Raw genomic sequence first — 57,671 nt, 5'->3', positions numbered from 1 at the left:
TGGCGCAGCCTCACCACCCAGACAGAGCGGCTGGGCCGCGAGGTGCGGGACCGTTTCGGGCTGCGCATCGTCGTCCATCCGCATGCCGACACCCATATCGACAGCGAGGAGAACGTCAGCCGCTTCCTCGACGCCACCGATCCCGACTTGGTCTCGCTCTGCCTCGACACCGGCCACTACGCCTACTGCGGCGGCGACAGCGTCAAGCTGATCGAGACCTACGGCGAACGGATCGGCTATCTGCATCTCAAGCAGGTCGACCCAAAGGTCCTGGCCGAAGTCGTGGCCGGCGAGGTGCCGTTCGGAACCGCCGTGGCACGCGGCGTGATGTGCGAACCGCCCGGCGGGGTGCCCGCGCTGGAGCCCGTACTCGCCGCCGCTCGCAAACTGGACGTCGATCTCTTCGCCATCGTCGAGCAGGACATGTATCCGTGCCCGCCCGACAAACCCCTCCCCATCGCCCGCCGCACCCGGGACTACCTCCGCTCCTGCGGCAGCCCGCGCCGGGCCCCCTGACACACCGAGCGGCTCCGGGAAGTGACGTAGTGGCGGTACGCGGTGTTGTCCTCGACGAGAAGTCGGTGCGCGGCCCCGGCCGCGCCCCGCCACCGCACGCACCACCACCGCACTGGGAGCAAGTCACCATGATCCGCAAGATGCTGTCGCCCCGCAGGACGGCCGGGGCCTCTGCCCTGGCCGCGGTCGCCCTGGCCACCGCCCTCGCCACCGCCCCGGGTGCCTCGGCCGACGAGTACAACCCGCCGCCACCGCCCGGCTCCAGCGCGGTCTGCGTCTTCTACGAGGGCGACGGGCTGACCGTGTACGGCGAACAGGGCGATCGGGTCTCCCAGGTGCAGTGCATGCTGGCCAACCGCCACTATCTGCCGTGGTCCGCGGTCGACGGAACGTTCGGGCCGCAGACCCTCCTTGCCGTACAGCGCTTCCAGGCGGACAACCCGCCGCTCGTGCCGCACGGCGTGGTCACCCCGGCCACCTGGTCGGCGCTCTGGCACGCGGGACCGGCCCGCACGACGCCTCTCCCCCATCCTCCGGCGTAACGACCTCGCCCACGATTGTCAGCGGCGTCGCAACCCCTTCGTCACACATGTCTCCGTTATGCGGGTGTTTCGTCACAAGCCCTCAACAGCCCCTCTCCGGAACTCACTCGCTGTCGTTGCACCCGGAACAGACTGAGTGATCGTCAGCGTCCGTGCTGCAGCTCCCCCGACGGCCTTCCCGGCTGCCGCTGCGGTGCAGAGAGGTGTCATCCATGACGGACAGAAGACTCTGGTCCTACAAGGACATTGCCGCGCACATCCGGGTGCAGCCGGACACCGTCCGCTCCTACCGCAAACACGGCCACCTCCCGTCACCCGACCATGTGGAGAGCGGCAAGCCCTACTGGTACGCGGACACCATCCGCGCCTGGGTCATCTCAAGACCCGGCAACCGAGGACGCAGGGACTGACGCCTCCGGCCCCGTACAGCGAGCGACTCCCACCCGCCGCCGTACGGGGCCCACTCTTTCGCCGGGGCGCACGCCCACCGCTGGACCTCTCGGAGGCTCGGAGGCCGAACGGGCGTTTCCTCCTCGACGCGCCTCGCATTCATACCCCCTAGGGGTATAATCTGATGAACATTGGGGCTCCCGGGTCGCCCGGGGTTCCCGACACCGCGCCTTTTGTGCTCACCGAAGAGGAGAACACCATGACCACCGAGACCCAGCTCCCCCAGGCCACCGGCTCCTGCTGCTCACCCGCCGGCTCCTGCCACGACGGCGCGGAATCCGGCGCCCCGGCGGACGGAGTGACCACCGTCTACCAGGTGTCCGGCATGACCTGCGGACACTGCGAAGGCGCCGTCTCCGAGGAGATCTCCGGCATCGATGGCGTCACCTCGGTGAAGGCCGTCGCCTCCACCGGTCAGGTGACCGTCGTCTCCCGGGCCCCACTGGCCGAGGACGCCGTGCGCGCCGCGGTCGACGAGGCCGGCTACGAGCTCGTCGGCCGGGCCTGAACACCGTCGAAGCACAACCGATACGCCGGATACACCCGTATCGCCCCCTTTGCCGCCGGGCCGGACCGACCAGCAGATACTGGTGGGGTACGGCCCGGTCGGCGTTTTCAGGAGTTCGGACATGCACAGCGCAACAGAGGTCGCGGCCCCGGCAGCGGAGAGTTCGCGGGCCGAACTCACGATCGGCGGGATGACCTGCGCCTCCTGCGCGGCCCGCGTCGAGAAGAAGCTCAACCGGATGGACGGCGTCACCGCCACCGTCAACTACGCGACCGAGAAGGCGCGTGTCGCCTTCGGTCCGGGAACCGACCTCGCGGATCTGATCGCCACGGTCGAGAAGACCGGCTATACGGCGCAGCCGGTACACAGCCCCGAACCGGCACCGCCCACCTCGGCACCGGCCGCCACACAGGTCACGCCGGAGGGCACCGTCACCGGCGTCCCCGAGGGCGGCGCCCCGCACAGCACGCGAGTCCGCGCCGAGCAGGCCACCGAAAGCCGGACCGACACAGGCACAGACGCAGGCACAGACGCAGGCCCAGGCACCAGCACCGGCACCGGCACCGGCACCGACGCCGACGACCCCGCCGAACGGAAGGCCGCAACCGCACTCGCCTCACTGCGTCAGCGCCTGATCGTCTCGGCCGTCCTCGCCGCCCCCGTCATCGTGCTCGCGATGGTCCCTGCCTTCCAGTTCGACAACTGGCAGTGGCTCTCCCTCACCCTCGCCGCCCCCGTCGTCGTCTGGGGCGGACTGCCCTTCCACCGCGCCGCCTGGACCAACCTCCGGCACGGTGCGGCCACCATGGACACCCTGGTCTCGATCGGCACCCTCGCCGCCTTCGGCTGGTCCCTGTGGGCGCTGTTCTTCGGCGACGCGGGCATGACCGGGATGCGGCACGGCTTCGACTTCACCGTCTCGCGCACTGATGGCGTGTCCAGCATCTATCTGGAGGTCGCGGCCGGCGTCGTCACCTTCATCCTGCTGGGCCGCTATCTGGAGGCGAAGTCCAAGCGGAAGGCGGGTTCCGCCCTGCGCGCGCTGATGCACCTGGGCGCGAAGGACGTCTCCGTCCTCCGGGGCGGCACCGAGGTACGTATCCCCGTCGGCCGACTCACCGTCGGCGACCGTTTCGTCGTCCGCCCCGGCGAGAAGATCGCCACCGACGGCACCGTCGTCGAGGGCGCGTCCGCCGTGGACGCCTCCATGCTCACCGGCGAGTCCGTCCCGGTCGATGTGGGCATCGGCGACTGGGTCACCGGGGCCACCGTGAACGCCTCCGGCCGGCTCGTCGTCGAAGCGACCCGGGTCGGCGCCGACACCCAGCTGGCCAGGATGGCGAAGCTCGTCGAGGACGCCCAGAGCGGCAAGGCCGAGGTGCAGCGCCTCGCCGACCGGATCTCCGCCGTCTTCGTCCCCGTGGTGCTGGTGCTCGCAGTGGCCACCCTGATCGCGTGGCTGCTCGTCACGGACGACGTGACCGCCGCGTTCACCGCCGCCGTCGCCGTACTGATCATCGCCTGCCCCTGCGCCCTGGGCCTCGCCACTCCCACCGCCCTCATGGTCGGTACGGGACGCGGCGCCCAGCTCGGCATCCTGATCAAGGGCCCGGAGGTCCTGGAGACCACGCGCCGCGTCGACACGATCGTCCTCGACAAGACCGGCACGGTCACCACCGGCCGGATGACCCTCCAGGACATCCACCCCGCACCCGGCACAGACGAGACCCAGCTCCTGCGGCTGGCCGGCGCCCTGGAGCACTCCTCCGAGCACCCCATCGCCCAAGCAGTCGCCGCCGGAGCCACGGAACGCGTCGGTGGCCCCCTCCCCGCCCCCCGGGACTTCGCCAACATCGCGGGCCTCGGCGTACGCGGCACGGTCGACGGGCACCAGGTGCTGGTCGGCCGCCCGCAACTGCTCGCCGACGCGGGCATCGCCGTCCCCGGCACCCTCTCCGGTTCCGTGGCGGACGCGGCGGCTCAGGGCCGTACCGCGATCGCGGTCGCCTGGGACAGGCAGGCGCGCGGCGTCCTCACCGTCGCCGACGCGGTCAAGGAGTCGAGTGCGGCAGCCGTCGCCGAGCTGCGCGCGCTCGGCCTCCGTCCCGTGCTGCTGACCGGCGACAACCGGGCCGTGGCGGACGCCGTGGCCCGCATCGTGGGAATCGACGAGGTCCACGCCGAGGTCTTGCCCGAGGAGAAGGTCCACGTCATCGAGCGGCTCCGGGCCCAGGGGCGCTGCGTAGCCATGGTCGGTGACGGGGTCAACGACGCGGCCGCGCTCGCCACCGCCGATCTCGGCCTGGCGATGGGGACCGGTACGGATGCCGCGATCGAGGCGAGCGATCTCACCCTCGTTCGTGGAGATCTCAAGGTGGCGGCCGACGCGATCCGGCTCTCCCGGCGCACCCTGGCCACCATCAAGGGCAATCTCTTCTGGGCATTCGGCTATAACGCAGCCGCCCTACCCCTTGCGGCATTTGGCCTGCTCAACCCTATGATTGCGGGAGCGGCGATGGCGTGTTCATCGGTCTTCGTCGTGACGAACAGCCTGCGGTTGCGCGCCTTCACGTAACTTCCACAAAGAGATTTAGATCACATCGATTTCAGGGCAACCATCCGCTGAGCTCGCGAGTCTATGAGTGCAATGCCATGGATGTCTTGGGGGACGTCCGCGAAGTGTCTTGGGGGACGCTTCGGGCAAGCGTTGGCCGGGGCACGTGCACCGGGGAGCTTTGAGCGGCCCTCCCGTGCGTACGTACCCCGGCGGACAGCACTGGAAGTACAAGTGAAGAGCGCAGCTCGCAGCAAGTGAGGAGCGCCAGGAGCTTCGGCTCCCGCAGACGCCCGGCCGGATCCCGTGGGGGGAATCCGCTCCGGGACATGGGAAGCGCCCCGCTGTCGGCCCGTGGGGGGATCGACGGCGGGGCGCTTCTCGCTGTCGGCCCGGTGGTCCGGGCCCGCTTCACGCGAATCGCCCCGGACACCGCGCTCTGTGCGAAAGCGCGGTACGCGGGGCGAAGGCAACCGGCCACGGCGGCCGGGTCCGGCGGGGGTGTTACGAGGTTCAGCGACCCTCGACCGGGACGAAGTCGCGCAGGACCTCGCCAGTGTAGATCTGGCGCGGGCGGCCGATGCGGGAACCCGGCTCCTTGATCATCTCGTGCCACTGGGCGATCCAGCCGGGGAGCCGGCCGAGCGCGAAGAGCACGGTGAACATCTCGGTCGGGAAGCCCATGGCCCGGTAGATCAGACCCGTGTAGAAGTCCACGTTGGGGTAGAGGTTGCGCGAGACGAAGTACTCGTCGGAGAGCGCGTGCTCCTCCAGCTTCAGCGCGATGTCGAGCAGCTCGTCGGACTTGCCGAGCGCCGACAGCACGTCGTGGGCCGCAGCCTTGATGATCTTGGCGCGCGGGTCGAAGGACTTGTAGACGCGGTGGCCGAAGCCCATCAGCCGGACGCCGTCCTCCTTGTTCTTCACCTTGCGGATGAAGGAGTCGACATCGCCGCCGTTGGCCTGGATGCCTTCGAGCATCTCCAGCACCGACTGGTTGGCGCCACCGTGCAGCGGGCCCCACAGCGCCGAGATGCCGGCGGAGATCGAGGCGAACATGTTCGCCTGCGAGGAGCCGACCAGGCGCACGGTGGAGGTCGAGCAGTTCTGCTCGTGGTCCGCGTGCAGGATGAGCAGCTTGTCGAGCGCGGAGACGACGACCGGGTCCAGGTCGTACTCCTGGGCAGGGACCGAGAAGGTCATGCGCAGGAAGTTCTCGACGTACCCGAGGTCGTTGCGCGGGTAGACGAAGGGGTGGCCGATCGACTTCTTGTACGCGTACGCAGCGATCGTCGGCAGCTTGGCCAGCAGCCGGATCGTCGAGAGGTGGCGCTGCTCCTCGTCGAACGGGTTGTGGCTGTCCTGGTAGAACGTGGACAGGGCGCTGACGACCGAGGACAGCATGGCCATCGGGTGGGCGTCGCGAGGGAAGCCGTCGAAGAACCGCTTGACGTCTTCGTGCAGCAGCGTGTGCTGGGTGATCTCGTTCTTGAACGTCGACAGTTCGTCGACCTTGGGAAGCTCACCGTTGATGAGCGTGTACGCGACCTCGAGGAACGTCGAGCGCTCGGCGAGCTGCTCGATCGGGTAGCCGCGGTAGCGCAGGATGCCCTGCTCACCGTCGAGGTAGGTGATGGCAGATTTATAGGCTGCGGTGTTGCCGTATCCGCTGTCCAGCGTCACCAGACCGGTATTGGCCCGGAGCTTCCCGATGTCGAAGCCCTTGTCGCCGACGGTGCTGTCGATCACCGGGTAGGTGTACTCGCCGTCGCCGTACCGCAGTACTACAGAGTTGTCGCTCACGTCATCCCTCACCGACGTAGTGCCTCTTCTTCGAGGTTCCCTGACTGTTTCCACGACTGTTTCCACCCTCCCCCATTTGGCTCAGGAGAGTGCACTCGGGGTCGTCCATTGGACCTACTCGCGGCACTGAGTGCCGCGAGCCTACTCATCCTGCCCCCTTGACCCCGGTTCCGGAAGGCCTCCGTGATGTATCCCACCGATTTGATCGATCATTTTTTCTGTGGATCCTCCGCCCGAGCCTCCTGACAGCCGGTAATCCAGCGCCGTACAGCGTCTTCCTGCGGAAACCGTGCGGACCGCCTGGCCGATCGCCTGCCGTGAGCCGACCAGCACGACGAGCTTCTTGGCCCTGGTCACGGCGGTGTACAGCAGGTTCCGCTGGAGCATCATCCAGGCGCTCTTGGTGACGGGGATGACGACGGCCGGGTATTCGCTGCCCTGGGAACGGTGGATCGTCATGGCGTACGCGTGGGCCAGCTCGTCCAGCTCGTCGAAGTCGTAACCGATCTCCTCGTCCTCGTCCGTGAGGACCGTCAGCCTCTGTTCGTCCAGGTCAAGGGCCGTGACGACGCCGACCGTGCCGTTGAAGACGCCGTTCTCCCCCTTGTCGTAGTTGTTGCGGATCTGGGTGACCTTGTCGCCGACCCGGAAGACCCGGCCGCCGAACCGCTTCTCGGGCAGGTCCGGACGGCCCGGGGTGATGGCCTGCTGGAGGAGTCCGTTGAGCGTGCCCGCGCCGGCCGGGCCGCGGTGCATCGGGGCGAGGACCTGGACATCACGCCTGGGGTCCAGGCCGAACTTCGCCGGGATGCGGCGGGCGGCGACGTCCACCGCGAGCACGCCCGCCTCCTCCGTCTCGTCCTCCACGAAGAGGAAGAAGTCGTTGAGGCCCTGGGTGAGAGGCGGTACCCCGGAGTTGATCCGGTGGGCGTTGGTGACGACTCCGGACTGCTGGGCCTGGCGGAAGATCGTGGTCAGACGGACCGCCGGGACGGGACCGCCGTCGGCGAGCAGATCGCGCAGCACCTCCCCCGCGCCGACCGACGGCAGCTGGTCGACGTCTCCGACGAGCAGGAGGTGGGCACCGGGTGCCACCGCCTTCAGCAGTTTGTTGGCGAGCAGCAGATCCAGCATCGACGCCTCGTCGACGACGACGAGATCGGCGTCCAGCGGACGGTCCCGGTCGTACGCCGCGTCGCCGCCCGGCTTGAGCTCCAGCAGCCGGTGCACGGTGGACGCCTCGGCCCCGGTCAGTTCGGACAGCCGCTTGGCCGCGCGTCCGGTGGGCGCGGCCAGCACCACCTTGGCCTTCTTGGCGCGGGCCAGCTCCACGATGGACCGGACGGTGAACGACTTCCCGCAGCCGGGCCCACCGGTCAGGACGGCGACCTTACGGCTGAGCGCGAGCCGTACCGCCGCCTCCTGCTCGGGGGCCAGCTTCGCCCCCGTCCGGCCCGCGAGCCACTTCAACGCCTTGTCCCAGTCCACGTCCGCGAAGGCCGGCATCCGCTCCTCGGGCGTCCGCAGCAGCCGCTGCACCTGAGCGGCGAGGGCGACCTCGGCACGGTGGAACGGCACGAGATAGACGGCCGTGACCGGCTCGCCGCCCTCGGGCGACGGCACCTTCTCCCGTACGACGCCCTCCGGGTCCTCGGCCAGTTCGGCGAGGCACTCGATGACCAGACCCGTATCGACCTGGAGCAGCTTCACCCCGTCGGCGATCAGCCGCTCCTCCGGGAGGAAGCAGTGGCCCTGGTCGGTGGATTGCGACAGCGCGTACTGCAGTCCGGCCTTCACCCGCTCCGGGCTGTCGTGCGGTATGCCGACGGCCTGGGCGATCTTGTCGGCGGTGAGGAACCCGATGCCCCAGACGTCGGCGGCCAGCCGGTAGGGCTGGTTCTTCACGACGGAGATCGACGCGTCCTCGTACTTCTTGTAGATGCGGACGGCGATGGAGGTGGAGACGCCGACCCCCTGGAGGAAGACCATCACCTCCTTGATCGCCTTCTGCTCCTCCCAGGCGGCGGCGATCATCTTCGTACGCTTCGGCCCGAGGCCGGGCACCTCGATCAGCCGCTTCGGCTCCTGCTCGATGACATCGAGGGTGTCGACGCCGAAGTGGGTGGTGATCCGGTCCGCCATGACCGGGCCGATGCCCTTGATCAGGCCGGAGCCGAGGTAGCGGCGGATGCCCTGGATGGTGGCGGGCAGCACGGTGGTGTAGTTCTCCACCGTGAACTGCTTGCCGTACTGGGAGTGCGAACTCCAGCGGCCCTCCATCCGCAGCGACTCGCCGACCTGCGCGCCGAGCAGCGAACCGACGACGGTCAGCAGATCACCCGCGCCCCGCCCGGTGTCGACGCGGGCGACCGTGTACCCGTTCTCCTCGTTGGCGTACGTGATGCGCTCGAGCACACCTTCGAGGACGGCCATGTTGGACATGCTTCGACCGTATCGGGCGGGACTGACAGCAGAAGCTCAGCCCTGCTCTTAGACTGGTACGACAACCGGTACCAGCGCAAGCGAGAGATGGCAGGGAGGCCCGTCATGTCGATAACGGCCAGTGAAGCCCGGAAGAACCTCTTCCCGCTGATCGAGAAGGTCAACGAGGACCACGCCCCCGTACACATCACCTCCCGCAAGGGAAATGCGGTCCTCATGTCCGAGGAGGACTTCGCTTCCTGGGAGGAGACGATCTACCTGCTGCGCTCCCCCGCCAATGCACGCCGCCTCCTCGATTCCATCGCCGAGGCCGAGGCGGGTAAAACCGAGTACCGCGAGCTGGCCGACCTGCCCGGTACCGAGGAGGCCGGGTGAAACTCGCGTTCACCTCGCGCGGCTGGGACGACTACACCTTCTGGTCGGAGAGCGACCGGCGCATGACGCGACGCATCAACAAACTGATCACCGACACCCTGCGGGACCCCTACGCCGGCATCGGCAAACCCGAACCGTTGCGTGGCGACCTCAGCGGCTACTGGTCTCGGCGCATCGATGACGAGCATCGCCTGGTGTACAAGGCCACTGAATCCGAGCTCGTCATCGTGCAGGCCCGGTACCACTACAACTGACAGAGGGGCCTGGCGTCGAGCGCTGCGGGGCTCGTCAAGCGGTCCCGCTCTCGTTCAGCCGCGGTCACCGCGGCCGGTGAGGACCCGCGCGGCAAGGAGAGCGACGGCCGGAGCGGGGGTTCGGGGGCCTTCGTTGGCCTCCAGACCCCCACCGGCCCAGATGTCATCCGCCATGCTGTGGGGCGGATGCCCAAGAAGGCTGCGCGGCCCGGTGCGCCGGGGTGGGCACACCGGGCCGGCGCCCGGTCAGCGTACGGAGTAGGCGCGGACCACGGTCTGCTGCACCGTCGAGCCGTCGGCGGCTGTTGCCGTGATCCGCAAGGAGACGTACTGGCCGGAGGCCGCGCTCTGGTCGAGCGTCGCCGTCCACGAGGTGTCCCCGCCCGTCACGGGGGCGGTCTTCCAGGAGGTGAGCTCGGAGACCGACTGCTGTCGGCCGACGGCGTACTCCACCTTGACGTCCGTGAGCTCGGCCTTCGCGCCGCCCTGCTCGTCCGCGGAGACCTTCATGGCGAAGTCGGCGGTGGCGGGTGCGGTGTTGGAGCGGTCCAGGTCCGCGTCGTACGCGGGGAACAGCACGGGCAGGCGGCCCTGCTGCTCGGCCGAGGTACGGAAGGTCCACACCGTGCGGCTCCCCGTACTGCCCGTCCAGCCCGAATTGAACTGCATGTCGCGCGCGACGTTCTGGGTGTACACGGCCGTGGCGGGGGCCGCGGGGACGGGGTACTTCCCGCCGCCCGTCGGGAGCACTGTCTGCCCGTCCACGCTCAGGGTCGCGTACTTCACGTCGCGCCGTCCCGAGATGCCGTCGTGGCCGGCCGCGTCGCCCCAGCTGGGGATGCCGAAGATCAGGGTGTCCTCGTCGCGGACCGCGGCGTTGCCCAGGCCGGTGCCGCTCTTGGGGGCGACCGGGCGCATGATGCCCTTGTACCAGGTGGTGTCGGCGGACGAGCCCGGCTTGTAGCTGAGCGGTCCCTCGAACAGGTACTCGGAGTTGACGGTGCCGTTGGAAGCGCGCTGCGTCCACTTCACGGAGTCGTCGGCCGTGAAATATTCGGTCCGGGTGACCGGGGCCGAGATCGAGTGCTCGTCGACGCCGGTCTGGCGGGACGTGCGCTGGTCCGCGATCTGTGCGAAGACCGCGTCGGCGCGCAGCCCGCCGCTGATGCCGTACCAGTCGGACCGGACCGAGGCGAGGCCTTGGTCGTGAGCGGTGATGTCGCGGCCGCGGACCCGGTCGGCGTCGGTCTGCGAGAGGTTGTAGACGTACGGGCTGGTGCCGAGCGCCGTACCGCGCCAGGAGACGGTGGCCGGGGCGCCGGCCGCCAGACGGGCCTTCAAGGCGTTGAAGTCGCTGGTCTCCAGCTGGACGATCGGCATGCCCAGGGCGGTCGAGGGGTAGTCCCAGCGGTCGGGGTAGTTCGGGTAGCCGAGGATGACACCGACTGCGCCGGCCTTGATCGCGTCCCGCACGATGAGGTCGTTCGGGTACGACGGGCGGCTGGTGACGAGGGCGACCTTGCCCTTGACGTCCGCGGTCGCCAGGGCGGAAAAGTCGCCGACGTCGACCAGCTCCGCCGAGCCGGTGCCGTCGAACTCGGCGCGCGTGGTGGCCGGCTCGTAGGCGACCTTCTTGCCCGCGACGGTCAGTTCGGCGCGCGGCGCATAGGCGCGGACCTGGGTGGTGTGGCTGAAGCTGCCCTGCTTGGCAGCCGGGGAGTCCTCCACGTACAGGTCGTGGACGAAGTCCGGGACGTTCATGTAGGTGCTTTTGCCGAGGTAGTCGTCCTGGCCCCAGTGGCGGCTGTAACCGGTGGTGTAGCCGCGGATCTCGGACGGCTTGTCGGTCTGCACCGCGACCTTCTTCGCCAGGCGGGCGTCGAAAGTGACCGTGGTGTCCTGATCGAGGTCCACCTCGGGGCGGGCGTGGAAGGAGACCGAGGAGGCCAGGCCGTTCCCGTCGGCCGTGTCACGGGTGATGACGAACGAGCCGAGCGAGTACGTCCCGGCGGGCACGCGGATGCTGATGTCGGAGCTGCCGAAGGCGTACGACTGCACGGTGTCGCGGTCCAGCGAGACGATGTCGACCCGTGAAGGGGAGGCGGCGGCGGTGCCGAAGCGGTCCAGCGCCCGCAGGGTCAGGGTGACGGTCTTCGGCTCCAGCCACAGCGAGACGGGAGCGGTGATCCGCTCCTGCTTCCCGTTGGCCACCGTCGCGGTGATCCGGCCGGTGAACAAGCCGTATGCGGCGTTCGAGGGCGTCTTGCGCGGGTCGGGGTCGGCGGTCACGGGGATGTCGACGCTGGAGTGGGCCGCAACGGTCACCTTCCGCACGCCCAGTTCCACGATGCCCTTCGGGGCCCGGCTGCCGTCGTCGCCCCGCAGGTCCAGGCTCAGCCGGTAGGTGCGCGCGCGGTCGCCGGAGTTGGTGAGAGTGACCGCGGTGGTCTTCGGGAGCTGCCCGGTGTGCGGCCAGTCGTACGCGCCCAGGTCCGTGATGCCGGGGGCGGTGACCTCCTGATCGAGGGCCCGCGCGACGTCGAGCGGGCCGGCGCCCTGCTCGGTGACCGGGACACGCGTCTTGTCGGCTGCGGACATCAGGGTGTCCTTGAGCCGGCGTGGTGTCAGGTCGGGCTCGGCCTGGAGGAGGATCGCCGCGGCCCCTGCGACGTGCGGGGTGGCCATCGAGGTGCCGGACATGGTGGTGTACGCGCGGTCGCCGCGCCCGCCGGCCCGGGCCGCGACCACATCGACGCCCGGGGCGGAGAGGTCCGGCTTCGCATAGTGTTCGCCGACGGCCGGCCCGCGGCTGGAGAAGGACGCGGTCGCACCGTCGCGGTCGGCGGCGGCGACCGTCAATGCCTCGGGGACACAGCCGGGTGCGGACACGGTGTTGCGGCTGCCCCTGTTGCCGGCCGCGATCACGAACACGGCCTGGTCGGACAGCGCTTTGACGGCGTCGACGGTCGGGCCGTCGCAGGAGGTGGCGCTGTCGTCGCCGAGCGACATCGACACGACGTCGGCGCCCTGGTCGACCGCCCACTGCATGCCGGCGATGATCCACGAATTCTGGCCGTAGCCGTCGTCTCCCAGCACCTTGCCGATCATCAGGTCGGCGCCGGGCGCCTCGCCCGCGTACGTGCCGCCGCCGGCCGCGCCCGAGCCGGCCGCGGTGGCGGCGGTGTGGGTGCCGTGGCCCTGGCGGTCCTCGGTGTCCTTGCTGGTGGTGAAGTTCTTGGCGGCGACGACCCGGTCGGCGAGGTCGGGGTGGCCGGAGTCATAGCCGGTATCCAGTACGGCGAGCTTCACGCCCTTGCCGTCGAACCCCTTCTTCCAGGCGGTGGGGGCGCCGGTGAGCGGGACGGTGGGGGAGGGAAGCGTCGCCGAGGCGCCCGCGGCCTTCGCGGCGCCCGCCGCGTCCGCCGCGTCCTCGGTGACCTTCACCCGGGCGTCCAGCCACAGCCGCGTGGGCCGCGCACCGGTGGACCGGGCGCCCGACGCCTTGGTGAGCGCCTTCCAGGCGGTGGCGGCATCCGCCTTGCGCACCTCCAGGGCGGCGCCGCCGATGGCGGGCAGGGCGAGGCGCTGCCGGGTGCCGTGGGGCGCGGCCGTACGGGCGAAGGGCCCGGACCCGTAGGACGCGATGACCGGCAGGGTGTCCGTCGATTTGTCGTCGTACCCGCTGCGTATGAGCAGGTCGACGTCGAACAGCCTCCGGTCGACGGTGCCGTCGGAGACCAGGGGGACCGCGTCCTCGGGGATCACGTACAGGGCGTCCCCGTCCTCCTGGACGGTGGCGATGCCGCGGCGGCCGTCCGCCTGCTCCAGCGCGACCGACCGCCGGCCGTCGGGGCCGGTGCGTATCAGTGCGCGGTCGCCGGTGACGAGGGTGACAGTGGCGCTGCTGACGCCGGAAGCCGACCGGACATCAGCCGACCGGGCGTCAGTCGGCGCCCCGAAGGCTGACGCAGCGGGTGCAAGGCCCATGACCAGGGCGCCTACGGCTACCAACGCCGCAGGTCGCGTGCGGGGAGGGTGCTGTCTCAACGAACGATCCTTTACCTGTGGATGTCATGCCAGTGACGAATAATCAGGCAGAATCCGGCCGTACCGATGAGTCACCGGGCGTCGGAATCACGCCATGACGGAAAGACGACACCGGAGGACCACATGCTGGACGAAATCGGGCTCACCGCCGAGGAGGAGCAGACGTACCGCGCGCTGGTCGCACAGCCCGACGCCACCGCGGACGCCCTCGGACTGCCTGCCGACGAGACGACCGCCCTGCTCGACGGCCTCGTTGCCCGCGGGCTGGCTGCCCGCTCCCCGTCCGGCGACCGGTACCGTGCCGTCGACCCGGGACTCGCCCTGATGGCTGAACTCCTGGCCCGCCGCGACCGGCTGCGCTCCACCGAGCTCGCCATCGCCGAACTGGCGGCCCAGTACCAGGCCGCCACCCGGGGCCGGGCGGCCCAGGGGCTGGTGGAGCTTGTCGAGGGACCGCAGGAGATCGCCGGCCGCTTCGCCCAGCTCCAGCTGGGCGCCCGCCACTGCATCGACTCCCTCATCACTGCCGGGAACCGGGTCGTCCCCCACGACGAAAACCGCAGCGAGCCGGTGGCGCTGGACCGCGGGGTGCGGATCCGGCTGGTCGTCGACGGGCACTTCCTGCGCCGGCCCGGCGGAGCGGAAGCGGTCGAGCACTCCCTCGCGGGCGGTGCCGAGATACGCGTCGTCGACCAGGTCCCCATGAAGCTGCTCGTCACCGACCGGGACATCGCGATGGTCCCGGTCGACGCGGGCGACCACGCCACGCTTCTGCTGCGCGGGCCCCTGGTCGCGCTGGCCCTGGCCCTCTTCGAGACGGTCTGGCAGCGGGCCCGTCCGTACCACCAACGTGGCCAGGAGGTGGACCCGTTGGACACCCGGCTGCTCCACCTGATGCTGGCGGGCCTGACCGACGAGGCCGTCGCCCATCAGTTGCAGCTGTCCACCCGCAGCGTCCAGCGCCGCGTCCGCGCCCTCATGGAACGCGCCGGGGTCGCCACACGGATCCAGCTGGGGTGGCACGCACGGCACCACGGGTGGGCGTAACACGGCGGCCCGCGGGCTCGCCGCCCCAGGCGAAGCAGATCGCCTCTGGTACTCCAGCCGGACTTCTAGCAGGGCTTTGTCAGGTGCCGCGATTGATCACCGCCAGTTAGGTTGTGATCTTCTGTCAGGTGTGACACCTGAGGAGATGGAGATGGTCCGCCCGCGTCTGGAGGCGTTCGCGGCGGAGATGCTCGGTTCGCTGGCGCGTCGGGACCAGCGGGCCAAGGGTGAGAATCAGGCAGTGCCGCTATAGGCGGCTTGCAGCGCGGCAAGGAGCTTGGCTCGCAGGAGCCGTGCGGCCGGGGAGTGCTGGTCGCGGCGGGCGATGAGGCCGAGCCGGGCGTGCGTGGCGGCGTCGGCGAGCGGGACGGCCCGCAGGTCGGCGCCCTGCGCGGAGGAGGCGCCGACGGCGAACTGGATGCACGTGGAGGACGGGAAGATCGCCCGGATCCGGGTGACCTTCGACCCGCGCGGGCTGCTGGCGGGATTCGAGAAGCGGAGCTGAACAGGGAGAGCAGGAGGGCCGTGATCACCGTGTGCGGTTACGGCCCGCTTCGGCGTTGTTCCTACGCCCCTCGTCTGGCGGCATGTGCGCCCACGTCGTCGGACCGCCCTCTGCCGCATCGAGCGCACTTCCGACCGCACACAGAAGCTACAACCGGCCAGTCTCCAGGGCACCTTGAAACAATTCACTTACACACGTCCACGGGCACACATGATGATGTATGCATGGCACTGAAGGAGACACTGGAGCGCGTGGACGCGGACCTTGCCGCGGGACGTGTGCCCATGGCCCGCCAACGACTGCGCGGACTGGTCTCGTCCTACCCGCACTGCCCAGCTCTGCGCCGACGCCTGGCCGACATCTACCGGATGTACGGCGACCCGGCCGAGGCCGGCCGTTGGACGTACCTCGAAGAGGACAGGCTCCCGGACGAGGTCGCTGCCTTCAAGAAGAGGTACAGCGACCCGGTGCGCCGGATGCGCGCCCTGGCCTGGCAAGGCGCGGAATCGGCGGCCGACTCCCCCTTCACCGCAGAGCAGTTGGCAACCGTGCGGACCGCCGCATCCAAGGCCCTCGGCCGCCCGGTCACCTGGGACACCCTCGCCAAGGTGCGGGGTGACGCGCCGGAGGCGGGGTCGTTCCGCCAGTCCCTGATGGCCGTGGGCTGCGCGCTCTTGGCAATCGTGTTCGTCGCGATCTGGGTGAACGGGCTCCTCGACCTCTTCCACTGACAGCGAATGCCTCGAAGTCGCCCGTGGCTACGCCACCGCCCCTGTCCGCGACAGCGAGACGCCCCCACGGCCCGGCACTCGCCTTCTCCGCCGACGGCTGCTCGTCGTTCGTCGCTGCGGTCGAGGGCAACCGCATCATGGCCCGACCCCACTCGGGCCTACGCGTCGAGCACGTGCGCAACAGCCAGGGCGATGCGGTCGATCCAGTTGATCGCGTCCGTGGCGTCGGGCTCGGTGATGGGCCGTCGCTGCTTGAGGTCTCCGTCCACGAGGTCCGCGTCGTGCGCGATCTTGTTGCGACGGGTGGTGATGCTGACGTACTGAGCCTTCAGCGTCTTGTCGGTGTACGCGGTGCGGCCTCCCTGCCAGATGTTGATCTGCGCGGCGGCGCCCTGCCAGATGTTCTTGTCAGTCACCAGTTTCAGGACATCCGAGATGGCGCGTGGATTCTGCAGCGAGGCACTGCCCCACCTGTCCTTGACGTGCTCGACGACCACCTCGGCCAACGTGACGTCACCACGCTGCACGGCCTCGACCCGGTGCAGAGGAATCTCGTAGTTGCGGAGTTGCAGCGGCATGTCGGGGCTGTCCTTGGCGGCCAGTTCGGCGACGCGACGGAAGAGCTCCTCGTGGAACCAGTGGTCGATGGCGGCCACGGCCTGCACCCAGGCGGCCCGGTAGAAGTCGTCGACGTCGACCGTCGCCGGCTGGAAAGGGGCCAGATACCGCCCGGCATCGACCATCTTGCGGGCATAGGCGATGTTCGTGGTGAATGCCTCGAACTGACTGGTCTGCGGCCTGGGAATGGCCATCGATGAGCCCCCGTACTGTCACATGTCCTCCGAGCTGCGTAAACAGGTTTGGTGACGGTCCGGGAGCTCGTCAAGCGGCTTACCGACTCACGTGTCGTCGATGTCCGGTTCTCGATGCGCTGTCCGGTCGCTGTCCGGAACGAACCCTCTCGCGTGCAGCCGCAATCCTCGGCTCTCCGCGACCCGCTTGACGTCCCGCAGCGACTCACTCAGCCGACTTGCGAGGAAGTGGATCTCCGCCCCCGTGACTTTCTGGTCCGCCAGCAGGTCGGCGGCGTGGTCGAGCAGATCGCCCGCCATGCCGAGTTGGACACTCTCGATGCCGTCGGCCATCCGTGACACATAGCCGGTGCCGTCCCGCAGGACGTAACACGGCTTGCCCTCCTCCCCCGTCCAGGGCAGCAGCCTGAACGTCAGGTGTTCGCACCGCTCCCCGTTCATGCGGTGGCCTCGGCTCGACGAAGAGGCCGGGGCCCGATGTCCACACCGTGCACGGCGATCCACAATGTGCGCCGCCGACGCCGCGCCTCGGCCATCCGCCTCTCGTGCGCTTCGAGATACGGACGGACCAGCGGGCTGTCCTCCCCGCGCGGCGGACGCTCACCGGTACGGCGGACGGTGGGTCCGGCCACGTATACGCAGGAGTACGGATGAACGGCGGCGGGGGCGGCGAACGGGACCTGGCGCACCAGCCGCATCAGCGACTCGGTGACCCGACGGACGAGATTCTTCATGTCGGCGTGCTCTCCCTCTGACTTGCCCACGAACGGATGCGTTCTGTCGCGAACTCATCACAGAGTGGGGTCGGGCGTGGCTACGCTCCAGAGGTTCGGGCTTGACAGCCCGCCGGTCAGACAAGGGAGTTGGGGCTGCATGGCGATGAACCGGAAGCCGCGTACGCCGAGGGAGAAGTACGGGGAGGAGCTGAGGCTGCGACGGACGGCGGCGGGGCTGACTCAGGAGGCACTGGGTGATCAGGTGGTCTGCTCGCCAACGCTGATCAGCCATTACGAGGCGGGGCGGCGGCTGCCGAAGCCGGATGACGCGCACCGCCTCGATGTCGCATTGCGGACGGATGGCTTCTTCGTCCGCTGGCTGGATGACTTGGACTCGAAGTTCGCCCAGTACTTCGCGGCAGTCGCCGAGTTGGAGCGTGAGGCTACGGAGATCCGCCAGTATGCCGCGTCTCTCATCCCTGGCCTGCTCCAGACGGACGCATACGCCCGTGCCGTGTTCCAGGCATATCGCCCCAACTACCGTGCAGAGGAACTTGACGAGTTCGTTGTCAGCCGCATGGAGCGCGGCCGACTGCTCAGCAAGTCAGCGACTCCGGTTGCCTGGACCCTGCTCGACGAGGGTGCGCTCAGACGCCGCATCGGCGGGCCACACGTCATGGCGGAGCAGCTGAACAAGGTGGCAGATATGGCCGAGTCCGGTCGGCTGCGCCTACACGTGCTGACTTTCGCATCAGGAGCGCACGCACTCTTGGAGAGCATGGTCTACCTGCTGAACTTTGCGGATGCCTCACCGATCTCGTACGTCGAGGGTCTCCACACCGGACATCTGATGGATGATCCGGCGCTAGTGGAGGCCTGTCGCACGTCCTACACTCTCGCCCTGGGCGACGCGGCCCCACATCAGGAGTCAGTTGCCCTCGTCAGAGCCATCGCGGAGGAGCACGAACATGCACAGCTTCGAACACACCATCGCTGACGCAAGCACACTGACCGGGTGGCGCAAGTCCAGCTACAGCGGAGGCGCCAACGGCGAGTGCCTTGAGGTCGCCGACGGGTACCCCGACATCCCTGTCCGCGACAGCAAGACCCCGGGCGGACCGGCGCTCGTCTTCTCCGCCGACGGTTGGTCGTCATTCGTCACGGCGGTCAAGGGCGACCGCATGGCGGTCTGACGCGTTCCATGCCTCGCAACCGATCGACCTGGGCGAACGGCTGCGAGGCACTGTCACGCACCCCCGAGAAAACCTTCACGCACGGCCGGATCGCATAGCAGCCCCAGCACGTCGTCCTCGCCGTCGAAAAGATTCTCGGCGACCGGGAGGGCGGACTGGTGAAACATCGCGGCCAGTACATCCGCCAGCGGGCGGTCCCAGGCGATGCGGACCACGTCCCGCGCCTTGGTGTGTTGCCCCTTGTGCGTGGCGTTCCGCCACTCGGTAAGAAAGAGGCCCGCAGTCCGGTACGCGTCAAGACGCCCTTTGAGTAACGAACCGCGGTTGAGCCCGAACACGTCGATACTGGCAGTTCCTTGAGGACTCAGCGCCTCGTACCGGCCCACGCCAAGGATCAAGTGAATGTGCTCCAGCGGATCCTGGATCGTCGGATCCAGGAGCAACGGGCGCCCGTCCTCATCGCGTGGGAAGGTGTGCCGCTTGTAGTGGCTGTTGCACAGAGAGCAGGCCAGCAAGTGGTTCGGCCACGCAAACGTTCGTAACGGCGCCAGGGTGAGCGGCTCGAAGTGGTCGACGTCCGTGCCCTGGTTGTCGCCGCAGTACATGCAGCGCTCGTGTCCGGGCGCCATCTGCTCCAGTACGGATATGAGGGCCGGGTGGACGTGTCGGCGCACGGTGGTGTTATTCCACAAGTAGCGGGCCTTGTCGGCTGGCTTCTCAGCCTTCCGAATGTCGTCGGTGTGCGTCTCCATGCGAACGATCGTGTCCGGCGGCAGGACAAGACGCTGGAGACGGATCATCCCTGCCTCTCGCCCTCGTCGTCGGCGAGGTCCTTGAGGCGGGCGGACATCTCGTCCAGACGAGCTGTTGGAGAGCTGGTGAGCAAGCGTTTGATTTCCCGGTGCCGGTTAATCGCCTCCGCATTTGCCCGCCCGTGCAGGATGTCCCATTCCAAGGCGACCAGTTCGGCTCGGATCTGTTCAGCCTGCTCCGAATACGGGGTGTCCAGCCCGAAGAGGTCTGAGAGCACCGCGTCGTCGCCGCTGCCATAGACCACCCGCTCGAATTGCTCCGTGGAGACGACTCTGGGCGTCGCGTTCTCGTTGGCTCCTGGCAGCAGGACCAGACCGCCGGGGTCAGCAGATTGACAAATATAGGGGCTGTGAGTGGTGACGATGAACTGAATGTTGGGGAAGTGGGAGGTCATCCAAGGACCGATGCGGCGTTGCCAGGAGACGTGGAGGTGAGCGTCAATCTCGTCAATGAGAACCACGCCGGGGGCGTGGCTGAGCAGAGGATCTTGCTCCGGCGAGCGCCTGCGCAGATACCCGTACGCCCGGTGGATCCGTTTAAGGATGTCCATGACCAGGGCGGCGACTGCACGAAAGCCGTCGCTCATTTCCCGGAGAGGGAAGCGCTTCCCTTCGCGTTCGACCCAGAGGCCCTCGGAGTCGACGCCTTCGATCCGGTAGCCATCCGGGAGCAGTCCGTCCCGGAGGATGGCGAGTGCTGCCTCTTTGAGCTCTTCGGCTCCCGGCCGCCCCTCAAGTGCCCTCAGGTGAACGCCAACCAGCCACGAGAGACCGTCTGCCAATGCCGCATTCTCATGAAACAAGTGCACATGCCGAGCTACGGGGCCAGGCGCATGAGAAAGGAGTTCCACCTCGGCTGAGCCTGCAAGTTGCCGAAACGGCCCGTACGACGCGCAGAACCAGCCCATGGGGTTGTCTTCCCAGGGCCCGCGTCGGGCCTCGTAGTTCAGCTTTCCTTGATCCCCGGTCTCCTCTATCGAAGGCTGGACGCCTCGGGTAAACCTGACGCCCCTGTCCGAGGCATGTTCACGAGGGACGATCCACTTGAGGCCAGCGGTCAGAGGGGGGTCCTGCGAACTACCGTCCGTGAACCTGTCGTAGAGTTCCTCGAACGTGATCAGAACCTCGACATTGCCCTCTGCCGCCCCTTGAGTCACCCAGTTCGCGAAGCTTGGCATCAAGCTTCGGGCCGCTGTGGAACCACTGAGTGCAAGCGCAATCGCTTGAAGCAGTGTTGTCTTACCAGAACCGTTGCGGCCGGCCAGGACCGTCCACCCGGCGTGCGTACCGTCGGGGCGGGTCAAGGTCAGGTCGACCTGACGGGGGCCGTGGAACGATTTGATGTCCTGTACGGAGACCCGGCTGACGTACATGGGTAAAGGTGTCCGTTCGGTCGGTGCTGTGGGAAGGAGAGGGGAAGTGGCTACTCCGGCTCAGCGTCGGCAGGGACCTCGCCGCCGAGCGCCTCGGCGATCGCCGCGAACTCGCTGAGCGCGGCCTGGAGGTCCTGGACGATCTCGGCGGCGATCACCTCGGGCGGCAGGAGGCTGTCGGCGTCCTCAAGGGCCGGGTCCTTCATCCATGTGAGGTCGAGGTTGACCTTGTCGCGCTTGACCAGCTCGTCGTACGTGTACGCCTTGAAGCGGCCGCCGTCCTCGCCGGACGTATCGACGCGGTCCGCAGGCTTCTCGCCGTACGCCTGGACGAACTCCTCCAGGTCGGCGCGGGTCAGCGGGCGCTGCTTGAGGGTGAAGTGCTTGGCGGTGCGGAGGTCGTAGACCCAGACCTTGGTGGTGTGCGGCTTGCCGTCCGAGCGAGGGGTCTTCTTGTCGAAGAAGAGGACGTTGGCCTTCACGCCGCCCGCGTAGAAGATGCCGGTGGGCAGGCGGAGGATCGTGTGCAGGTCGAACTCGTCGAGCAGGCGCCGCCGGATCTTCTCGCCCGCGCCGCCCTCGAAGAGGACGTTGTCGGGGAGGACGACGGCCGCCCGGCCGTCGATGGCCGTCAGCGACATGATGTGCTGGAGGAAGTTGAGCTGCTTGTTGGTGGTGGAGGCGCGGAAGTCGTCACGGTCGTAACTGATGTCTTCCTTCTCCGCCTTGCCGTCCGTGCCGATCACCGTGATCGCGGACTTCTTGCCGAAGGGCGGGTTCGCGAGGACGAGCGACGCGTGCTTGCCGCTCGGCTTCGTGGCGAGCGCGTCGCCGATATCGATCAGGCTCTCGCCTTCGCTTCTGCCGATACCGTGGAGCAGGAGGTTCATCGCGGCAAGGCGGGCGGTGCCGGGGACGAGCTCGTTGCCCCAGATCTTGCCCGCGCCGAGCGCGAGGCGCTCCTCGCGGGTGAGGTCCTTCATGTGGTGCTTGCGGATGTAGGAATGCGCGGCGATGAGGAAGCCGCCGGTTCCGCAGGCGGGATCGGTGATGGTGTCCTCGGGGCGCGGACGCATCACCTCGACGATCGCGTCGATGAGCGGGCGGGGCGTGAAGTACTGACCGGCGCCGGTCTTGGTGTCCTCGGCACCCTTGGCGAGCAGGCCCTCGTAGGCGTCGCCCTTGAGGTCCGCGTCTCCGACGGTCCAGTCCTGCTTGCCGATGAGGTCGACAACGAGCTTTTCGAGGAGGGCGGGCTCGGTGATCCGGTTCTGGGCCTTGGTGAAGATCGTGCCGAGCGTGGTGCCGGGGCGGGTACCGAGGGCGTCGAGCACGTTGCGGTAGTGGAGTTCGAGTGCCTTGCCCTTCTTGTTGGCAAGGGACTTCCAGTCGTACGCCTTCGGCACGATCTCGGCGGCGTCCTCGTCCGAGAAGGGATCCTCGGCGATCTCGTCGACCATCTTGAGGAAGAGAAGGTACGAGAGCTGCTCGACGTACTCGATGGTGGAGAGGCCGTTGTCACGGAGGACATTGCAGTAGTTCCACAGCTTGGCGACCAGGGTGTTGGTCTGGGCTGCGGCCTGTGGGGCGAGCACGATGTTGTCTTCGACGGGGGCGGGGCCGGGGCCCTGTTCGGGGGTGGTGGCGGTCGTGGTCGCGGTCACAGGGCGAACTCCTGCTGTACGGCGTGGGTGGGGGCGGGGGTGGGGCTCGGCACGGGCGCTGAGATCGCGGGGGCCTTCGCCTTCGGGGACGCGGCGGGGGCGCGACGAGCCCGCTTAGCCCTGGGCTGAGCGGCACGCTCGGCCTGGATGCGGGCGAGGAGAGCGGTGGCGGGCTCGTCGGCGGGGTCCTGGAGGGTCAGCTGCCCATAGAACGCCTGCCGCAAGAGAGAGTTACGCAAGTGCTCTGCCCGTGCCTTGGCCAACTCAGCCGAGCCGGACAGCCGTCTCGCCGCATCAACCTTCGCGTCGACAGCCCTGAGAGTTTCGCGCTGCACTTCAACTGGTGGCAACGGAACGGGAAGGCTGGACAGCGACTCAATGTTGAGGTTGTACTGGCCCGCCGACGACGCGGCCCGTCGCTCAATCTCTCGCCGCCAAAGTGGACTTTGTGTCACAAGGTGAATCCACCGGGGCTCCACCAGTCCAGGCACTAGGCGAAACCTGATCAAATACGACGCGAAGGCCGCATCAAGGGCTTCCCTTACAACTCCCACCCTCCCAATGAGGCCAGGACTACCATTGGTACGCACAAATAGCAGGTCACCTGCCGAGAGAAAATACTTACTCAGGTCAATCGAATCATCCACCGCATTCTTCACATCTGACAGATCGATTGATCCACCCTGAACATTAGGGATACGCAGCACAGGGCTTCCTGCAGCATCCTGTGCACATTTAGTCGACGTACCGTACCCCGATTCATAGCATAGCGATCCGAGAGAAACGACAGTCCAATTTTCAGGCGGGAAGAAGCCGGGAACTGCGGTGGGGGTTGTAGCAGTCCAACGCCGACGAGCGCGCTTCCTACTCTCTTCATGGACTTCCGAAGGCTGCATCGCTTCGTCAGCTTCAACCCTTCGGCTGAAGCCGCCAGTCACGGCACGTGCCTGCACGGCAGAAATCAAGCGATCTACCTTCACTCCTGCCAGTTCCAGATCCGCCCCTGCAGCATCCAGGCGGGAGAGGTGGTCTTCGAGGGCCTCGACGACGCGGTCCTGCTCTTCGCGAGGCGGCAGAAGGAAGGGGGCATCAAGGAGAACCTGTTGCGAGATATTACGCATGGAATCCTTGGTGCCAGTCGCCTTGTCCGAGATCCACTGACGCATTTCCGGGGACCCCAAAAGATGGACAAGCCACTTCTTGCTCAACAGGTCACTGGGCACGAGACGCAGGCTCTTATCCGAGAGAAGCAGCTTCGACCGGCACTGACCAACCAGCACCGGAGCACCAACATATGCCCTGGTGTTAGCCCGGCTCACGAGAATGTCGCCAGGGCGAATTTCGTAGGCAGGGTTAATCGGGCGACCGTCTGGCACAGCCTTGTTCTCACGCTCGTCGAACAGGCCCCAGGTCATGGCACTTACCTTGATGATCCCCCACTCATCCACGTCGGCCTGACGAGGTTCGCACGCAAAAGACTTTCCAGCCTCAATGGTCAGCAAGACATCCCCGAGCTGGGCAGGCACCCACCCCGCCGGAAGTTCCTTCTCGCTCAAGCCAGTTCCCGATTCAGCTCAGTCAACAGATCCAGCGCCGGCTCTTTCCCGCCGAACGCCATCATGAAGCCGCGCCCCTTGCCGCGCTCCGTGAACGGCTCGTGGGCAAGCTCCGCCGGCTCTATGCCCACATCGCTGGCGACGACGTCCCGGATCTTCTCCAGCCACCACAGCTGCTCGTCCGTGAATTCGACGCCCGCCTGTCGCTGCCGCAGCAGCCAGCCCTCGAAGCGCTCCTCGACCACCGTACGGTACGGACGGAGCTCACTGTCCGCGCCCAGCTCGTAGCGGATCAGGCTGATCAGATCCGGGGTGCCCGCCTCACGGCCCGGACGAGCCACCGCCTGCTCCAGGTCCTCGTAGAAACCCCACAGGACGCGGGGCGTCCAGGCTCGCCTGGAGGCCTGAATCGTGGCGGCGAGTTCCTTGAGCGCGGCCCGGGCCTCGGCCGGGGAGACCGGGTTTCCGCTCCCCAAGGCGATCTGGATCGCCGCGTTGCGGTCGCGCTGCTTCTTCAGCAGGTCGCCCCACTCGTCCAGGTTCTCGCGGGCACGTTTCTCGCGTGGGACCTCTTCGACCTCCGTCACTTTGACGGCAGTCGTCTCGTCGTACGTCAGGTCCTTGTCGCGGCGGATTTCCAGGATCTGGCGGCGCAGCTCCGGGTTGCCGGTGAGGACGGATACGGCGTCCTCCACCAGCTTGCGGGCCGCCCCCGGGCCGCCCTTCCGCCTCGCCGCATCCTGCGCGTCGACGTCCACCGCGTCGACGATCCCGCGGGCGATCTCGGAGAGTGTGGTGCCGCCCGCCGTGTTGGCCAGGAGGTCCCGCTCCTCGGGCTTGAGCTGCTGGTTCAGCCGCGACAGGCGCCGCTGAAGGATTTCTGCCTCCTCCGCGCTGATCGCCCTCGTTCCCGTCTTGTCGAGCAGCTTGGCGAGGGAGACCTGCTTGCCCGTCGCCGGGATCATGGGCCGGGCGTCCACGAGCGGGGAGGTGGTGACTCCCGCCGCGTCGATCAGGACGAAGCGGTCCTTCGTCACGTCGTCGTCGGCGTCCGGGGTGACCTCGCGCAGTTCGGTGGCATCGATGGTGCGTGCGCCGCGTCCCTTCATCTGCTCGAAGAGGACCGCGCTGCGTACCGACCGCAGGAAGATCACGCACTCCAGGGCCCGTACGTCCGTACCTGTGGCGATCATGTCGACCGTGACGGCCACCCTCATCCGGGGCGAGTTACGGAGATCGTTGATCAGGTCGTCGGGGTTGTCGCCGTTCTGACGGCTCTTGTACGTGATCTTCTTTGCGAAGTCGTCGCCGCGTCCGAAGACCTCCTTGACCTGCTTGAGCACGTCCTCGGCGTGGTCTTCGCCGACCGCGAAGACGAGGGTCTTGGGGAGGTCCTTGCGGCCCGGGAACCAGCGCTGCCAGTTGTTCTTGTAGGTCGTGAGCACGGCGCGGATCTCGTCGACGGCAATCACCGAGCGGCCGATCTGGCTGGTGGTGTACGTGAGGTCGTCGTCGAGTTCCTCGTACCGCTGGGCCCTGGTCTTGCGGTCCTTGATCCGGACCGTCGTGCCGGCCTCGATCGTCGCGCCGCCCTGTTCGCGCAGGTCGGTGTTGACGCGGACGATGTCGAAGTCGACGTTGACGCCGTCAGCGACAGCCTGCTCGTAGGTGTACTCGGAGACCGTGTTCTGGTCGAAGAAGCCCCGGGTCTGCGCGGTAGGGGTCGCAGTGAGGCCGACGAGGTGGGCGTCGAAGTACTCCAGGACGCCGCGCCACAGTCCGTAGATCGAGCGGTGGCACTCGTCCACGACGATCAGGTCGAAGGACTCCGGCGGCACGTCCGGCTGGTATTCGACCTCGATGGGGCGGTCGGTGGCGTAGTTCATCCCGGGGTCGTCCGCCGGGCTGTCGGCGGACACCGCGCCCGCGGGCTGCTGCCCCGCGTCCGTCGCGTCGTCGCGGGCGTCGTCGTCCGTCAGCTGCTCGCCCTTGAGCAGGGCGTACATCTTCTGGATCGTGCAGATGACGACGGACGAGGTGTCCTGGAGTCCGGCCGCGCCCAGACGGTCGACGTTGTAGAGGTCGGCGAACTTCCTGCCGTCGTCGGGGGTGGTGTAGTTGCGGAACTCCGAGAGCGCCTGGCGGCCGAGGTTGTTGCGGTCGACCAGGAAGAGGACACGGCGGGCGCCCGTGTGGCGCAGTAGTCGGTAGGTCTCGGTGACGGCCGTGAAGGTCTTGCCCGCGCCGGTCGCCATGTGGATCAGAGCGCGGGGCTTGTCCTGGGCGAGGGACTGCTCCAGGCCGCTGATCGCATCGATCTGCGCGAGGCGCAGACCGTACGGCTCCAGCTTCGGCATGCGCCGCAGACCGGCCCGGAAGGTGGGAGCCCGGCGGTCCTCCGCGCGCTCCATCCAAGCGGCAACGGTCTCGGGGCGGTGGAAGGAGAACACCTCGCGGGACCGGGGCTCGGGGTCCAGGCGGTTGACGAAGTAGGTCTCGGTTCCGGTGGTGGCGTAACGGAAGGCGAAGGGCTCGGACTCCCGCCAGACGGCGAGACTGTGCTCCTTCAGCACACCCTTGGCATAGCGTTCGTTCTGGGCGAGGGCGCCGGAGAGGTGGTCGCCCTCGCGCTTGGCCTCGATGACACCGACGATCTTTCCGTCGACGTACAGGACATAGTCCGCGCGCCCGGTCGCAAGGGTGAACTCCCTTACCGCGACGCCCTGTCCGGCGATCGGGTTCAGGTCGGCGCGGTCCTGGACGAGCCAGCCGGCCTCGGCGAGCATGACGTCGATCTTCTGCCGGGCCTGGACCTCGTTGAGCGGGGCCGGGCGCTGGGCACGGTGCACGATGGCGTCGCGGGCGGCGGCGTTCACCCGGCGGGGCTGCTTGCGGTCGGTCTCGTACTGGGCCTGCTGCGCGGACCGCAGGCTGACGATCTCGGCTTCCATGTCCACGAGCCGGGCGGCCAGCGCCGCCTTGGCCTGCTGGGCACTGACCATCAGGGCTTCGGCCTCGGCGCGGGCCCGGCGCTCGGCTTCGAGGCGGTCGGTGGACTCGCTCAGCTTGACCCGGGACTGCGCCAGTGCGTCGCGCTGCCCGTCGAGTGCCCGGTGCAGTTCGGCGACCTCGGCCGGGTCCGTGAGTACGGGCATGGCGGGCGGCACGAAGGCGGTGACCGTGCGCTTGCCGGTCAGGGCGCGGTGGTAGAAGACCCCGAGCTCGTAGCAGAGCCGTACGGCCTCAAGGGCGCGGGTGGTGTCGAAGAGGTGGGCGTGGGCGGCCTCGTTGCGGTCGCGGCGGAGCCGGTCGAACGCGTCGTGCACAGCCGGGGTGAGCGCGCCGATGTCCGTGAGGGCCCGCAGCCGGTCGATCTGGCGGCTGCCCGTGACGCGGATGCCGGTGCGGGTGACCAGGTCCTCGGCCAGGACTTCGCCGAACTGGCCGGCCTGGACCTGGGCGGCGTTCGGATTGCTGAAGACGTTGAGCTCGGCCTGGGCTCCGTACAGGGCGAGAAGTGGCTGATGCTGATGGAGCACCCCGAAGTTCGGTGATGCCTTGGCCAGGTCTCGAAGCCGGTCGTCCACGCTGTTCCCACCCCGCTGGTACAGATCGTCAAGATGATCGAGTTTACGAGGCGTGGATTGGTCGGACCTTGGGTTCTGCCAGGTTCTTCATATTGGTGGCAAGAGCCGGTCGGCGCGGCCGGAATCACCTCGGCCTTCTTGGCTCGATCAGCTCCACGATGGACCGGACGGCGAACAGCTTCCCGCAGCCGGGTGTTCCGACTGCCTGCCACTCAGCACTCTTCCTTCGGGCGCGAGATGGTTCCGGCAGCACGAAACGGGGCCCGGTCAGAAGACCGGACCCCCCTCGCTGTCCCCCTCCGTCAGGGCTTCCCGATCCCCCCGGATCCCTCCCCGGAAGCGCCCGACGCCAGATACGACCCGGCAGGGTGCCGAACGGTTGCACACCTTGACGATCTCTTTACCCCGATGGCACATCGCGGCGCCCTCGCCGCACCCCGTTCCGGTTCCCGTTCGGGCCACGGGCAGAAAGATGGGGGTGTTGCCCCCATGTCCTCGCGAGGCGTCGCCGGAAGTATGGGGCGCGGCGGACCGGTGGTGCCGGCGCCGGACCGAGGAGGTGCGATGGCGGAGATTCATGCGGGCGGCGGACGGCTGGGCGTCCCTTCCGCGTCACGTCCGGCCGCGGCAGCGGGTTCCTGTGCCGATGCGGTCGGCCTGCTGGAAGCCGAGCGGCCGGTGGCGGACGGGGCCTTCTGGGCCGACGGTTTGTGGTGGCGGCCGGCGCTGACCGGTGACGCAGTGCCCGAACGTGCTCCGGACTGGGCGGTGTTCGTCCAGGACGCGATGTGCGCCGCGCCCGAGCAGGCGGTGATCGGCGACCGGGAGGGCCTGCCGGGGCTGAGTGGATTCGAAGGTGTCCTCGCCCCGTTCACCGCCTGCGCGGCGCGGCGGATGCAGGACGGTCTGCCGCGGCGGCTGAGCCGGTACGTCGATCTGGACGCCGTACACGACGACTTCGAGCGCCACCTGTCCCGGCGGCTCGCGCGGCTCGCCGCCCGGACCCTGGTCCTGGAGCTGCACAGGGCGCGGCGGGACGGGCGGCTGGCCGGAGACGGTCCCGAGGATCGGTTCACCGACTTCCTGCGGCTGACCGGCGCCCGGTCGGGACTGACCGCGCTCTGCACCACGTACCCCGTGCTGGCCCGGATCCTGGCACGTACCGCGCTCGACGCCGCCGCCGCGCTGGCCGAGATGCTGGTCCGGTTCGCCGCGGACCGGGCGGTGCTGCCGGGCGTCCACGCGTCCCGGGGTGAGGAGGCCGGGGACGGCCGGCTGGTGGGGGTCGAGCCCGGTGCCGGGGACGGCCACCGGGGCGGACGGACCGTGATGCTGCTCCGGTTCGAGGACGGTTCCCGGCTGGTCTACAAGCCGCGCCCGCTCGCCGCGCACCGGCACTTCAACGAACTGGTCCAGTGGTTCAACACGCTGCCCGGCACCCCCGGACTCCGTACGCTCGCCCTGCTGGACCGGGGCCCGTACGGCTGGGTGGAGTTCGTCGCGGAACGGCCCTGCCGCTCGGCCCGTCAGGTCGAGACGTTCTACCGGCGCCAGGGCGCGCTGCTGGCCCTGCTGCACGCACTGGACGGCACCGACCTGCACCACGAGAACCTGATCGCGGACGGGGAGTACCCGGTACTCGTCGACGTCGAGACGCTGTTCCACCCGCCGCTGCCCACCGCGGGTTCGGACGATCCGGCGGCCCGCGCACTGCACGACTCGGTGCACCGGGTGGGGCTGCTGCCGCAGCTGCTCCTCGGGGACGAGACGGCGCTCGACATGTCCGGTATCGGCGGCGGACAGGCGGCCGACTCCCCGGTGCGCAGCGTCGACTGGGCCGACGCGGGGACCGACCGGATGCGGCTGGTGCGCCGGACGGCCCGGTTCGGCGGGTCGGCGAACCGGCCCCGGCTGACCGGAACGCCCGCCGACCCGTCCGCCTACACCCGCGCACTGTGCGCCGGATTCCGCGCCGGATACACCGCGATCAAGGAGGCCCGCGCCGAACTCCTTCGCAGCGGCGGGCTGTTGGACCGGTTCGCGCACGACGAGGTACGGGTGGTGGCGCGGCCCACCTGGATCTACGCATCGCTCCTGGACGAGTCCACGCACCCGGACCTGATGAAGGACGCCGCCGAACGGCACGAGGTGCTCGCACTGCTGGGCACCGACACCCTGGGAGCCGCCGCGCTGCCCGGCCTCCTGGACGAGGAGATCGCCCAGCTCTGGTCGGGCGACGTGCCCCTGTTCACCGCCCTACCCGAACGCACCGACCTGTGGAGCGGGACCGGCCGGCTGCTGCCCGGCACGCTCACCCGGACGGGGCTGTCCCTGGTCCGGTCGAAGCTGGCGGCCATGGACACGGTGGACCGTCAGGACCAGGAACGGATCATCCGCGCCGCGATGGTGACCGCCTCGCGCGAGCCCGCCCACGAGTCCCGCCCCGGCCCGCGCCGGGTCCGTACGGCCGCGACCGCACCGGAGCCGGAGCAACTGCTCGCGGCGGCCCGGTCGGTCGGGGACGAGCTGGTGTCCCAGGCCTACTCCGGGCCCACCCGGCTGAACTGGATCGGCCTGGAGCTGCTCGACGAGCACTACTGGCGGCTGGGACCGATGGCCGCCGACCTGGCGGGCGGCTACACGGGCACAGCGTTCTTCCTCGCCCAGCTCGCCGCGCTCACCGGGGCGGACCGGTACGCCACGGCTGCCCGGGAGGCGCTGGCGCCCCTCGCGGGGCTGCTGGACGTGCTGCACTCGCGCCCGGACGATCTGGGCCCGGTGGGCTCGGGTGCGTTCGCCGGGCTCGGCGGGATCGCGTACGCACTGGCCCAGGTCGCGGACACGCTGGACGACCCGCGTCTCGGTGAACTGGTGCTGCCCGCACTGCGGTTGACGGGTGCGGCAGCCGTCGCCGAGAGCGAGTACGGGGTGCGCGGGGGCAGGGCCGGCGGGCTGGTCGGGCTGCTCGCCGGGTACCGGACCACCGGACGGGCCGATGTGTGGCGCGCGGCGGAACGCTGCGCCGGGCTGCTGCGCGCGGCACCGCTGCCGGACGCACCGGGATTCGCCGACGGGTCCGCCGGGATCGGCTGGGCGCTGCTGCGCTTCGCCGAGGCGGGCGGCGGCGAGCCGTACCGTGCCTCGGGGCTCGCCGCGCTGCGGGCCGCGACCGGTGCCGTGGGCCGTGACATCTCCTGGTGCCGGGGCCGGACGGGCGTGGCGCTGGCCGTGCTGGACAGCCCGGCGGCGCGGGCCGACCCACTGCTGGCCGCCTGGGCGCGCGAGGCGGCGGCGGACATCGCACGGGCCGAACCGCCGCCGGACGACAGCCTGTGCCACGGCGAACTCGGCGTCCTCGAACTGCTGAGCCGCGGCGAACCGTCGAGTGCCCGCACCCGCTGGGTGGAGCGGGCCGGGGCGCTGCTCGCGGCGTCCGACCGGGCGAAGCCGCGCTGCGGAACACCCGGCCAGGTGCCGCATCCGGGGCTGCTGACCGGGCTCGCGGGGATCGGGCACGGGCTGCTGCGCGCCGGATTCCCCGACCGGGTGCCGTCGGTGCTGCTGCTCGCCGGACCCGCCGTGCCGGTCGCGCCCGGCTGAGCGGTCGCGGGACGGGAAGATGCCACGCCCGTACCGCTCACGCACCACCGCGTCGTACACGTCCCATCGCAACGCTCACGCAACGACAACCTCCCACGAGAAGAGGCAGACCATGCAGACCACCGAAGCTTCCGCCTTCCGCGCCAACGAGTTCGACAACGCGGCCGACGAGCACCCCGTCGGCAGGATCGCCCTGGGTGCGGGCGGCAGACTCGGATTGCGCAGCAGAATCCTCGGCGCCACGGACAGCAACACCGACTACACCACGGACCTGCCGTGGACCACCATGACCTGGAACTGAGACCGACCGGCACATGGGGGGCGGCCTGAGTCCGGTCGGTCTCAATTCCTTTTCGGATCAAGCGATTTGTCGTACTGCCCGGCGCGTAGCGATTCAAGTAGCCTGCGTCCATGCGTGCCACTTCGTCGGTGATTGTCGGGCGAGCCGCTGAGACCGGCCTGCTGAGCAACGCCCTGGACACCGCGTCGCGGCGTTCGGGGCGTGCGGTCTTCTTCGTCGGGGACGCGGGCATCGGCAAGTCCCGGCTGGCCGGTGAGTGCGCCTACCGGGCGTACGAGCGGGGCATGCCGGTGCTGCGCGGCAGGGCCACGTCGACCGGGCTCGTGGTGCCGTTCCGCCCGCTGATCGAGGCGCTGTCCTCGCGGTTCCGGGCGGCCGGCACGCCCACCGACCCGGAGCTGGACCCGTACCGTCCGGCGCTGGCCCGGCTGGTGCCCGAGTGGCGCCAGGGTTCCTCGCCCGGCTATCCGGAGACGGTGGTCGAGCTGGCGGAGGCGCTGCTGCGGCTGTTGTCGGTGCTCGGCAAGGAGCACGGCTGCGTGATCCTGCTGGAGGATCTGCACGACTCCGACACCGAGACGATCGCGGTGGTGGAGTACATCATCGACAACGTGGCGGAACTTCCGGTGCTGCTGCTGGGGACGCTGCGGCCGGAGCCCGGCGCCGCCCTCGACCTGGTGCGCTCCGCGGAACAGCGGCAGGTCGCCACGGTGCGCGAGCTGGCACCGCTGAGCGACGCCGATGTGCGGGAGATGACCGCCTCGTGCCTGGAGACCACGCCGGACGAAGTGCCGTCGGCCACGCACGAGCGGCTGACCGGCCGGGCCGGCGGCAACCCCTACCTGGTCGAGGTACTGCTCGCCGATCTGCTCGACTCCGGGCAGCTGCGGCGTACGGACGACCGGTGGGAGGCGTACGGGAACCCGGATGCGACGGTGCCGACCGGAGTGGTGCGCAGCTGGTCGCGGCGGCTGGACCGATTCGACTCGCCGGTACGTGAGTTGCTCCTGTGCGCGGCCACGCTGGGCAGTCAGTTCTCGGTCACCGTGCTCCAGACCGTCACCGGGTTCGACGACCGCACGCTCTTCAGTCATCTGCGCTCCGCCGTCGAGGCGAGCATCATCGCCCCCGACGGGGCGGACCCCGACCGCTACACCTTCCGGCACGCGCTGACCGCCGAGGCGCTGGTGGCCTCGCTGGCCCCGGCCGAGCGGGCCGCGATGGCCCGCAACGCGGCGCTCTCCCTGGAAGCGGTGGCTCACGAACTGAGTGACGAAAAGCTCCAGTTGATGGCCGGCTTGCAAATGGCCGGGGGTGACAGGCACGGCGCTGCCCGGCAGTTCGCCGCCGTCGGCCGGCGGATGCTCGCCGCGGGCGCGTCCGGTTCCGCCGTCATCCTGCTGGAGCGGGCCCGCTCACTGGCTGACGGGAGCGATCTGAGGGGCATCACCGAATCGCTCGCGGTCGCCCGCGCCGAGGCCGGTGAACTCGACTCGGCCCTGGCACTGACCGCCGAACTGCCCCCGGTGCCGTTGCGGTCCGAGGCCGCCGGACAGCGCGGCGAGGCCCATGTCCGGATCGCCTGGGCGGCCGTGATGGCGGAACGCGCGGACGAGGCGGCCGCGCAGATCGGGGCCGCGCGGAGCGTTCTCGGTACGACCACCCGTCCCGAGCAGGAGGCGGCGCTCGACGTGGTGGAGGGCCACCTGGCGCTGCTGCCCGGCCACGTCCGCAGCGGGCAGCGGGGGGCCACGCAGGACGCGGCGCGACGGGCCGCCGCCGTCGCGGAGGAGCGGAATCTTCCCGTGGTCGCTTGCCAGGCCTGGCAGTTGCTGGCACTGCTGTCCCGGGAGCGCGGCTTCGACGAGGCCGACGCCTGTCTGGAGCGGATGCTCGCCGTGTCCGAGCAGCACGCCCTGCCGGTGTGGCGGGTGGAGGCACTGGTCCGGCTCGGCGCCAATACGTTCATGCGGACCGGTGACCCGGCCCGGCTGGAGACGGCCCGGACCGCCGCCCAGTCGCTGGGCGCGCTGGTGCCGACCCAGACCGTGGACGGGCTGCTCGCCATGAACGCGGTGATGCGGGGCGAGTGGGACGGGGCGCACGAGATCATCGAGCGGTCGGTGGCCGCCAGCGCACGGGTCCGCAATCTGGGGGCGCACCGCTATCTGCTGCTGGCCTCGGCGACGCTCGCCGCGCACCGGGGCCGAAGACGGGATCTGGACCGGGCACTGGTCCGGTTCCGCCGGGCAGGCGGTGAGGAGTCCTTGCTCGTGCCACTGCGGCTCGGGCTCTGCCGTGCTTTCGCGGCACTGCTGGAGGAGGACACCGGGCGTGCGCTTGCCGACCTGGACGCCGCGCTGGCCTGGGAACGCGAACACCCCAGTTTCTTCTATCTGAGCGGGCGTTACGGTCTGCGCCCGCTGCTGCGCACCCTCGGCGGACAGGACGGCCGGGCGGAGCTCGCCGCGGTGCTGGAGAGCCCGGGCGCGGACCTGGCCTGGAACCAGTTGTTCCTGCGGCTGGCCGATGCCGTTCTCCGGGGCCGGGAGGGTGATACGGCCCGGGCGGCCCGTTCGGTCGAATCGGCTGTCGCCGACGCCGCCGCCTTCCCGCTCGCCCGCCATCTGGGACTGCGGCTGGTGGCCGGTGCGGCGCTCGCGGAGAAGTGGGGCGATCCGGTGAGCTGGCTGCGGGCGGCGGAGGAGTACTTCTACGGAGCGGGAATTCAGCCGGTCGCCGCCGCCTGCCGGGCCGCGTTGCGACAGGCGGGGGCCAGCGTCGGACAGCATCGCGGCGGCTGGGACCGCATCCCGGCCCCGCTGCGGACGAGCGGCGTGACGCCGCGCGAGTACGAGGTCTTCGTCCTGCTGGCGGAGCGGCCCGGGAACCAGCAGATCGCCCGGCGACTGTCCATCTCGCCGCGCACGGTGGAGAAGCACATGGCGAGTCTGCTGAACAAGACGGGCCGTTCGGACCGGGCGGCGCTCTGCGACTTCTCCGCCGAGTGCGCGGTCGAACGCGACTGAGAGCGTGTTGGGCGGCGGGGGCGCGGTGGAACGCGGCTGAGAGCCCGTTGGGCGGCGGGGCGCGGCGGCGGTTCGTCCGACGTCCGGCCTCGAGCCGTCTGTGTCCGGCACGTCGCCGCGCGTAGGGCACGGACGCGGTACGGGCCCTGGCGCCCAACATGCGGGCCCTGGCGCCCAACATGGGGGGGCGGAGCGGATTTGGTCGGGTCCCGGCACGGAACATGCGGGTTCGGTACCGATGTGGGGGCCGTCGTCCCTGGCGGACCATCCAGGGGTGCGACCGGCAGACCGCCACCCCGCCCCCCGGTTCTTCGGAGGCTCGTCCATGACCAGACCCCCCACCCGCACATCGCCGCCCGGCGCGCTGAGCCTCTCGCTCCTCGGCCCGCTCTCCGGAAGCGTGGACGGGCGGCCACTGCCGCTCGGGCCGCGCAAGCAGCGGCTGGTCCTGGCCATGCTGCTCAGCCGGCCCAACACACCGGTGCCGGTGGACGTCCTCACGGACGCGGTGTGGCCGGACGCACCGCCCCGTACGGCGCGCAAGAACCTTCAGGTGTACGTCAGTTCGACACGGACGCTGCTCGGCGCGTGGTGTCCGGGCGGGCCGGACGGCGGCGACCGGGAACGGCTGGTGCACTCCTGCGGCGGCTATCTGCTGCGAGTGGGCGAGGACGAGTTGGACACCCTGCGCTTCCGGTCGCTGGCCACGGCGGGACGGCGGGCCGCCGACGACGGTGATCCGCGCACCGCCGCCGGTCTGCTGCGCAGCGCGCTGGACCTGTGGCAGGGGCCGCCACTGCGTGATCTGCGCGATTCGCCGGAGGTGGCCGCCGAGGCGGAGCGGCTGGAGGCCCGGTGCCTGACCGTGCACGAGGACTGGGCCGAGACGGAGATCTCGCTGGGAGGGGCGTCGGCGGTGGTGGACGGGCTGCGGGACCTCGCCGAGCGGCATCCGCTGCGTGAGCGGATCCGGACGGCGTGGATGGACGCGCTGCACCGGACGGGTCGCCGGGCCGAGGCGCTGGCCGTGTACGACGACTACCGGCAGCTGCTGGCAAGGGAGTTGGGGCTGGAGCCGGGTGCGGCCATCGCTGCCCGGCACCGCGCGATGCTGACCGGCCGGGACGGCTCGGACCGCCCCCGGACGGCGGGGCCGGCGCCCCGCACACCCGCGCTGCGGGCGGTGCTGCCCGCAGGTGTCCCCGACTTCACCGGCCGGGGTGAGCAACTGCGGGAGCTGCTGGACGTGTTGGGCGGCGAGGGCGGCCGGGTGGTGGCGGTCACCGGAGCCGCGGGAACCGGGAAGTCGGCCCTGGCGGTGCGGGCGGCACGTCTGCTGGCGGACCGGTTCCCGGACGGCCGGATACACATCCGGGTCCGCGACGAGCGGGGGGCGGTGCGTCCCGCCTCGGAGGTGTTCGGCGAACTGGCCCGGCTGACCGGCGGTCCGCAGCCGGCGGGGCCGATGCCGGACGTGGAGCACTGGCGGCACTGGCTGGCCGGGCACCGCTCGCTGGTCGTGCTCGACGACGTACCGGACGAGGCGACGGTCCGGGGACTGCTGCCGGGCACCGGCCGCAGTTCGTTCGTACTGACCGCGCGGGGACAGCTGGCCGGGCTCGCGCCGGTGCACCGTATCGCGCTGCCACCGCTGGCCCCGGCGGAGGCGCTCGAACTGCTGGGCCGGCTGATCGGACCGGGGCGGGTGGGTCTGGACCGGGCCGCGGCCCTGCGGATCGCGGACGCGTGCGGGTTCCTTCCGCTGGCGGTACGAGTGAGCGGGATGCGGCTGGCGGTGCTGCGCCATCTGCCGCTGGCCGAGTACGCGCAGCGGCTGGCCGATCCGGCCCGGGCGCTGGACGAACTGGTGGCCGGTGACATCTCGGTGCGCGCCCGGCTGGCCTCCGGCTGGCAGGACCTGTCGTCCCCGAGCGGGCTGGCGCTGACCCGGCTGGCCTCCTCGGTCCGCGAGGGCCCGTTCACGCTGCCGGAAGCGATGGCGGCGTTGGGCTGCGGCGAGCGGCAGGCGCTGCGGACGGTGGAGTCGCTGATCGACGCGGGGGCGGTGACGTCCCCCAGTGGCGAGGTCACCGCTCACTGCGTGCTGTACGAACTGCCGCGTCTGACAGGGCTGTACGCCCGCGAACGGGCATCCGTCCCGGTACCGGCCGGGGGCTCCGGGGTCTCCGAGGTCCCTGAGGTCCCCGGACTCGCCGCCGGTGCGGCGCTGCAGCACGGCGTGGAGCATGTCGTCGGTGATGACCAGGGGTCGGCCGCCGTGCGGAGCCGTTCGAGCAGCCCGGCGACGGGTGCTGTCTGCGTGTAGCGCGACAGCTCGGGTTCCAGGTCGCTGAAGGGCACCCTGGCCGCCTCCACCCATCAGATCCAGGTCCTGACCTTGCGCAATGCCGAGCTGGAGGCACACAACGCCCGTCTCCTCGAACGGCTGCGGCAGTCCGGGGAGAACGTCGCAGTCCTGCCGGCCCCGGGCCGACACTCGTCCTGACCGGATGCATCACCTGCCGGTTCGCACCGCCTTCAGCGGCGTGACTAATGTGTCGCGCGAAAGGCATACGCACTCACTGCATAGATCCCTTGAGCGAGATGAGCGGGCCTTTGTCCTGGCAGAGCACACGGTCCGGGCGATTGGGTATGCGAGCAATCTGATGATGCGCGAGCTGGACGAGACGGCCGCCGGCGGCCCGATTGGGGCCCGCCTGGCTGCCTGGCGCCTTCGCCGGGGACTGACCCGCGATGACCTCGCCTCCCGCACTGGGCTGGAACTCGATTACGTTGCCGGGCTGGAGACGGGCGCCACCAGGACTCACTCCCGCTCACCACAACTCACTTCAGCGCAGCAAACCGGCAGCAGCTCGCAACCCCGAGATCAAGATCCGCTATCTGCATGTCAACGACCTCGCGGTCCTCGGCCCGGCCCCGCACTGGCCCTACGCTCTTCCTGAGAAGACCTTCACCCGCATGTTCGGCACCAACACCCCCGTCCTGATGGCCGTCCCCACCCGTCCCGGCACCGTCCGCGCACTGCTGGCCGCTCGTGGCGAGACGAGCCGTTTCCGCGTCGTCGGCTACCGGGAACCCGCACGCCCCACCACCCCGGAGGGCCTGCTGGAGCACTCTGGAATCTCGGCCGCCGCCCTCTCCGCCCAGGCCGCCCTCATGATCAAGGAGCACAGCGGATGACGAGCCTCGATACGGCATCCCCGCCCGGCCCGAAGGTCCTGAACGCCTTCGAGCGCGAAGGCTTCGTCGTTCTGCGCGACGTGATCGCGCCTAACTGGCGCGAACAGGCCGCAGCGGCGGCCATGCGGCTGCTCGCCAGCGACCGTGCACTCGGACGGGACCGCAGCGTTGACGGCAAGGACGGCTTCCGCGGCATCGTTGCCATGGACGACACCTTTCTGCCGCTGGTCACCAACCCGAGGGTGCTGCCCACCCTCGTCGCACTGCTGAGCGCGAACCTGCAGCTGATGTCCAGCAACCTGATCTACATGCCGTCCATCCCGCCCGGTGGCACGCGCACCATCCGCGTCCCCGAGCGGCACGGCTGGCACCGCGACATGAGCTCCACCAACCGCGACCTCGGCACCGAGGTTGTTCCACGACTGTCGATCAAGGTCGCCTACTTCCTCAGCGACCTCGCCCCCGACGCCGGCGTCACCATGCTCCTCCCCGGCAGCCACACCGACACCGGACCCGTCACCGTCCCGGCCGGGGCCATCGACCCGCCCGGCGCGATCACCCCTGACGTCGGCCCTTTCGATGCGCTGCTGTTCGAGAACCGCACCTGGCACGCGGGAGGCCTGAACACGTCCGGCCACCCCCGCCTGGCAGTGATGATGCAATACGGCTACCGCTGGCTCGCCCCCGTCGACGACCGCGCCCCCCACCTGCTGGACCGCGAGGACCTGACCGACATCGAGCGGCAGTTGCTCGGCCGACCGGACCGTCACCCCGACGGCTCCGTCGCGCACGAAGGCGCCGGAGCAGCGCCCTTGCGCACCTGGTGGCAGCACCTCAACCCCGACCCGGCTCGTTCTTCGGATGACACCGCACTCGGCCAACTGGACGCGAAAGACTGAAGAGATGACCTCCTACACACCTGACGAGCTGTTCGCCTCCACCGCCCCCTACTACGCCCGCTTCCGGCCCGGGTACGACCAAGCCTTCTACGACATGCTGGCCGCGCGCTTCGCTCTGGACGGCACTCAGCGCGTCCTGGACCTGGGCACCGGCACCGGCGTGCTCGCGCTCCCCCTCGCCAGGCTCGTCGGCCACGTCACGGCCGTCGACCCCGAGCCCGGCATGCTCGACGAGGGCCGCAAGCTCGCCGCCGAGCAGGGCATCACCAACATCGACTGGCGCCAAGGTGACTCCACCGCCCTGCTCAGCATGGGCCTCGAACCGGTGCTGCTGACTGTGATGGGCGCGGCCTTCCACTGGATGGACCGCGACCAGACCCTGCGCGACCTCGACCCGCTCACCGAGCTGAACGGGGCGGTCGTCCTCGCCTCCGGCGGCGCCCCCGGCGACCTTGAACCCGCCGCCTGGCTCCAGGTCATCGCCGATGTCCGCACCCGCTACCTCGGGCCTGAGCGCCGGGCCGGGTCGGGCACATACTCCCACCCCAAGGAACGTTACCAGGACGTGTTGGCACGCTCCTCGTTCTCCAACGTCGAAACCGCCCGCTGGGACCGCACTGTTACCCGCACCCTCGACGAAGTCGTCGGCCTGCAGTTCTCCTACAGCTACTCCAGCCCCGCCCAACTCGGCGACCACAAAGACGCCTTCGAACGCGACCTGCGCCAGGCACTCAGCGAGTTCAACACCGACGGCGCCTTCGACGAAGTCGTACGCACTGAAGCCATCATCGCCACCCGCCCCTGACGACCCGCGCATTGCTGCCTGGCCGACGCCCTCGTCATGCGGCCAGGCAGCAATGCGGCCTTGAGACACTCCCGGGCTGGAACAGGTTGACAGACCGTATAACGCCCAAAACATCGCCAGAACCGCTGTCGGCCGGCCAACCTGATCCGCACACTCGATCGACTCAGGTCAGCCTGTCTTCACCTGACCCCCGCCCCGCAGGTACGCGACGGTGTAGCTCCTGAGAAAGCGACGCGGCGGGCCGCCCGGGAACAACCCGGCGGCCCGCCGCGTCCGCCGTCACCCCAGCGTCAGCACGTCCAGCAGGTCGGGCCGTTCGTCGGGGGCGGCGAACATCGTGTGCAGCGCGAGCAGCACCCCCGCCGAGCCGGTCGCGAGGTCGGCGGAGAACCGGCGCAGTCGCGCTCCCGGCACCAGCAGCCGGTCCTGTTCGGCGACCAGATGCCAGGAGAGGTTCCGCACCGAGTCCAGCAGTTCGGGGCGCCATTCCTCGACGTCGTTTCCGGGACGTGCCAGCTGGTGGGCGGTGGCCGCCAGTCCGCTGCGGCCGGTGACGAGCCCCGGTTCGCGGACGAACTCCAGTACGCACCCCTCCTCGATGCCGGGCAGCAGCGCGGCGAGCGCCGGGTCCTCCCGATGGGCCAGATAGCGCTGGGCGACCAGCGCGATGCCGCCGCTGCCCTGGTCCAGGTAGAGGAGGTGGCGCTTCCCGTCCTTCACCTGCACGCTGCCGCCAGGCATGTTCACGCAGTGCCCGGCCTCGCGGGCGAGGGCCGCACCGGCGGCCCGGAGCAGCCAGGCCTCGCCGGTGAGCTCGTACAGTTCGAGCTGGAGCAGCGCGGCGCCGGAGAGCCCGTGCAGCAGGCCCGCCGAGGGCGGTACGGGCGGGCCGTCGGTGGCCTCGCCGCGGACCAGCGAGTCGAGTTCCCAGGCGGTCCGCAGGGCCCGGTCGAGGAGTTCCGCATCGGGGAGTTCCCCGACGGGGAGTTCCCTGTCGAGCGCGGCGAACCGCAGGGCCGCCAGCGCCGTCCCCGCCGTGCCGGTGCGCAGATCGGCGGAGGTGGCGGCGGGCGCACGCAGGGCGCGGTCGAGCAGTTCGCGGCCCTCCTCGCGGCGGCCGAGCCGGGCCAGCACCACGGCGATTCCGGGCAGCCCGTCGTACAGCCCGCCGGGGGCGTCCGGGTCACGCCGCAGGGCGGCCCGGGCCAGCCAGTCGATGTGCTCGTCGGGGACCGGTGCGCCGACGCGGTGCAGCGCGTACAGCACCCCGGCGGCGCCGTGGGCGGCGCAGGCGCCACCAGTGGCGAAGCCCGCCGGGTCGCCGGGGTAGAGCCGGTCGGTGCGCTCCGGGGTGGCCTCGGCGCGGATGCCGGCGAGCAGCCGCTCGCGGATACCGGGCCAGTCGGGCACCGGGCCGCGCAGCAGCGCGTCCACCGTCGGCTCGCCGCTGTCCGCCGGGAGGCCGTGGGCGAGGGCAGCCGGTCGCGGCGGCCCCGCGTCGGGGCCCAGCCGGTACCGGTCGCGGGCCCAGCGTTCGAGAGTGAGGGCTTTGCCCCGGTCGTGGTCGGTCACCTCCATCAGCGGCATCAGGATGTGCAGCCAGATTGCCCAGAGCGCATAGGCGTCCGCCTCGGCCCCGTTCCCGCCGAGGTCCGGCGGCGCCTGGAGCCCGGGGGCGCCCGCCAGCGGTGTGTCCTGGTCGTCGAGGTCGGTGGCGTACTCGAAGTCGATCAGGACGACCCGGCCGTCGGGGCGGAGGATGACGTTGGCGGGGTGCATGTCCGCGAACCGCAGCCCTCGGGCGTGGATGCGGTCGAGAGCCTGGGCGAGCCCGTCCGTGACGGACTGCGCCCAGCGGGAGTAGGCGTCGAGCTCGGCGGGGGTGCGTTCGCCGCGCGCCAGCGCGAAACGCTCGACGATCTCGGTGAACAGGGTGGTGCCCTCGATGTACTCCTCGATCAGGAAGTGGTGCTCCCAGACGGTGCGGACGCCGTACACCTCGGGCACGCAGTCGAGTCCGGCGAGGCGGGTCAGGGCCCGGTGCTCACGGTGCAGCCGGGTGACGGCGTCGTGCCCGGCGGGGTCGAGTCCGCAGTGCGGCCGGGCCTCGCGCAGCACCACCTGCTGCTTGGTGGTGCGGTGCTCGGCCAGGTAGATGCCGCCTGCGCCGGAGAACTGAAGTGCCTTGGTGACCACGTACGGGAAGTCGTCGTCGCGGGCGGCGGCGCGGGCGGCGAGGTGGGGGCGCAGCGGCTCGGGGACGGTGACCCACTCCGGTATCCGGAAGGCCACGCCCCGGGTGTCGGGGACGAGTTCGCCGGACGGGTGGCGCATCGCGCGGACCCGTTCGCCCTCGTCGTCCCGGCACCAGAGTTCGACGAACGCGCCGTAGCGGACGTACACGGGAGAGTTCCCGATCCGCAGGTCGCTGAGGATGTACGGTCCGCTGCGCCCGTCCAGGGCCTCGCTCAGGGCGTCGAGCAGCTTCAGGAGCGCGGGTTCGTCCTCGGGGTAGATGGTGATGAACTTTCCCGCGCTGGATCGGTTCATGTACTTCGCCGACATCAGCCGCAGGGCGCGCGTACTGCGCAGGAACTTGAACGTCACTCCCTGTTCCAGGCAGATGCGGGCGGTGTCGGCGAGGGTGCGCTCGGCTTCCTCCGGCACGGTGGAGATGTGGATCTTCCAGCCCTGCTCGGGCAGTTCGGCGGAGGCGGGGTGCAGCGCGGTCCACAGGCCCGTGGTGCCGCGCCGCCAGCCCTCGGGCGGTTCGGCGCGGTCGAGCGGGTAGCGGGTGTCCTCGTCGGGCAGCCGGGCCGGGGTCTCGTAGTAGCGGCGGTCGGCGAGGCAGTACAGCTGAGTCTCCTGGATGCCGGGCACGGCATACCTCCTGGGGCTGGTCTTCTGTGACGCGTGGTCAGGGGCGGGGGCTGCCGGTGCCGGTGCGGTCCGTGGGAGTCCCGTGCGCGAGGACCTCGTCCGCCGGAACCTCGTCGTCGACGGTCATCGCCTCGACGGCTCCGTTCTCGACGGCCCCGTTCTCGACGGCCCCGCTCTCGACGCTCCTGTCCGCGTGGGCCCCTTCCCCGGCCGGACCGGAGGACTCGGAGGAGCTGGAGGAAGCGGGGGGCTCGGAGGGACCGGAAAGCTTGGAGGAGCCGGAAAGCTTGGAGGAGCCGGAGCGCTTGGAGGAGCCGGAGCGCTTGGAGGCCCCCAGCGCCTCCGCCGAGGCGGTCACCTCCGGGCCCGGCCGGGCGGACGGGGCGAACGTGATGACGGCGGCGGACACGGCGAGGACCCCGGCGATCGCCCCGAACGTCGTCCGGCTGCCGAAGGCGGTGAGGAGCGCGCCCCCGGCCAGCGGACCGAACGGCTGGACCAGTGAGGAGAGGAACCCGGCGGCGCTCTGCACCCTGCCCACCCGGTCGCCGGGGGTGACGACCAGCAGGGTGGAGAGGAAGCCGATGCTGGCCACGGTGGACAGGCACATGCAGGCGGCGCAGAGCAGCCCGGCGAACAACGGGACCCGGACCCAGGCCATGGCGAGGGCGCTCGCCACGCAGAGCCAGCAGGTGGCGGTGATCAGCGCCCAGGCATGGCGTTCGGGGCGCAGCCGGGGCGAGAGGAGCGCGCCGATGAGGGCCCCGGCCGAGATGAAGGTGACGACGGTGCCGCCGCCGAGCCCGGACCTTCCGCCGCCCGAGAAGACGGTCAGCGCGGTGAACGTCAGCGCGCCGAAGGCGAAGTTCATGCCGAGTCCGAAGACCAGGAGCACGGTCCGCAGATAGGGCAGCCGCCACAGGAATGAGAGCCCGGCGGTCAACTCGGCCTTGCTGAAAGCCGATCCGGCCCTGGTCTCGGCCCTGGACCGGGTGCGTACCAGGGCCACGCAGATGGTGGACAGCAGGAGCCCGACGGCCTCGGCGAGGAACGGCAGGACCGGGTGCAGCCCGAACAGGGCGCCCCCGACCATCGGCCCCACCAGCCGCGCGGTGGAGGTACGGGCCTGGAGGCGGGCGGTCGCGGTCCCCATGTCCTCGGGGGACACGACGGTCCGCATCAGCCCGAACGCGGCGGGCCCGTAAAGGCTGCCGATGACGGCGCTCGCGACCGCGACCAGTAGTACCAGGGGCAGCGGTACGTGTCCGGTCCACACGGCCACGACGAGGGCGCCGACGGCGCAGAAACTGCCCAGGTCGCACAGCCGCATCAGCCTGCGCCGCTCCACCCTGTCGGCCATCACCCCACCGGGAAGCATGGTGATCAGGACCGCGGTGACGGACACCGTGCTGATCGCACCGGCCTGTACGGCCGATCCGGTCTCGCGGAGCACGAGGAGCGGCAGGGCCAGTGCGGTCATCTGGGTGCCGAGAACGGCGAACAGACCGCTCATCCACAGCAGTCGGAAGTCCCGGTTGGTTCGTAGCGAGGCGGCCATCGTCGGCTCCCGGTCGGTGATTCGGAGACAGGGCTCGGCCGGTGGCCCGGCGAAGGCGACGGCCTGGCAGGGGGCGGGGCCGGTGAACGCGGGGCCCGCCCCGGAAAATCGAGGCGGGGCGGTCTCCTGGTCAGGGAGCCGCCCCGTTTCGGCCGGCCGGGCGCCACCGGGGAAGCTTCCTTCCCCGGGTGGCACCACGACCCGGTCGTCAGCCCTTAGTTGTCCGACATGACGACGCTGATGACGCTGACGCAGCTGCCGTCGATCTCGCGCTCGTGGTTGACGGCGGTCTCCTGGAGGTCCAGCACGGAGTGCGCCTCGACCTCGGGGGTCTCGTTGTTGTCGTCGGCGACGGGCTTGGTGTTCTCGGACATGGTGATCTCCGTCCACTCGTCTATCGCGGTCATCTCCGGTCGTCCCGGGTGTGGCCCGGTCCTTCCGGTGCGGCCGGCGGGTGCCTGCCGCTGACCAGAAAGTTAGGAGGCCCGGCCTGGCAAACGGCTCGACGCCGGTATGGAGGCGGTATCGCTGCTGTTCACCAGGGGTGGACGGACGAGGGACGGGGGCGGACGGCGGTGCGGGGGCGCCCGCGGGGCCGGGTGGCGGCCCGGCGGACGGCGTCCGGCCTGCGGCCATACCGGTTCCCAACCGGTTCCGGGCCGGTACCGAACCGTCCGGCCGGAGGCTGTGTACGCACACGGCTGCCGCGCGCCGCACACCCCGTACCACCCGCACATCCCGCACATCCCGCACATCCCGCACATCCCGCGCATCCAGGTACCTCGCGCACGTCGCAGGTGCCTCGCGCACGTACGTCCCGTACCTCCGCACGCCCGGGCGTCCTGGTTCTCCCGCACGCCCCGCGCCCGAAGACGCCCCCTACGCCCGAAGGAGACGGCCGGATGGAACTCGCCGAACTCATCGGACTGCGGCCGGTTCCGGCCGGTGGAGTGCTGGTCACCTTGACCCGGCGCTGTCCGCTGCGCTGCGCCCACTGCTCCACGGGCTCCGCACCGGAGGTCCGGGAGGAGCCGGAGGCGGAGGCGCTGCTGCGGTTCGTCTCCTCGTTCACCGCGGGCGACCGGCCCGAGGTGATGATGCTGACCGGCGGCGAACCACTGTTGCGGCCGCGTCTGGTGGCCGCGCTCGCCCGCTCCGCGCGGGCCGCCGGTACCCGGACCGCGCTGCTCAGCGGGATGTTCTTCGCCCGGCAGGGCGGGCTCCCGGCCCCGATACGGCAGGCGGTGCGCACGCTCGACCACTTCTCCGCCAGCCTCGACCTGCCTCACGAGCGGGAGGTGCCCCGGGCCGCGGTGTTCCGGGCCGTGCGCGAGATCCGCGAGATGGGCGTGGCGGTCAGTTTCCATCTCACCGGGACCGGGGAGGACGACAGCTATCTGGCGGACGTCACCGCGGACATCGCCCGGACGTTCGGCGGGACGGTGCCCGCCCTGGTCAACGAGGTACGGCCGTTCGGCCGGGCGGCGTCCTGGGCTCGGCCCGCCCGTACCGCGCCGGACGGCGAGGGCGCGCTGCCGTGCGCCATGGCCGCCTGGCCGGTGGTCGCCTTCGACGGTACGGTCCTGGCCTGCTGCAACCAGGACACGGTGGACCGCCGTCCGGCCCCGCCCCATCTGCGGCTCGGTCATGTCGCCGAGGACGACTGGGCCGCCGTACGCGGACGGACGCTCGGGTCGCCGCTGCTGCGGCTCGTGCGCACGGTCGGCCCGGCCCACATGTGGTCACGCTGGTCGCCCGGCACACCGGCCGATTCCTACTGCGGGGCCTGCCGGCGGCTGAGCGAGCGGCCGGAGCCGGCGGCGGCGGCGGACGCGGTGGCCTCGGGGGCCGCGGGCGCCCTGCTCGACCTGACCTCGGCCCGCCGTCAGCACGACGACGGACCGGTGGCGCTGGTACGACGCCATGGTTGCGCCGCGTACGCCGACCTGGTGGCGGCGCCGGGCGGAGAGCGGACCCGGTATCCGGCGGCGGGAGGCACCGGGTCATGACCACGACCGGACAACGCGCGGAACAGTCCGCCGACCGGGCTCGGACCGGCGGCCCGGCACCGACTGCGGATCCCCGCCCGACCGCCCCGGGTGAGCTGTCGGCCTCCGAGCGGCTGCGCGTCAAACTCGCCTTCGCCGAACCGGCGTTGCGGGCATCGGCGGCCGGGCTGTGGCGGCCGGAGGGGCTGCTGCCCCGCTATCGGGCGTACCTGTGTGCGATGCACACGCTGATCCGCGCCTCCGTGCCGCTGATGGAACGTGCCGCCGAACGGGCCGCGCTGCTGGCGCGATACGGCGATCCGCTGGGCGCGCCGATGGTCGCCTATCTGGACGGCCACGCCCGGGAGGAGTCGGACCACGACGCCTGGCTGCTGGAGGACCTGACCGCGGCGGGCAGCGGTCCACGGGCCGCGCTGGACCCGGTTCCCTCTCCGCTCGTCGCCTCCCTGGCGGGTGCCCAGTACTACTGGATCGAACACCACCACCCGGTGGCGCTGCTCGGCTACATCGCCGTCCTGGAGGGGCATGCACCGGCCGCCGGGCTCGCGCCCCGGCTGGCCCGGATGACCGGGCTGCCCGCTCCGGCCTTCCGCACCGTGCACGAGCACGCACGGCTCGACGACGGTCACATCGGCGAACTGTACGCATTGCTCGACCGGTTGCCGCTGTCGCGGGGACAGGAAGCGGCCGTCGCCGTCAGCGCACTGCACACCACGGACGCGCTCACCCAGTTGTTCGTCCGGCTCGGGCGCACCGGACCGGCGCCGCCGGTGCGGGGAGCCGGGCGGTCCGTCTCGATGGGAGGCCAGGTATGACCGAACCACCGGACCGGCTCGCCGTGCTGAACGGCGCCGGGTTCGCCGTTGATCTGCTCACCGACGAACAGCGGCAGGTGCTGAACGACCTCGCGCCGGAGGAGCTGACTGTGCTGCTCGACATCAAGAGCCGGCTGGACGCCGTCGGACCCGAGGTGCAGGCACACGGCGAGATCGCGGGAGGCGCCCTGTTCTAGGGCGTGTTTCGAAAGTCCCGTCCGGTCGGGGGCGGCGGGCCGGTTCCCTCAGCCTGGCCCACCGCTCCCGCCGCTCCCGCCCCTCTGTCCCTCCGTCCCCTCCACCCCCTCCGTCCCCTCCCATGCAGAGAGGAAGCGCTGATGAACTGCACCTCGTGCCGGCACGAACTGCCCGACGCCGCACGGTTCTGCCCGTCCTGCGGCACCCCGTGTCCGGCGCACGTCGCCGCGGCGCCGGAGGACGAACGCAAGCTGGTCACCGCGGTCTTCTGCGATCTGGTGGGCTCGACGGCGCTGTCCGGACTGCTGGACCCGGAGACGCTGCGCACCGTGACGCTGCGCTATTTCGCGGTCATGAGCGAGCAGATCGAGGCTCACGGCGGCACCCCGGAGAAGTTCATCGGTGATGCGGTGATGGCGGTGTTCGGAGTGCCGGTGATGCGCGAGGACGACGCGCGGCGGGCGCTGGCGGCGGCGCTCGGCATGCGTGAGGCGTTGGCGGAGCTGAACACCGAGCTGATGGCCACCCTGGGCATCCGGCTCAGCATCCGGATCGGCGTCAACACCGGTCAGGTCGTGGCGAGTTCGGATGCCAGCACGCGGCAGGCGCTGATCTCGGGCGAGACCGTGAACGTGGCGGCCCGGCTGGAACAGAACGCGGCGGCCGGCGAGATCCTGATCGGCCCGCAGACATGGGAGGCCGCCGGGCCGACCGTGGTCGTGGAGGAGGCCGGTCCGCTGCGACTGAAGGGCAAGAGCGACAGCGTGCACGCGTACCGGCTGATCGCGCTCGGCGCCGACGCCCCGGAGCTGCTGCGCCGTTTCGACGTGCCGTTCATCGGCCGGGCCGCGGAGAAGGCGGTGCTGGACGAGGCCCTGGACCGGACGGTGCACGGGTCGGGTCCGGGGCTGGTCCGGCTCGTCGGTGACGCCGGGGTCGGCAAGACCCGGCTGGCGCGCGAGTGGCTGGCCGGGCTCGCGGGGCAAGGGCGGCCGGTCGTCGGCACCGGGCGCTGCCGCAGCTACGGCGACCACGGCACCCTGACACCGCTGGCCGACGCCGTACGTGAAGTACTGGACTCGCCCGTCGCCCGGGAGGCACTCGACGCGGCGACCGGGCGGGCCGGGGCCCCGGTGGCGGACGCGCGGGCGCTGCTGCGCGGCGGTCTGCTGCACGACGGCACGCCCAACGCGCCGTTCGAAAACATGTGTGCCGCGCTGATCACCGTGCTGGCCCGGACCGCCGCACGGCTCCCCGTGCTGCTGGTCCTCGACGACTGGCACTGGGCCGAGCCGCTGCTGGTGCGAACGGTGAACCGGCTGGCAGGACCGCTCGGCCGTGCGGGCGTGCTCATCGTGTGTCCGGGGCGCCCGGACGGGCCGCCGGCCGCCGCGGGCCCGGCGCAGATTCTGCCGCTGACCGGGCTGCCGCGTGCCGAGGCGGCGCTGCTGGTCCGCGAGCTGGCCGGACCGGGCAAGCAGTCCGCCCCGGTCGACGGCGACCCGTACGGCCACGACCTGTACGACCGTGCCGAGGGCAACCCGCTCTACCTGGAACAGCTCCTGGTCCCGGCCGGTGCGGACCCGACGGGTACGGAGACCTCGGGCGGCCCGGCACTGCCGCCGACCCTTCAGGCGCTGCTCGGCGCCCGGATCGGCGCGCTGGAACGCACCGAACGCGCCACCCTCGATCTGGCCGCCGTCGTCGGCCGGGACTTCGCCGCGCCGGAACTCGTCCGGCTGACCCGGGCGGCGCGCGAGGCGGAGGGCGTGGACCGGCCCGCCGCCTCCGGTGCGGCCGCACCGGAGGACGACCGCGACCGGGTCGCCCGGGCACTGGCCCGGCTGCGCGGCCGACGGCTCGTCGAGACCGCGCCCGGCGGCGGTCCGGGCGCGGGGCGGCACCGGTTCAGCAGCGGTCTGGTCCAGGAGGTCGCGTATGCCTCGCTGTCCAAGCGGGCCAAGGCCGAGCGGCACGCATGGGCGTCGGAACTGCCCAGCGTGACGGCGGCGGGCGAGGCCGCGGTCGGCGGGCATCTGGAGCGGGCGTACCGGTACCGCGCCGAACTCGGCCTGGCCGACGACCGGGCCGCCGCCCTGCGGGTCCGTGCCGCCGCCGCGCTCTCCTCGGCCGGTGCGCAGGCCCTGGCCCGCTCCGATCTGCACTGGGCGCAGGGGCTGCTGAGGCGTGCCGTGGACCTGCACCCGCCCAGCGATCCGGCCGCGGCACCGGCGTTGCGGCGGCTCGGCGAGGTGCGGCTGGCACTCGGTCACGCGGAGGACGGGGAGCGCCTGTTGCGGCAGGTCCTGGCCATCGGGACCGCGCCGGTGGAGGCCGCGCACGCCCGGCTCGCGCTGGCGGTGCTGGACCCGGCCGCGATGAACGTGTCGGCCACGGCTCGGGCGGTGCTGCCGCTCTTCGAGTCCGCCGGGGACTCCATCGGGCAGGCGCGGGCCCGGCTGCGGCTGGCGCAGCAGCTGCAGCTGGCCGGGCGGCACGAGGAGGCCGACCGCGATCTGACGCTGGCCCTGGACCACGCGGTGCGGGCCGAGGCGGAACCGGAGCGGGCGGCAGCGCTCGGAGCCATCGGAATCTCGCTGTGGCGCGGCCCTGAACCCGTGCCGGTCGCGGTGACCCGCTGCCGGGACCTCCTCGCCGCGCACGGCGCCGGCCGGCCTGCCGTGCGGACCACACTGAACTGCCCGCTGGCCGTGCTCTACGCGCTCCACGGCCGGGCGGACCGGGCCATGGAGTGCCTGGCCGAGGCGGAACAGCTCGCCGGGGAGCTGGACTACGCGGAGGCGCGAGTCTTCCTTCCGATGTTCCGCGCAACGGTCGAGGCGCTGCTCGGGCGCACCGGACCGGCCCTGGAACTGCTCGCCCTGGCGGACCGGGCGGCGGTGCTCGGCGGTGCCCGGTCCATGCGGCCGGCCATCGGGCTGGAGGCGGCCCGGCTGCTGCTCGACGACGGCCGGCCGGAGGGTGCAGGTCAGTGGCTCGAAGCGGTCGGGGCAGCGCAGTCGCTGCCGTACGCGGACCGGGTGGATCTGGCCGGGCTGCGCGCCCGGCTGGCGGCGGAGGCGGGGGACGCGGCCGCTGCCCTGCGTCACGCGGGCCGCGCCGTACGGGACTCCCTGCTGACCGACTCGCCGCTGGTGAGGGCCACCGCATCGCTGGACCGGGCGCGGACACTGGCGCTGCTCGGCGATCCGGCGGGGGCGGCGGTGGCCGCGTGTGCGGCGCGGGAGCAGTTCACGGAGAAGGGACATCTGCCGGGCGAGCGGTGGGCCGCGCGGCTCGTCGCCGGGCCGGCGGCGGCCACGACGGAGAAGAGCTGAGGTATGACGACCACGGACACGGCACCGGGGCCGGGGCTGACCTGGAGTCTGCGGGGGCGCGGCCCCGACGACGTGGCGGTCCTCGCGGACCCCGGTCCCGGACACGACGACGGCGAGGCCGCACCGGGCACCGGACGGGGGGTACGGGTCTGCGTGGTGGACTCGGGGGTCGAGCGGGACCATCCGGGGGTCGGTCCGGTCGCCGGGTCCTGGGTGGTCGTCAAGGACCCGGAGACGGGCGGGACGGAGGTCAGGGCGACCGACACCGGGGACAGCTGCGGGCACGGCACCGCGTGCGCGGGCATCATCCGCCGGACCGCGCCGGAGTGCGAACTGCACAGCGTACGGGTGCTGGGTGAACGGTTCTCCGGCACCGGGGACGTGCTGCTCGCCGGGCTGCGGTGGGCGGTCGAGCAGGGCTTCGACGTGGTGAACCTGTCGCTGTCCACCACCCGTGCCCGGTTCGCCGAGGAACTGCACGCACTGGCCGACCGCGCCTATTTCAACCGCACGGTCGTCGTCGCCTCGGCGCACAACTCACCGGTGGAGAGCTATCCGTGGCGGTTCGCGTCGGTGATCTCCGTCGGCAGCCACCAGGAGGAGAACCCGGACCTGCACCTCTACAACCCCGAACCGCCGGTGGAGTTCTTCGCCCCCGGCCAGAACGTGACGGTGCCCTGGCTGGGCGGCACCTCGATCCGTACCACCGGGAACAGCTTCGCGACCCCGTACATCAGCGGGCTCTGCGCGCGTCTGCTCTCGGCACACCCGAGGATGACGGCTTTCCAGCTCAAGAACGCCCTTTATCTCTCCGCGGCCAACGTGCGGTTCGGCCCGCGGCTTTCCACCCCGGCAGGAGAGGCCTGTGATGACTCCGAGAACTGAATCAGCGTCCGCCGCGGGAACGGTGCCGGCGGCGGGCTCGCCCCGGCGCGAGCTTCTCCAGTCCGTCGTCGACGTGGCCCGCGCGATCTTCGGTGCGGCGGCCAGTTCGGTCTTCCTGCTGGACGAGGAGGCGGACGAACTGGTCTTCCAGGCGGTCTCCGGCCAGGGCGAGGAGTTCCTGGTGGGCCGTCGTTTCCCGGCCGGGCGCGGGATCGCGGGCTGGGTGGCGACTTCCGGCGAGCCGATGGTGGTGGACGATCTCACCACCGCCCCCTCGTTCGACCGGTCGCTCGCCGAGTCCACCGAGTTCGTGCCCAACGCCCTGATGGCGGCTCCGCTGATCAGCGAGGGCCGGGTGCTCGGCGTCCTCGAGGTGCTCGACCCGTCCCCGCGTGCCCGCACGGACATGCGGGAGCTGGACCTGCTCGCGATGTTCGCCCGGCAGGCCGCGGCGGCGCTGCGGGTGGTGTCGTACGCCCCGGCCGACGCCGACCCCCGGGGGGTGGGCGAACGACTCGGGCCGCAGCAGCGGGCGGACGCGCTGAGGCTGCTGGGTAGCCTTGAGCAGCTGCTCAGGGAGCCCTGCTGAGCGCCTGTCGGACGACCTCCGATCGGAACAGCGGCCGTCCGACAGGCTCGGAGAGGTCGTTCTGAGACCTGCCCGACGAGCCGCGCCCGGTGGATTCGACGGAAGGACAACGCACATGAGGCTCGCCTTCTCGACCCTCGGAGTACCGGGCATGCCGATGGCCGACGTCGTCCGGCTCGCCGTCGAACACGGCTATCAGGGCGTGGAGTTGCGCACCCACCCCGATGAGCCGGTGCACCCGGGCCTTTCGGCGCTCGAACGGGCCGGTGTCGTCGAGGAGTTCGAGAAGGGCGGCGTCGAGATCCTGACCGTCGCCGGGTACGTCCGCGTCGCGGCCGAGGGCGACGACCGGCCCGTACTGGACGAGCTCGCCGGGCTGATGGAGCTGGCCGGCGACCTGGGCGCGAAGAACGTCCGGGTCTTCCCGGGCGGCGGCGGCCAGGACCCTGCCGTGGCCGACGCGACCGCCGCCCGCCGGCTGGCCGCCGCCGCTGCGCACGCCGCCGGCCCGGGCGTGCGCATCCTGCTCGAAACCCATGACTCGCACCGGGCGGGCGCCGACGTGGCCCGGGTCGTAGGGACGGTCGGGCACCGGCGGATCGGGGCGCTCTGGGACATCATGCACACCTGGCTGGCGGGCGAGGACCCGGCGGCCGGCCACGCGGCGCTGGCCCCGCATCTGGGCTACCTACAGGTGAAGGACATCGCCTCGGCGGACGACCTGACCCCGCTGCCGCTCGGCGCCGGGGTGCTGCCGCTGGGGGCCTGCCTGGATGCGCTGGGCGGGGACACCTGGGACGGCTGGGTCTGCTGGGAGTACGAGAAGCGGTGGCACCCGGCGGCGAAGGATCTGCCGGAACTGCTGACCGCCGGGCGGGAACACCTGCTGCGCCTGGCTACGGCGGGGCGGCAGGGCGTCCGTCCGGCTCCCGGCAACGGCTTGGATTCCGACGGCGCGGCCGACGCCTTCTGATGCGTCGCGGCGCCTGGTGCAGTCGGCCGTTTCCCCGGCATCCGTCGCCGGCAGGCCTCGGCTGCGAGATCGGCGACCCGCTGATCCCCGAGCCGGAGAAGGTCACCAGGCCCGGCGTGAATGCGACCTTCCGTTTCCTCTCGGGGGTGTCATCCGACGTGGTGGCAGGGGCAGGCGCACCGCCGGGTCTCCATGGGCACCTCCCACTCCGGAGCCCCCGGCCGACGATTGACACCAGGCCCCGGGCACTCCCCGTGCTCCCCAATCCGACACGCAGGCGCAAACCCCTCCCGGGCCGGTGTCGGCGTCGTCACGGCTGCTCGCCGTACGGGATGAGGCGGCGCTGCTCCCGGCACGGAGCACACGCATAGAGGACGGTCCCTGGGCCCGAACCCTGCTCGACGATCTCGATCAGGACCGCCGTCCAGGACGGACCCTTGTGCCAGTGACACCAGCCGGCCCCACAACCTCCGAGTCCGGCACCGGGCGGACGGGTCGCACGCTCACCGCTGCCCGCCCTTGCACCGATCGCACCGGCAGGCCGGAAACCCGGCCGACAGCTCCACCGTCTCGGCCGGAACCACCTCGGCCTTCGGCCGGACGACGCGCGTCCGCCCGTACCGGTCCACCTCATACACCTTGATCGTCATCGACATGCCGGACCCCGTCGCGATGCTGTCGCCCGTGCCGGGCCACAGGCCGCCCGCCAGGCTCCGCCGAGCCGGAGCATCACCTTGTACGGGGTCCTTGCATGGATGCTGGTTTGGGCCACGGACGCGACTCCTCGTGAATACCTGCTGGACAGTGCCCCAAGACTGGCCCTTACCAATGAACAATCCGAGGGCTTTTACAGGTCTTTCAGCGTCGCAAAAGAGGGCTTTCTTTCCGTCGTGTGGGTGATGACTACCCGATGAAAGGGCCTACTGTGACACTGGTCTGGCCAACCGTCACGGAGGTCGCCATGTCCACAGGAAACGCACGCCTCAAGGCAGCCCGCCACGCTGCGGGATACCGCTCTCAACAGGAACTGGCCACTGTCCTTGGGGTGGGTGTTCGCCAGGTCCGACGATGGGAGTCCGAGACCCCGCCCTGGCCGCACCCGGACCTTCAGCAGGCTCTCACCGAACTGCTCGGCCAGGACATGGAATCGCTTGGGTTCACCCCTCCAGTCGGCCATGACCGCCCCGGCCGGGTACGACGGTCCCTCGTCGAGGCATCCGTGGCCGCAGTCGGTTTGGCCGCCGTGCCCGTGCAGGCCACTGCGGCCATGCAACCCGCCTCCGTCGCAGCCGACTTCGAGGCCGTGACCCGGTCGCACCGGCACCTGTACTGGTCCGTCGCCCCAGCCACCCTCCACCCCGCTGCCGTTGCTCACGCCGCCCTCGGGTGCACACTCCTCACCGAAACGTCCGGCCAAACCCGTCGTGCGATCGCCACCGCGCTGAGCGAGTCGTACTTGTTGGCAGGGCGGATCGAGTTCTTCGACCTCCGCGACGCAGACCAGGCCGGTAAGACTCTCTTGCTCGCACTCCAGGCCGCTGGCCAGGCGGACGATCCACTACTCGGCAGCGCGATCCTCGCACACTCCGCTTTCATCCCGGCGTGGGTGGGCAAGCGGGACGCGATGGCGGAGCGCATGGTGGCCGCCCGGACTTACGCCCGCCGCGGCCCCGCCTCCGCCGACCTGCTGGCATGGCTGGACGCGGTGGAGGCCGAGTGCGAGACCAGATGCGGGAACACCCGGACCGCCCTGCACCTGCTCGGTCACGCCGAGGATGTACTGGCCGCAGGCACCGCGCACGCGAGCCCGGCCTGGCTCGACTGGTTCACAGCAGTCCGGCTTGCCGCGTTCAAGGGGAACACCCAACTGAAGGCGGGCCACCTGCCGCAGGCACGCACCACCCTCCTCGGCGTGCTCGACGACCTGCCCCGTACCGAGGACAAGCAACGCACAGTGATCTACGGCGATCTCGCAGCGGTGGAGGCAGCCGCCGGGAACCCGGAAGCGGCATGCGATTACGCGTGCCGGGCACTCGATCAGCTTGAGGTCACCTGGTACGCGATGGGCATGGACCGGGTCCGTGAAGTGCGCCGCGCCCTGGCCCCGCACCAGCACGACCAGTGTGTGCGGGACCTGGACGAGCGACTGTACGGATGGTCGACGACGGTCAGTGCGCTCGCGCGTTGAACTGCCTGATCCCACCGGAGAGTTCCAGGAGGCTCTCGACTCGGAAGGTCGGGAGCTTCTCCGCTTCCTCGGTGTGCCACTGGATGGTTGCCCACGGGCCGCGGTGGACCAGAGCGGTTTCCATGCCTGCGGCGTTGGCCGGCCGCAGGTCGTTGTCGACCCGATCGCCTACGTAGAGGATCTGGTCTTTGCTGAAGGGGACCACCTCGGCCACGCGGTGGAAGAATGACGGATCCGGCTTGCTGGCGCCCCAATCGTCCGAGGTGCCGATCAGGTCGACGTCAGCGGTGAACAGCTCCCGCAGGATGCGGCCTGCCCGGGTGGTCTGGTTGCCCGCGATGCCGAGCCACAGCCCGTCGGCCCGGAGTTGGGCCAGGGCGGGGCGGACGTCCGGGTACAGGTCGGTCTCGTCGAAAGTTTCGGGCTGCCCGGCCAGTGCGCGCTTCTCGCGCTCCTCGTAGAGATCGAAGCCGGGACGGAATTCCTGGAACGTCTCCCGGTAGTCCCGGCCCTGGGCGATGACAGCGCCAAACATTGAGACAAAGGTGTGCCGCGGTACACCGAGCCAGTCGGCCCAGGTCCCGTACTCGCGGGTTTCGTCGACCAGGCACTCACCAACGTCGAACACGACTGCGCGAATCATGGGCCGCATCCTAACGTTGGTGCTGTGCCGTCCGGCTGTCGGCACTTTCCCGGACGAGATCGACAGATCGGGATGGACCGCACCGACCGGGCCTCCTCGATTTTGCGCCGCGGGATCTGGTGAAGGCCGGCCTTGCCGCGGTCTCCGCCACGTTCGACGACCCCGCCGTGCGCGACCTCGCCGTGAAGACACTGGGCGCCGTCCGAGCCCGACGGGTCTGCTGCGTACAGGGATTCATCTCCGACGACAGCGCAGTCACGATCAACGAGCTGAACGTGGGGATCGCGGGGGCTTCCCCCTGACCAAGGCTGCCGGAGCGGATCTCGTCGGCCAGATGGTGCGCGGCTTGTTCGGCCTGATCAGCCGGATGCGGCGGACAGGATCACGTCCACAAGCCTGTCCGCCGCATCCGGTCTTCCGTGCTCCCTGGCCCGCTGAGCCATCGCCTCCCGCCGCGTGGGGTCGGTGAGCAGCGGGCCGACGGCGTCCTTGAGCCGGTCGGCGGCGACGTCACCGAGCAAGGCGACGGCGGCGCCGGCCTCCTCCAGGTGGTGGGCGTTGTGCGCCTGCTCGTTCCCGGCCGATGTGGCAAGCGGGATGAACACCGCGGGCTTACCCAGCGCGGTCAGCTCGGCGAGCGTCCCGGCCCCGCTGCGGGAGACCACGATGTCGGCGAGCGCCAGGACGTCGGGCAGCTCCGGTCCGACGAACCCGGCCAGGTAGTACCGGCCCCGCAACGCCTCGGGCAACACTGCCGCATGCTCACGCAGTCCTTCGACATTGTCCGGACCGCACTGGTGAATCACGTTCGCGCGCTCAAGCAGCCACGCCAGCGCATCACGGACGACGCCGTTGATCTGCTGGGCGCCCTGGGCGCCGCCAGTGACGTATACCGTCGGGAGCCGTCGGTCGAATCTGTACAGTCCGAGTGTCTCGACTGCCTTGTCCGCGTGCCCGGTCAGAACCTCCGGACGCACAGGGTTCCCGGTGACCACCGCCAGCCCGCGCACCGCATCTGGCAGCAGTGGCAGCGATGACTCCGATGACACCGCGATCCGCGTCGCCGAACCGGCCAGCTTCCTGTTCGCAAGGCCGAGGCGCACCGTCTGCTCGTGCAGCACCAGCGGACGCCTGCACATCCGGGCGGCCAGGCCGGCCGGAACAGCGACATATCCGCCGGTGGCAAGCACCACGTCGGGCCGGAAATCTGCAACCAGCTTCCTCGCCTGCGCCACCCCGAGCGGCACCCGAGCCATGTCCTTGACGTTGGCCGGCGACACCAGCTTGAGCGGGTTGCCGGAACGTCGGATCTTGCCCGTGGCGACCGTGGTGAATGCGATGCCCTCGGCCGGTGCGACACGGGCCTCCAGGCCGTGCGCCGTGCCGATCCACAGCACATCGAGCGTCTTGCCCTCCGCTGCCAGTCGGTCCTGCAACGCGCGAATCGCGGTCAGGGCGGGATAGGTGTGGCCCCCGGTACCTCCCCCCGTGACAATCAAACGGAAGGTGCGAGGAAAAGAGGAAGCACTGTTCACCCGGCGCACCCTACTGGCTGCCCCCACCCATGACGGCCACTTCGGACCGTTCCAGCGCAGCCCGTCACACAGCCTTGTAAGGAGACACCTCCACGGCGACGTCGTACGCTTGAGAGGAGCGCCTGCGCCCGCTGACCAACGGGCGAACGCCTGCGTCGGGTCTCCACCCATTGCGGCGACATCGGCGAGCGGTCGAGCGATACCTCTGCCGAGCGACGCCTCTGATGAGGGACGCCGATTTCCGAAGCCTGGGGATGCGGCTGAAGAACGGAGAGGCCGACACGCCGTCAGGGGGCCTTTCTCCGGTGCGACGGACATTCCTTCAGGGCTCAGCACCAGCCGTGCGTTTCAGCTAAGGGAGTGAAACATGTCTGTGCAGGTCAGAGAGCGTATCCGAGTTTCCGCCAGACGCCCCTGGGCGCCCCACTCCGACGGCGCGGTCGGCGCCTACCTCGCCGAGTTGACCGGGACCTTCATCCTGGTCTTCGCGATAACCGCCACCGCCACCGCCGCCGGCATGGCGCGCACTATCGCCGGACCGGCCTACGGCTCGCTGGCCATCGTCCTGGCCAACGGGCTGACGCTGGCCGCACTGGTCGGCGGCCTCGCCCACGTATCCAGCGCGCACTTCAACCCGGCCGTCACCGTCGCGTTGGCTGTCATCCGCAGGTTCTCGTGGCGGCATGTCCCCGGCTACGTCCTCGTCCAGATGATCGGCGGGATCCTCGGTGCTCTCGC

45 protein-coding genes and 2 pseudogenes (2 of these 47 cut by a window edge) are annotated in these 57,671 nt (G+C 70.4%); 30 read left to right on the top strand and 17 right to left on the bottom strand.

Going from position 1 to position 57,671, the window contains the following annotated elements; all coding sequences use genetic code 11:
- The 5 genes from ACH4EW_RS03235 to ACH4EW_RS03215 all read left to right on the top strand — a co-directional run.
- On the top strand, positions 1–516 hold the 3' portion of the coding sequence (locus ACH4EW_RS03235) for a sugar phosphate isomerase/epimerase family protein (RefSeq protein ID WP_398250562.1). The gene continues 411 nt to the left of window position 1, outside the view; the window shows 516 of its 927 coding nt (coding positions 412–927); its start codon lies beyond the left edge, outside the window; it ends in the stop codon at positions 514–516.
- Between the two features lie 29 nt (positions 517–545).
- Complete coding sequence (locus ACH4EW_RS03230) at positions 546–1,058, top strand: peptidoglycan-binding protein (protein WP_398250559.1); 513 nt, start codon at positions 546–548, stop codon at positions 1,056–1,058.
- Positions 1,059–1,270: 212 nt separating this feature from the next.
- On the top strand, positions 1,271–1,468 hold the full coding sequence (locus tag ACH4EW_RS03225) for a helix-turn-helix transcriptional regulator (protein WP_398250556.1): 198 nt from the start codon (positions 1,271–1,273) through the stop codon (positions 1,466–1,468).
- Positions 1,469–1,707: 239 nt separating this feature from the next.
- Complete coding sequence (locus ACH4EW_RS03220) at positions 1,708–2,016, top strand: heavy-metal-associated domain-containing protein (protein ID WP_398250553.1); 309 nt, start codon at positions 1,708–1,710, stop codon at positions 2,014–2,016.
- Positions 2,017–2,137: 121 nt separating this feature from the next.
- On the top strand, positions 2,138–4,591 hold the full coding sequence (locus ACH4EW_RS03215; protein WP_398250550.1) for a heavy metal translocating P-type ATPase: 2,454 nt from the start codon (positions 2,138–2,140) through the stop codon (positions 4,589–4,591).
- A 492-nt stretch (positions 4,592–5,083) separates the two neighbouring features.
- Here ACH4EW_RS03215 and ACH4EW_RS03210 read toward each other — a convergent pair whose 3' ends face one another.
- Both ACH4EW_RS03210 and ACH4EW_RS03205 read right to left on the bottom strand, forming a co-directional pair.
- On the bottom strand, positions 5,084–6,373 hold the full coding sequence (locus ACH4EW_RS03210; RefSeq protein ID WP_329921004.1) for a citrate synthase: 1,290 nt from the start codon (positions 6,371–6,373) through the stop codon (positions 5,084–5,086).
- Between the two features lie 141 nt (positions 6,374–6,514).
- On the bottom strand, positions 6,515–8,815 hold the full coding sequence (locus ACH4EW_RS03205) for an ATP-dependent RecD-like DNA helicase (protein ID WP_398250546.1): 2,301 nt from the start codon (positions 8,813–8,815) through the stop codon (positions 6,515–6,517).
- Positions 8,816–8,920: 105 nt separating this feature from the next.
- Here ACH4EW_RS03205 and ACH4EW_RS03200 point away from each other — a divergent pair, with 105 nt between their 5' ends.
- Both ACH4EW_RS03200 and ACH4EW_RS03195 read left to right on the top strand, forming a co-directional pair.
- Positions 8,921–9,190, top strand: coding sequence for a type II toxin-antitoxin system Phd/YefM family antitoxin (locus tag ACH4EW_RS03200; RefSeq protein WP_398250543.1), 270 nt, complete (start codon positions 8,921–8,923; stop codon positions 9,188–9,190).
- The gene (locus ACH4EW_RS03195) at positions 9,187–9,444 is read left to right on the top strand and encodes a Txe/YoeB family addiction module toxin (protein WP_398250540.1); all 258 of its coding nucleotides are present in this window, start codon (positions 9,187–9,189) and stop codon (positions 9,442–9,444) included. The genes ACH4EW_RS03200 and ACH4EW_RS03195 overlap by 4 nt, the downstream gene beginning before the upstream one ends.
- A gap of 246 nt (positions 9,445–9,690) precedes the next feature.
- On the opposite strand, the gene ACH4EW_RS03190 is transcribed toward ACH4EW_RS03195, so the two are convergent.
- A complete protein-coding gene (locus ACH4EW_RS03190; RefSeq protein WP_398250537.1) occupies positions 9,691–13,431 on the bottom strand; it encodes a S8 family serine peptidase in 3,741 nt (1,246 codons plus the stop codon).
- Between the two features lie 183 nt (positions 13,432–13,614).
- Here ACH4EW_RS03190 and ACH4EW_RS03185 point away from each other — a divergent pair, with 183 nt between their 5' ends.
- From ACH4EW_RS03185 to ACH4EW_RS03175, 3 genes are all read left to right on the top strand, one after another.
- The gene (locus tag ACH4EW_RS03185; RefSeq protein WP_398250534.1) at positions 13,615–14,538 is read left to right on the top strand and encodes a hypothetical protein; all 924 of its coding nucleotides are present in this window, start codon (positions 13,615–13,617) and stop codon (positions 14,536–14,538) included.
- Positions 14,539–14,815: 277 nt separating this feature from the next.
- The gene (locus ACH4EW_RS03180) at positions 14,816–15,043 is read left to right on the top strand and encodes a hypothetical protein (protein WP_398250531.1); all 228 of its coding nucleotides are present in this window, start codon (positions 14,816–14,818) and stop codon (positions 15,041–15,043) included.
- A gap of 224 nt (positions 15,044–15,267) precedes the next feature.
- Complete coding sequence (locus ACH4EW_RS03175; RefSeq protein WP_398250528.1) at positions 15,268–15,774, top strand: DUF6584 family protein; 507 nt, start codon at positions 15,268–15,270, stop codon at positions 15,772–15,774.
- A 158-nt stretch (positions 15,775–15,932) separates the two neighbouring features.
- On the opposite strand, the gene ACH4EW_RS03170 is transcribed toward ACH4EW_RS03175, so the two are convergent.
- The 3 genes from ACH4EW_RS03170 to ACH4EW_RS03160 form a co-directional block, all read right to left on the bottom strand.
- Positions 15,933–16,586, bottom strand: coding sequence for a hypothetical protein (locus ACH4EW_RS03170; RefSeq protein WP_398250525.1), 654 nt, complete (start codon positions 16,584–16,586; stop codon positions 15,933–15,935).
- 87 nt (positions 16,587–16,673) lie between these two features.
- Positions 16,674–17,027 carry a hypothetical protein gene (locus ACH4EW_RS03165; RefSeq protein WP_398250522.1) on the bottom strand — a complete coding sequence of 118 codons (354 nt, stop codon included), beginning with the start codon at positions 17,025–17,027 and terminating at the stop codon, positions 16,674–16,676.
- Entirely contained in the window at positions 17,024–17,320 is a 297-nt protein-coding gene (locus ACH4EW_RS03160) for a hypothetical protein (RefSeq protein WP_398250519.1), read from the bottom strand. Before ACH4EW_RS03160 ends, ACH4EW_RS03165 begins: the two co-directional genes overlap by 4 nt.
- A gap of 139 nt (positions 17,321–17,459) precedes the next feature.
- Here ACH4EW_RS03160 and ACH4EW_RS03155 point away from each other — a divergent pair, with 139 nt between their 5' ends.
- Entirely contained in the window at positions 17,460–18,299 is an 840-nt protein-coding gene (locus ACH4EW_RS03155; protein WP_398250516.1) for a helix-turn-helix domain-containing protein, read from the top strand.
- Positions 18,271–18,495 (top strand): DUF397 domain-containing protein, encoded by a 225-nt coding sequence (locus ACH4EW_RS03150; protein ID WP_398250513.1) that lies wholly within the window; start codon positions 18,271–18,273, stop codon positions 18,493–18,495. The genes ACH4EW_RS03155 and ACH4EW_RS03150 overlap by 29 nt, the downstream gene beginning before the upstream one ends.
- A gap of 53 nt (positions 18,496–18,548) precedes the next feature.
- Here ACH4EW_RS03150 and ACH4EW_RS03145 read toward each other — a convergent pair whose 3' ends face one another.
- From ACH4EW_RS03145 to ACH4EW_RS03125, 5 genes are all read right to left on the bottom strand, one after another.
- The gene (locus ACH4EW_RS03145) at positions 18,549–19,247 is read right to left on the bottom strand and encodes an HNH endonuclease (protein ID WP_398250510.1); all 699 of its coding nucleotides are present in this window, start codon (positions 19,245–19,247) and stop codon (positions 18,549–18,551) included.
- 44 nt (positions 19,248–19,291) lie between these two features.
- On the bottom strand, positions 19,292–20,680 hold the full coding sequence (locus ACH4EW_RS03140; protein ID WP_398250508.1) for an AAA family ATPase: 1,389 nt from the start codon (positions 20,678–20,680) through the stop codon (positions 19,292–19,294).
- A 50-nt stretch (positions 20,681–20,730) separates the two neighbouring features.
- Complete coding sequence (locus tag ACH4EW_RS03135; protein ID WP_398251257.1) at positions 20,731–22,278, bottom strand: N-6 DNA methylase; 1,548 nt, start codon at positions 22,276–22,278, stop codon at positions 20,731–20,733.
- A gap of 62 nt (positions 22,279–22,340) precedes the next feature.
- Positions 22,341–23,900 carry a restriction endonuclease subunit S gene (locus ACH4EW_RS03130; protein WP_398250505.1) on the bottom strand — a complete coding sequence of 520 codons (1,560 nt, stop codon included), beginning with the start codon at positions 23,898–23,900 and terminating at the stop codon, positions 22,341–22,343.
- Complete coding sequence (locus ACH4EW_RS03125; protein ID WP_398250502.1) at positions 23,897–27,487, bottom strand: DEAD/DEAH box helicase family protein; 3,591 nt, start codon at positions 27,485–27,487, stop codon at positions 23,897–23,899. Before ACH4EW_RS03125 ends, ACH4EW_RS03130 begins: the two co-directional genes overlap by 4 nt.
- 564 nt (positions 27,488–28,051) lie before the next feature.
- Between ACH4EW_RS03125 and ACH4EW_RS03120 the strand changes: the two genes are divergently transcribed.
- The 8 genes from ACH4EW_RS03120 to ACH4EW_RS03085 all read left to right on the top strand — a co-directional run bounded on the left by ACH4EW_RS03120 (position 28,052) and on the right by ACH4EW_RS03085 (position 39,322).
- Entirely contained in the window at positions 28,052–31,087 is a 3,036-nt protein-coding gene (locus tag ACH4EW_RS03120) for a type 2 lanthipeptide synthetase LanM family protein (protein ID WP_398250500.1), read from the top strand.
- 112 nt (positions 31,088–31,199) lie between these two features.
- Positions 31,200–31,388: a hypothetical protein gene (locus ACH4EW_RS03115; protein WP_398250498.1), complete on the top strand. Its 189-nt coding sequence runs from the start codon at positions 31,200–31,202 to the stop codon at positions 31,386–31,388.
- A gap of 110 nt (positions 31,389–31,498) precedes the next feature.
- A complete protein-coding gene (locus tag ACH4EW_RS03110) occupies positions 31,499–34,417 on the top strand; it encodes a helix-turn-helix transcriptional regulator (RefSeq protein WP_398250496.1) in 2,919 nt (972 codons plus the stop codon).
- Between the two features lie 325 nt (positions 34,418–34,742).
- The gene (locus ACH4EW_RS03105) at positions 34,743–36,743 is read left to right on the top strand and encodes a BTAD domain-containing putative transcriptional regulator (protein ID WP_398250494.1); all 2,001 of its coding nucleotides are present in this window, start codon (positions 34,743–34,745) and stop codon (positions 36,741–36,743) included.
- Positions 36,744–36,822: 79 nt separating this feature from the next.
- The gene (locus ACH4EW_RS03100; protein ID WP_398250492.1) at positions 36,823–37,380 is read left to right on the top strand and encodes a helix-turn-helix domain-containing protein; all 558 of its coding nucleotides are present in this window, start codon (positions 36,823–36,825) and stop codon (positions 37,378–37,380) included.
- The gene (locus tag ACH4EW_RS03095) at positions 37,304–37,618 is read left to right on the top strand and encodes a hypothetical protein (RefSeq protein ID WP_398251254.1); all 315 of its coding nucleotides are present in this window, start codon (positions 37,304–37,306) and stop codon (positions 37,616–37,618) included. Before ACH4EW_RS03100 ends, ACH4EW_RS03095 begins: the two co-directional genes overlap by 77 nt.
- Positions 37,615–38,517: a phytanoyl-CoA dioxygenase family protein gene (locus ACH4EW_RS03090; RefSeq protein ID WP_398250490.1), complete on the top strand. Its 903-nt coding sequence runs from the start codon at positions 37,615–37,617 to the stop codon at positions 38,515–38,517. Before ACH4EW_RS03095 ends, ACH4EW_RS03090 begins: the two co-directional genes overlap by 4 nt.
- A 4-nt stretch (positions 38,518–38,521) precedes the next feature.
- Positions 38,522–39,322: a class I SAM-dependent methyltransferase gene (locus ACH4EW_RS03085; RefSeq protein ID WP_398250488.1), complete on the top strand. Its 801-nt coding sequence runs from the start codon at positions 38,522–38,524 to the stop codon at positions 39,320–39,322.
- 279 nt (positions 39,323–39,601) lie between these two features.
- On the opposite strand, the gene lanKC is transcribed toward ACH4EW_RS03085, so the two are convergent.
- The 3 genes and pseudogenes from lanKC to ACH4EW_RS03070 all read right to left on the bottom strand — a co-directional run bounded on the left by lanKC (position 39,602) and on the right by ACH4EW_RS03070 (position 44,167).
- Positions 39,602–42,202, bottom strand: a complete 2,601-nt coding sequence (lanKC, locus tag ACH4EW_RS03080) for a class III lanthionine synthetase LanKC (RefSeq protein WP_398250486.1) — start codon at positions 42,200–42,202, stop codon at positions 39,602–39,604.
- 123 nt (positions 42,203–42,325) lie between these two features.
- A pseudogene (locus ACH4EW_RS03075) lies at positions 42,326–43,760 on the bottom strand (MFS transporter).
- Between the two features lie 215 nt (positions 43,761–43,975).
- Positions 43,976–44,167, bottom strand: coding sequence for a hypothetical protein (locus ACH4EW_RS03070; protein WP_398251298.1), 192 nt, complete (start codon positions 44,165–44,167; stop codon positions 43,976–43,978).
- 495 nt (positions 44,168–44,662) lie between these two features.
- On the opposite strand from ACH4EW_RS03070, the gene ACH4EW_RS03065 reads away from it, so the two are divergent.
- The 7 genes and pseudogenes from ACH4EW_RS03065 to ACH4EW_RS03035 form a co-directional block, all read left to right on the top strand.
- On the top strand, positions 44,663–45,769 hold the full coding sequence (locus ACH4EW_RS03065) for a radical SAM protein (RefSeq protein WP_398250484.1): 1,107 nt from the start codon (positions 44,663–44,665) through the stop codon (positions 45,767–45,769).
- The gene (locus ACH4EW_RS03060) at positions 45,766–46,584 is read left to right on the top strand and encodes an iron-containing redox enzyme family protein (RefSeq protein ID WP_398250482.1); all 819 of its coding nucleotides are present in this window, start codon (positions 45,766–45,768) and stop codon (positions 46,582–46,584) included. The genes ACH4EW_RS03065 and ACH4EW_RS03060 overlap by 4 nt, the downstream gene beginning before the upstream one ends.
- A complete protein-coding gene (locus ACH4EW_RS03055; protein ID WP_398250480.1) occupies positions 46,581–46,781 on the top strand; it encodes an aroma-sacti cluster domain-containing protein in 201 nt (66 codons plus the stop codon). Before ACH4EW_RS03060 ends, ACH4EW_RS03055 begins: the two co-directional genes overlap by 4 nt.
- Positions 46,782–46,922: 141 nt before the next feature.
- A complete protein-coding gene (locus ACH4EW_RS03050) occupies positions 46,923–50,120 on the top strand; it encodes an adenylate/guanylate cyclase domain-containing protein (protein ID WP_398250478.1) in 3,198 nt (1,065 codons plus the stop codon).
- Positions 50,121–50,123: 3 nt separating this feature from the next.
- The gene (locus ACH4EW_RS03045) at positions 50,124–51,005 is read left to right on the top strand and encodes a S8 family peptidase (RefSeq protein WP_398250476.1); all 882 of its coding nucleotides are present in this window, start codon (positions 50,124–50,126) and stop codon (positions 51,003–51,005) included.
- Complete coding sequence (locus ACH4EW_RS03040; protein ID WP_398250474.1) at positions 50,989–51,594, top strand: GAF domain-containing protein; 606 nt, start codon at positions 50,989–50,991, stop codon at positions 51,592–51,594. The genes ACH4EW_RS03045 and ACH4EW_RS03040 overlap by 17 nt, the downstream gene beginning before the upstream one ends.
- A gap of 115 nt (positions 51,595–51,709) precedes the next feature.
- A pseudogene (locus tag ACH4EW_RS03035) lies at positions 51,710–52,489 on the top strand (sugar phosphate isomerase/epimerase family protein); the annotation flags it as partial.
- A gap of 581 nt (positions 52,490–53,070) precedes the next feature.
- Here the strand turns inward: ACH4EW_RS03035 and ACH4EW_RS03030 are convergent.
- On the bottom strand, positions 53,071–53,223 hold the full coding sequence (locus ACH4EW_RS03030) for a hypothetical protein (protein WP_398250472.1): 153 nt from the start codon (positions 53,221–53,223) through the stop codon (positions 53,071–53,073).
- A gap of 305 nt (positions 53,224–53,528) precedes the next feature.
- Between ACH4EW_RS03030 and ACH4EW_RS03025 the strand changes: the two genes are divergently transcribed.
- Entirely contained in the window at positions 53,529–54,755 is a 1,227-nt protein-coding gene (locus ACH4EW_RS03025) for a multiprotein-bridging factor 1 family protein (protein ID WP_398250470.1), read from the top strand.
- On the opposite strand, the gene ACH4EW_RS03020 is transcribed toward ACH4EW_RS03025, so the two are convergent.
- On the bottom strand, positions 54,736–55,398 hold the full coding sequence (locus ACH4EW_RS03020; protein WP_398250468.1) for an HAD family hydrolase: 663 nt from the start codon (positions 55,396–55,398) through the stop codon (positions 54,736–54,738). The two genes, ACH4EW_RS03025 and ACH4EW_RS03020, sit on opposite strands and share 20 nt — an antisense overlap.
- A gap of 119 nt (positions 55,399–55,517) precedes the next feature.
- On the opposite strand from ACH4EW_RS03020, the gene ACH4EW_RS03015 reads away from it, so the two are divergent.
- Entirely contained in the window at positions 55,518–55,700 is a 183-nt protein-coding gene (locus ACH4EW_RS03015; RefSeq protein ID WP_398250466.1) for a hypothetical protein, read from the top strand.
- Between the two features lie 57 nt (positions 55,701–55,757).
- Here ACH4EW_RS03015 and ACH4EW_RS03010 read toward each other — a convergent pair whose 3' ends face one another.
- Complete coding sequence (locus ACH4EW_RS03010) at positions 55,758–56,933, bottom strand: UDP-N-acetylglucosamine--N-acetylmuramyl-(pentapeptide) pyrophosphoryl-undecaprenol N-acetylglucosamine transferase (protein ID WP_398250464.1); 1,176 nt, start codon at positions 56,931–56,933, stop codon at positions 55,758–55,760.
- 367 nt (positions 56,934–57,300) lie between these two features.
- On the opposite strand from ACH4EW_RS03010, the gene ACH4EW_RS03005 reads away from it, so the two are divergent.
- Positions 57,301–57,671, top strand: the start of a protein-coding gene (locus tag ACH4EW_RS03005) for an MIP/aquaporin family protein (RefSeq protein ID WP_398250462.1). 451 nt of this gene lie beyond the right edge of the window; the window shows 371 of its 822 coding nt (coding positions 1–371); it begins with the start codon at positions 57,301–57,303; the stop codon falls past the right edge of the window.

It is taken from the genome of Streptomyces sp. NPDC018000, from assembly GCF_044328025.1.
Taxonomy (GTDB): Bacteria; Actinomycetota; Actinomycetes; order Streptomycetales; family Streptomycetaceae; genus Streptomyces.
This window is presented reverse-complemented; position numbering and strand designations above follow the sequence as displayed.

Excerpts from the sequence above, each read along its gene's own strand:
- ACH4EW_RS03145 (WP_398250510.1), bottom strand. The coding sequence starts at position 19,247 with ATGGAGACGCACACCGACGACATTCGGAAGGCTGAGAAGCCAGCCGAC.
- ACH4EW_RS03020 (WP_398250468.1), bottom strand. The coding sequence starts at position 55,398 with ATGATTCGCGCAGTCGTGTTCGACGTTGGTGAGTGCCTGGTCGACGAA.
- ACH4EW_RS03165 (WP_398250522.1), bottom strand. The coding sequence starts at position 17,027 with ATGAACGGGGAGCGGTGCGAACACCTGACGTTCAGGCTGCTGCCCTGG.
- ACH4EW_RS03155 (WP_398250516.1), top strand. The coding sequence starts at position 17,460 with ATGGCGATGAACCGGAAGCCGCGTACGCCGAGGGAGAAGTACGGGGAG.
- ACH4EW_RS03025 (WP_398250470.1), top strand. The coding sequence starts at position 53,529 with ATGTCCACAGGAAACGCACGCCTCAAGGCAGCCCGCCACGCTGCGGGA.
- ACH4EW_RS03070 (WP_398251298.1), bottom strand. The coding sequence starts at position 44,167 with ATGACCGCGATAGACGAGTGGACGGAGATCACCATGTCCGAGAACACC.
- ACH4EW_RS03200 (WP_398250543.1), top strand. The coding sequence starts at position 8,921 with ATGTCGATAACGGCCAGTGAAGCCCGGAAGAACCTCTTCCCGCTGATC.
- ACH4EW_RS03040 (WP_398250474.1), top strand. The coding sequence starts at position 50,989 with ATGACTCCGAGAACTGAATCAGCGTCCGCCGCGGGAACGGTGCCGGCG.
- ACH4EW_RS03100 (WP_398250492.1), top strand. The coding sequence starts at position 36,823 with ATGCCGAGCTGGAGGCACACAACGCCCGTCTCCTCGAACGGCTGCGGC.
- ACH4EW_RS03190 (WP_398250537.1), bottom strand. The coding sequence starts at position 13,431 with ATGGGCCTTGCACCCGCTGCGTCAGCCTTCGGGGCGCCGACTGACGCC.
- ACH4EW_RS03110 (WP_398250496.1), top strand. The coding sequence starts at position 31,499 with ATGCGTGCCACTTCGTCGGTGATTGTCGGGCGAGCCGCTGAGACCGGC.
- ACH4EW_RS03030 (WP_398250472.1), bottom strand. The coding sequence starts at position 53,223 with ATGTCGATGACGATCAAGGTGTATGAGGTGGACCGGTACGGGCGGACG.
- ACH4EW_RS03050 (WP_398250478.1), top strand. The coding sequence starts at position 46,923 with ATGAACTGCACCTCGTGCCGGCACGAACTGCCCGACGCCGCACGGTTC.
- ACH4EW_RS03220 (WP_398250553.1), top strand. The coding sequence starts at position 1,708 with ATGACCACCGAGACCCAGCTCCCCCAGGCCACCGGCTCCTGCTGCTCA.
- ACH4EW_RS03120 (WP_398250500.1), top strand. The coding sequence starts at position 28,052 with ATGGCGGAGATTCATGCGGGCGGCGGACGGCTGGGCGTCCCTTCCGCG.
- ACH4EW_RS03160 (WP_398250519.1), bottom strand. The coding sequence starts at position 17,320 with ATGAAGAATCTCGTCCGTCGGGTCACCGAGTCGCTGATGCGGCTGGTG.
- ACH4EW_RS03205 (WP_398250546.1), bottom strand. The coding sequence starts at position 8,815 with ATGTCCAACATGGCCGTCCTCGAAGGTGTGCTCGAGCGCATCACGTAC.
- ACH4EW_RS03055 (WP_398250480.1), top strand. The coding sequence starts at position 46,581 with ATGACCGAACCACCGGACCGGCTCGCCGTGCTGAACGGCGCCGGGTTC.
- ACH4EW_RS03090 (WP_398250490.1), top strand. The coding sequence starts at position 37,615 with ATGACGAGCCTCGATACGGCATCCCCGCCCGGCCCGAAGGTCCTGAAC.
- ACH4EW_RS03170 (WP_398250525.1), bottom strand. The coding sequence starts at position 16,586 with ATGGCCATTCCCAGGCCGCAGACCAGTCAGTTCGAGGCATTCACCACG.
- ACH4EW_RS03115 (WP_398250498.1), top strand. The coding sequence starts at position 31,200 with ATGCAGACCACCGAAGCTTCCGCCTTCCGCGCCAACGAGTTCGACAAC.
- ACH4EW_RS03065 (WP_398250484.1), top strand. The coding sequence starts at position 44,663 with ATGGAACTCGCCGAACTCATCGGACTGCGGCCGGTTCCGGCCGGTGGA.
- ACH4EW_RS03085 (WP_398250488.1), top strand. The coding sequence starts at position 38,522 with ATGACCTCCTACACACCTGACGAGCTGTTCGCCTCCACCGCCCCCTAC.
- ACH4EW_RS03150 (WP_398250513.1), top strand. The coding sequence starts at position 18,271 with ATGCACAGCTTCGAACACACCATCGCTGACGCAAGCACACTGACCGGG.
- ACH4EW_RS03140 (WP_398250508.1), bottom strand. The coding sequence starts at position 20,680 with ATGTACGTCAGCCGGGTCTCCGTACAGGACATCAAATCGTTCCACGGC.
- ACH4EW_RS03185 (WP_398250534.1), top strand. The coding sequence starts at position 13,615 with ATGCTGGACGAAATCGGGCTCACCGCCGAGGAGGAGCAGACGTACCGC.
- ACH4EW_RS03175 (WP_398250528.1), top strand. The coding sequence starts at position 15,268 with ATGGCACTGAAGGAGACACTGGAGCGCGTGGACGCGGACCTTGCCGCG.
- ACH4EW_RS03105 (WP_398250494.1), top strand. The coding sequence starts at position 34,743 with ATGACCAGACCCCCCACCCGCACATCGCCGCCCGGCGCGCTGAGCCTC.
- ACH4EW_RS03045 (WP_398250476.1), top strand. The coding sequence starts at position 50,124 with ATGACGACCACGGACACGGCACCGGGGCCGGGGCTGACCTGGAGTCTG.
- ACH4EW_RS03225 (WP_398250556.1), top strand. The coding sequence starts at position 1,271 with ATGACGGACAGAAGACTCTGGTCCTACAAGGACATTGCCGCGCACATC.
- ACH4EW_RS03215 (WP_398250550.1), top strand. The coding sequence starts at position 2,138 with ATGCACAGCGCAACAGAGGTCGCGGCCCCGGCAGCGGAGAGTTCGCGG.
- ACH4EW_RS03060 (WP_398250482.1), top strand. The coding sequence starts at position 45,766 with ATGACCACGACCGGACAACGCGCGGAACAGTCCGCCGACCGGGCTCGG.